Here is a 57671-nt window from a genome sequence, read left to right as displayed (position 1 = left end):
TCACCGTGGCCTACCAGCCCATCGTCGCCGTCGAGAGCGGCGACACGGTCGGCTTCGAGGCGCTGGTGCGCTGGCGCCATCCGACGCTGGGCCTGGTCTCGCCCGACGAGTTCATCGACGTGGCCGAGGAGAGCGGGCTGATCGAGCCGATCGGCGACTGGGTCCTCCAGCAGGCGATCACGGCGGCGACCACGTGGCCCGGCACGCCGTACGTCAGCGTCAACGTCTCGGCCCGCCAGTTCCGGGCCACGTGCTTCGTCGACAAGGTACGCAAGGCGCTGGCCGACGAGGGCCTGCCGCCGGAGCGGCTGATGCTGGAGATCACCGAGCGGCTGCTGCTCCGCGACGACGAGCAGGTGTGGCTCGACCTGACCGGGCTGCGCGAGATGGGCGTGCGCATCGCGATCGACGACTTCGGCACGGGCTTCTCCTCGCTGAGCTACCTCCAGCAGGTGCCGATCGACGTACTGAAGATCGACAAGACCTTCACCGCCACCGTCGCCTCCTCTGCCCGGCAACAGGCCATTGTGGACGGCATCGTGCGGCTCGCCCAGACGCTCAGCCTCGAAGTCGTCGCGGAGGGAATCGAGACCGAGGCCGACCGCGACCTGCTGCGGGTCATCGCCTGCCCGTACGGCCAGGGCTACCTCTATTCCCAGCCGCTCGCGCCCGACGAGGTCGACGGTTGGCTGCGCTTCGAGCGCGACACCGCCAGCGCCGAGATCGCCGCCATCACACCGAGCTAGGGCCTTCGATCCAGACCAAGATCTGGGCTACCGCGATTCCCGTCGTGGTCCGGACCGCCGCTCCCGCTGTCTCGCCCTCCGCGTCCACACGACCCCGCCCCGGCCGTGCCTCCTCGAAATGGCGGCCCGCCCCTCAGCCCGGCTCCGCCGACCCGGTGTCGCCGGTCGTCTCGGCGACGATCCGCTCGGCGATCTCGCGGAGGGTCAGCTCGTGTGTGGCCGCCGCCTCCTGGAGCCAGGTGAAGGCGTCCGGCTCGGCCATCCCGCGCTCCGTGATCAGCTTGGCCTTCGCCCGCTCCACCACGGTATGGGTGAGCAGCCGCTCGGCGAGCGTCGACGCCTCGGCCTCCAGCGCGTTCAGCTCGGTGAAGCGGGAGAGCGCGACGGCGATGGCCGGGCCCAGCTCGTCCTTCTGGAACGGCTTCAGGAGGTAGGCCATCGCACCCGCCTCCCGTGCCCGCTCGACCAGGTCACGCTGGCTGAAGCCGGTCAGGATGATCACGGGGGCGAGGCGGGACCCGGCGACCCGCTCGGCCACGGCGATACCGTCCATGATGGGCATCTTGATGTCGACGATCACCAGATCGGGCCGCAGCTCCTCGGTGAGCTCGATCGCGGTGCGCCCGTCGCCGGCCTGGCCGATGACCTCGTAGCCCTCTTCCAGCAGCATCTCCGCCAGATCCAGCCGGATGATCGCCTCGTCTTCGGCGATGACCACGCGGCGGCGCGGCTCGGCGGCACGCGCGTTGGTGCGGGGTGGCACGGCGTCCAGTGCGGGGTCGAGCCGGCCCCCCTCGTCGTCCCTCATGGCCGTCCTCGCTGTGTCGCGGGCGGCCATGAGGCTCCATCCGCGCTGAGCCTGAGGAGTGGCTCGCTTCGCTCGCTCATGGCTGTCCTCGCTTCGCTGTGGGGCGCGCACGAGGCGCCGAACGCGTCGCGCTCGCTCATGACGCACCTCCCTCCGGCGACCCCGATCCGTCCATCATGGGCGCAAGGCGTTGGCGCAGCCGCGGCAGGGCCTGACGTAGGCCCGCCCGCACGGCAGCGGTGCTCGCGCTCAGCGGGTGCGCGATCTCCACCGCCGAGATCCCTTGTAGTGCCCGGCACCGGGTCTCACTCGCCATGCGAGACCGCACCGACACACTCGGATGACCACAGTGTCCGGCCTGGCCTGCGCGGCCACCATCGCCTGACGAGTCGCCATCACGACAGCGGCCCGGACCAGCACCGCCGCCACCATCTCGATCAGTGTCCGCACCAGCCAGAAGCCCCAAAACCAAGCACGATCGGCCATTCGCGTCAGCGCGGTGCCGCGATTCGGTCGCTGCGATTGCGGGGCTGCGCAATACATACCCGGTATGCAACCATGGCTTCAATCGAAACGGGGCTAGACGTCTATATAGACGTCTATTAAGGAGGTTGCGTTGCAACTCCGAAGAAGATTCCTCGCCACGGCACTCGCCACCGGGCTCGTTCTCGGTGGTGCGCAGGCTGGCTGGGCGGCGCCGCGAGGTGCCGACTCGGCCGGCCTGGCCGCTCGATCGGCCAAGGGCGTCACCGTGACGCTGCTGACCGGCGACCGCATCACGCTCGCGTCGGCTGTGGCCGGCGCCGTCGCGGTCCAGCCCGGCGAAGACCGCGAGGGGGTTCGGTTCGCGGTGCGCCGCGACCGCGACTCGCTCTACGTGATCCCGAGCGACGCCGAGCCGCTCATCCGCTCCGGCAAGCTCGACCGGCGCCTCTTCGACGTGCGCGGGCTGATCCGCGCCGGCTACCACGACGGGGTGCGCGACACGCTGCCGCTGCTGGTGCGATACGGCGCGGCCAACGCCCGCTCCGCCGCCGGCACGCTGTCGGCCGCGGGCGCCGCGGTCACCTGGCCGCTGTCGGTTGTGGACGGTGCCGCGGTGGCCGCCCGCAAGGACAGCGCGCCACGGCTGTGGTCGACGGTGGCGAGAGGCGGCTTCGACAAGATCTGGCTCGACGGCAAGCGTGAGATCTCGCTCGACACGAGCGTGCCGCAGATCGGCGCGCCGGCCGCGTGGGAGGCCGGCTACACGGGCCGGGGCGTGACCGTCGCGGTGCTGGACACCGGCGTCGACACGGCACACCCCGACCTGGCCGGCAAGGTGTCCGAGGCGCGCAACTTCAGCGAGGCGCCAGAAGGCGGTGACACGATCGGCCACGGCACGCACGTCGCCGCCACGATCGCGGGCAGCGGTGCGGCCTCCGGCGGGAAGTACAAGGGCGTCGCGCCGGACGCCGAGCTGATCTCCGGCAAGGTCTGCGAGAGCAACTTCTGCACCGAGTCCGCGCTGCTGGCCGGCATGGAGTGGGCAGCCGAGGAAAAGGGCGCCAAGGTCGTCAACATGAGCATCGGCGGCTTCGACACGCCGGAGATCGACCCGCTGGAAGAGGCGGTCAACACGCTCACCGCCGAGCACGGCACGCTCTTCGTGATCGCGGCCGGCAACAGCGGCTCCTCCGACGGCACGGTCGAGTCGCCGGGCAGCGCGGAGGCGGCCCTCACGGTGGGCGCGGTCGACAAGTCCGGCGAACTGGCCGACTTCTCCAGCCGCGGCCCGCGCCTCGGCGACGAGGGCCTGAAGCCCGACATCACCGCGCCCGGCGTCGACATCGTCGCCGCTCGGGCCGCCGGCACCGCGATGGGCGACCCGGTCGACGAGCACTACACGAGCGCGTCCGGCACCTCGATGGCCACGCCACACGTCGCCGGCGCGGCCGCGCTCGTGGCCCAGCGGCATCCCGACTGGTCGGCTGGCCGTCTCAAGTCGACACTCGTGGCCTCGGCCAGGCCCAACCCGTCGCTCACGGCGTACCAGCAGGGCGCTGGCCGCGTCGACGTGGGCCGCGCCATCACGCAGGCGGTGACCACCGACCCGGTCGGGGTCTCCTATGGACGGCCGTTCTGGCCGCACGATGACGACGAGCCGGTCGACAAGACGATCACCTACCACAACGGCGGCACCGCCGACGTGACGCTCGACCTGGCCGTCTCCGCCCTCGGGCCGGATGGCGAGCCGGCGCCGGCCGGGCTGTTCACGCCGAGCGCGACCTCGCTCACCGTGCCGGCCGGCGGCCAGGCGCAGGTGACCGTCACCGCCGACACGCGCGTCGCGGGGCCCGACGGCCTTTACTCCGGACACCTGGTCGCCACCGGTGGCACCACCGAGGTGCGCACGCCGGTCGGCGTGCACAAGGAGGTGGAGAGCTACAACGTGACGGTGTCCCTGGTCGACGCCAACGGCCAGCCGTCGGTGGACGGTTCAGGACTGCTGCTCGGCCTCGACAAGTTCCGCACGTACGACCTGTACGACCCGGGCGGCACGGCGACCGTCCGCGTGCCGAGGGGGAGCTACAACCTCTCCGCCTACCTCCGCACACCGCGCACCGAGGAGTCCTCGGACGTATCGTTCCAGGTCCGGCCGGTGTTCGAGGTGACGGCGGATGTCGCGGTGACGCTCGACGCCCGTGACGGCGAGCCGGTGTCCACGACGGTGCCGGAGCCCTCGGCCACGCCCGCGCTGATCGACGTCACGTTCTCGCACGAGACGCCGGAGGCCGGCTACGGCGTGGGGGTCATCGCCGACACGTTCGAGGGGCTCACCACCGCGCACATCGGGCCGCCGGCCGGCGAGGCCTTCACCTCGTACGTCGCCAGCCAGTGGGCAAAGGGCAACGGGGAGGGAGACTTCCGCGACTCGCCGTACTTCTACGCCATCGCGGAGGGCTTCAGCGGGCGGCTGCCGACCGGATACACCAAGCACGTGCGCAAGGGCGAGCTGGCGACGGTGCGGCAGGACTTCGGCACGGCGGCGGACGGGCTGTTCGGCGAGCGCCTGCTCTTCCCGGTGCTGGCGCCGAACACGGGCTCGTCGGCCCGGGCCATCCCCACCGAACTTCCCGGCAAGCGTGTGGAGTACCTGTACACCAAGGGCGTGCGCTGGTCGCCGGAGCTGTGGATCAGCAAGCCGAGCGAGGATCCGGAGGGCTTCCCGGAGCCGCAGGAGTACTTCTTCCAGGCGCCGGTGCAGTACCGGCCGGGCAAGCAGTACACCGACACGTGGCACACCGGCCCCTTCGGCCCGGTGCTGCCGCTGCCCGAGTCGGGGGTCAGCCGCACCGGTGACCTGATCATCGTCGACGTGTCGCTTTACGGCGACCGTGCCGGCCACGTCGGCTACTCGTGGACCGACACGTCCCGCACCGCGCTGTACCGCAACGGCGAGCTTGTCGGCGAGACCGACTGCTCGGCGTGCGGCGTCTTCGAGGTGCCGCCCAGGAAGGCCGGCTACCGGCTGGAGGTCGCGGACACGCGGAGCGTCGGGGACCTGACGACCGAGGTGCGCGGCGTGTGGACGTTCCGGTCCGGGCACGTGCCGGGCGAGGACGTCGTGGCCAAGCTGCCGCTGTCGGTGGTGCGCTTCGCGCCACGGCTGGACGCCGACAACGCCGCTCCCGCCGGCCGGCGGTACGAGATACCGGTCACTGTGCAGCGGCAGCCGGGGGCGCCGGACGGCAAGGTCACCTCGCTGACCGTCGACGTGTCGTACGACGACGGGAAGAGCTGGCAACGGGCATCGCTGCGGCGCGGTGGTGACGGCTGGGTCGCCTCGGTACGGCATCCGGGCGCGGCCGGGTTTGTGTCGCTGCGCGCCGCCTCGACCGACTCGGGCGGCAACACGGTGACGCAGACGGTTGTGCGCGCGTACCGCCTGCGATGAGATCCGAGGGGTGGGCCGCCACGGCGGCCCACCCCGCCGGGGCCTCAGTCGTTGACGTGCAAGGCGGCGTTGAGTTCGACGCCGGTGCCCTTGCGCGGGCGGGCCTCCAGCGCGCCGGTGACCGAGTTGCGGAGGAAGAGCAGGCCGGGCTGGCCGGAGAGCGCAACCGCCTTGACGATCTCGCCCGTGTGGAGCGTCACCTTGGAGCCGGCGGTCACGTAGCAGCCGGCCTCCACGACGCAGTCGTCGCCGAGCGAGATGCCGACGCCCGCGTTGGCCCCGATGAGGCAGCGCTCGCCGATGCGGATGCGCTCCTTGCCGCCGCCGGAGAGCGTACCCATGATGGAGGCGCCGCCGCCCACGTCGGAGCCGTCGCCGACGACGACGCCCGCGCTGATCCGGCCCTCCACCATCGAGGCACCGAGCGTGCCGGCGTTGAAGTTGACGAAGCCCTCGTGCATGACGGTCGTGCCGGAGGCCAGGTGGGCGCCGAGGCGCACGCGGTCGGCGTCGGCGATCCGCACGCCGGCGGGCACCACGTAGTCGATCATGCGGGGAAACTTGTCGAGCCCGTAGATGGTCAGGTGGCGGCCGGCGGAGCGCTCGATCAGCCGCAGCTCGTCGACCCAGTCGGGCGGGCAGGGGCCGGCCGAGGTCCACGCCACGTTGGGCAGCACGCCGAAGATGCCGTCCAGGTTGATGTCGTTGGGCCGCACCTGCCGGTGGGAGAGCAGATGGAGCCGGAGGTACGCGTCGGCGGTGTCCTTCGGCGGGTCTTCCAGCGAGCCGATCTCGGTGCGGACCGGCACGGTGCGCAGCAGCGGGAGCGACCGGTCGCCCACGACAGTGACCGGCGTCTCGTCGGCCGGTGCGACGCCCAGACCCAGCTTGTCCGCCGGGTACCAGGCGTCGAGCACCTGGTCATCGGTCGTGACGGTGGCAAGTCCGAGGCCCCAGGCCGGCAAGCTTTGCATGACGAAAAGGTACCGTGCCTGACATGGCGAACCCGCTCACCCCCGACGTCATGGCCGACCCGGTCGCGCTCACCCGCGCGCTGGTCGACATCGAGTCCGTCTCTCTCCAGGAGAAGGAGATCGCCGACTGCGTGGAGGAGGTGTTGCGCGCCGCGCCCCACCTCTCCGTGTGGCGGCACGGCAACACGGTGATGGCCCGCACCGACCTCGGTCGATCGCAGCGGGTCGTGCTCGCCGGGCACCTCGACACCGTGCCGATCAACGACAACTTCCCCGCCACGATCCAGGGCGACCTCATCTACGGCTGCGGCACCTCGGACATGAAGGCGGGCGTGGCGTTCGCGCTGCACCTGGCGGTGAGCGTGCCCGAGCCGCGGTTCGACGTGACGTACTTCTTCTACGAGGCGGAAGAGGTCGACTCCCAGTACAACGGGCTCAACCTGATCGCCGGCGCGCATCCGGAGTGGCTGGCGGCCGACTTCGCGGTGCTGCTCGAGCCGACGTACGGCGTGGTCGAGGCGGGCTGCCAGGGCACGATGCGGGCGGTCGTCCGGGCCACCGGGCGGCGGGCGCACTCGGCGCGCTCGTGGCGGGGCGTCAACGCGATCCACGCGGCCGGCGAGGTGCTGCGGCGGCTTGAGGCGTACGAGCCGCGGACCGTGCCGATCGACGGATGCACATACCGGGAAGGGCTCAACGCCGTACGCATCCGCGGCGGCGTCGCCGGCAACGTGGTGCCCGACCTGTGCGAGGTCGAGGTCAACTACCGCTTCGCGCCGGACCGGAGTGAGGCCGAGGCGCACGCGCACGTGCGGGAGGTCTTCGCCGGCTTCGAGGTGGAGGTGGTCGACTCGTCCAGCGGCGCGCTACCCGGGCTCACCGCGCCCCCCGCGCGGGAGTTTCTGGCGGCCGTCGGCGAGGCGCCGGTGGCGAAGCTCGGCTGGACGGATGTGGCACGCTTCGCCGCACTGGGCATCCCAGCGCTCAACTTCGGCCCCGGCGATCCCAACCTGGCGCACGCGCCCGACGAGCACGTCGAGATCGGTAAGATCCGCGACGGCGCGGCGACGCTGCACCGGTGGCTGAGCTAGGCCCTAGGCGGCGTTGACCGGCGAATCCGTATCGGACGTGGCGGCGGCGCGCTGGTTGGCCGCCGAGCGGCGCTCAGCCACGACATCCTGGATCCGGCGCTGCATCTGCCGGCGCAGCCGGATCAGCTCATTGCGGGTCATCACGGTCGTCCCCTCCCCGTTCCGTGGCTACCCAGTATGTGATAGCTATGACGCCCGCGACGCGGGTTTGGTTGCATCACTTAGTACGAGTCTCGGACCACTACGGTTGATCCCATGAACCACATAAACCGCGGCCGCATTCCCGGCCCGGAGCGTCATCGGGGGGCGGTCACGCTGCGTCGTGAGGCAATTCCACGGAGTACGGCGGATGAGCGGCTTCTGGACTCCCGCCAGCGCGGCGAGTGGAAGACGAAGGACGCGTGGCGGGCGCTGCGGATCCTGTCCGAGTTCGTCGAGGGCTTCGACACGCTCGCCGACCTCCCGCCCGCCGTCAGCGTGTTCGGCTCGGCGCGGAGCAAGCCGGACAGCCCCGAGTGCGAGATGGCCCAGCGGCTGGGCGGGGCGCTGGCCCGCGCCGGATACGCGGTGATCACCGGTGGGGGACCGGGCGTGATGGAGGCGGCCAACCGGGGCGCCAACGAGGCCGGCGGGCTCTCGGTGGGGCTCGGCATCGAGCTTCCGTTCGAGCAGGGCATCAACGAGTGGGTCGACATGGGGATCGACTTCCGTTACTTCTTCGCCCGCAAGACGATGTTCGTGAAGTACGCGCAGGCGTTCGTGGTGCTGCCCGGTGGGTTCGGCACGATGGACGAGCTGTTCGAGGCGCTGACGCTGGTGCAGACCGGCAAGGTGACCCGCTTCCCCGTGGTGCTGATGGGGTCGACGTACTGGGAGGGCCTGCTGGAGTGGCTGCGCGGCACCATGGCGGCGGAGAGCAAGATCGGACCGGCCGACCTCGACCTGATGTGCGTGACCGACGACGTCGACGTGGCCGTGCAGCACATCATCGACGCCGACGCCGCGCTCGCGGCCGAGCAGGAGGCGTTGAAGGAGGCCGCGGCCGCACAGGCCGAGGCGAGCGCGGCGGAGGGCTGACGTGGCGGCGATCTGTGTCTTCTGCGCCTCGTCCCGCAAGCTGGAGAAGCGGTGGCTCGACCTCGCCGACGAGACCGGCCGGGAGATCGCCCGGCGTGACCACACGCTGGTCTCCGGCGGTGGCTGCGTCGGCATGATGGGCTCGGTGGCCGACGGCGCCCGGGCCGGCGGCGCGTACACGCTGGGCGTGATCCCGCAGTCGCTGGTCGACCGCGAGATCGCGGACACCGCGGCGGACGAGTTGGTGGTCACCGACGGCATGCTCAGCCGCAAGGCACTGATGATCGAAAAGTCGGACGCGTTCCTCACCCTTCCGGGCGGACTCGGCACGCTCGACGAGCTTTTCGAGGTGTGGACGACCGCGATGCTCGGGATGCACCGCAAGCCGATCGCGCTGGTCAACTGCGACGGCTTCTACACCGGGCTCGTGGAGTGGCTGCGCGGCTTGGCGCTGACCTCGTTCGCCCGGGTCGACGCACTCGACCTGCTGATCGTCGCGGACACGGTGCCGGCGGCGCTCGACGAGATCGAGGCGCGGCTGGGATAGGCGCCACCTGCTGTGGCGGGTGGGGCGTTGTCGTACCGGCGTGGTTCGATGAGCCTCGTGCAGGCGTACCGGTTGGTCCGCCGGCCGGCCGAGGCCGTGCCGGAGCGGCTCGAAGACCCGTTGCAGGGGCATGTCGTGGGGCACACCGACGGGCCGTTGCTGGTGCTCGGGGGCCCCGGCACGGGCAAGACCGGCACGCTGGTCGAGGCGGTCGCCGCGCGGGTCGACGAGGGCACCGACCCGGAGCGGATCCTGGTGCTGACGTTCGGGCGCCGCTCGGCCACCGCGCTCCGCGAGCGGATCGAGGCGCGGATCGCCGGGCCACGCGCGGGCGAGGCGAGCGGTGACGGGCGGGTCGAGGCACCGGTCGCCGGGGCACGCGCGGGCGGGGCGCGCCGCGACGGTCGGGTCGAGGTGCCGGTCGCCGGGGCGCACGCGGGCGGGGCGCGCCGCGACGGTCGGGTCGTGCACGAGCCGCTGGTGCGCACGTTCCACGCCTACGCGTTCGGCCTGCTCCGCCGGTCCGCCGCCGAGCGCGGCGAGCCCTCGCCCCGGCTGCTCACCGGTCCGGAGCAGGATCTGGTCATCCGCGAGCTGCTCGAAGAGGCCGAGGAGAAGTGGCCGCCCGCGCTGCGGCCGGCGCTGCCCACGCGGGCGTTCGCCCAGCAGTTGCGCGACCTGCTCCAGCGGGCCGCCGAGCGGGGCGTCGGCCCGGCACAGCTCGCCGAGCTGGGCGAGCGGCTGGGCCGCCCCGACTGGCCGGCCGCCGCGCGCTTCCTCCGGGAGTACATCGCGGTGCTCGCCCTCCGCGACGCCACCACGCGAGGCTCGGTCGGCTTCGACCCGGCCGAGCTGATCCGGGCCGCCGCCGGGCTGCTCGCCGACGACCCCGCGCTGCTCGAGGCGGAGCGTCACCGGTTGGCCTACGTCTACGTCGACGAGCTCGCCGACACCGACCCGGCCCAGCTCGACCTGCTCTCGCTGGTGGCCGGTGGGGGCAAGCCGCTGGTGGCGTTCGCCGATCCCGACTCGTCGACGTTCGCCTTCCGGGGCGCCGACCCGACCGGCGTGACCACGTTCACGCACCGGTTCCGCACCGTGTCCGGGGCCGTCGCGCCGACCGTCACGCTGCACAGCAACTACCGCACCGGCGGCGAGCTGCTGGCGGCGACCGGGCGCCTCGCGCGGCGGCTGCGCGGGCCGGCGGGGCATCGGCGGCAGACGCCGGCGGCCACCGACATCACCGCCACCGTCGAGGTCCGGAGCTTCCGGTCGGGCACGAGCGAGTCCGGATACGTGGCACACAGGCTGCGCCAAGCCCACCTGCTCGACGGCGTGCCGTGGTCGCGCATGGCGGTGCTCGTCCGCTCCACGCACCTCCAGCTCGCGCCCCTCCAGCGGGCGCTGCACGCGGCCGGCATCCCGACCGTGACCCAGGCGGAGGATCTGCCGCTGCACCTCCAGCCGGCGGTGGCGCCGTTCCTGCTGCTCCTGCGGTGTGCGCTGGAGCCCGAGCGGCTCGAGGAGGAGGCAGCGGTCGCGCTGCTCCACTCGCCCCTCGGCGGCATCGACCCGCTGGGCGAGCGGCGGCTGCGGCAGGGGCTACGGGCGCTCGCACTGGCCGCCGACGATCCCCGCCCCTCGGGCGAGCTGCTGGTCGACGCGCTGCGCGAGCCCGCCGAGCTGGTCGCGATCGAGCGGCGGTGGGCCGCGCCGGCCAAGAGCATCGCGGGCCTGCTGGCGACCGCGCGGGAGGCGGCCGGCGCACCGGGCGCCACCGTCGAAGACGTGCTGTGGTCGGTGTGGCGGGCGAGTGGCATGGCCGAGCGGTGGTACGGGCTGACCGCCCGCTCCGGCCCGGTCGGCGACCCGGGCGAGGAGCGCGGCCTCCAGTGGCGGGGCGTGGCGGCCGACCGCGACCTCGACGCGATCGTGGCGCTCTTCGACACCGCGGCCCGCTTCGTCGATCGGCTGCCCGGCGCCCGCACCGAGGTCTTCCTCGACCACGTTTTCGGGCAGCAGCTTCCGGCCGACACGATCGCGCCGAGCGCCGACCGGGGGCAGGCGGTGCGGCTGCTCACCGCACACGCGGCCAAGGGCCTGGAGTGGGATGTCGTGGTCGTCGCCGGCGTTCAGGAGGGGATCTGGCCCGACCTGCGCCTGCGCGGCAGCCTGCTCGGCTCCGAGCGGCTGGTCGACGTGCTCGCCGGGCGGGCCGAGGGAGCCGGCGTCGCGGCCTCGCTGGTCGGGCAGACCTCGGCGCTGCTCGACGAGGAGCGGCGGCTCTTCTACGTCGCGGCCACGCGCGCCCGGCGGCGGCTGCTGGTGACCGCGGTGGCGTCGGCGGCGGTCGGCGGCAGCGATCACGAGGAGCAGCCGAGCCGCTTCCTCGCCGAGCTGCTGCCGCCCGCCGAAGAGTCCGATGTGGAGGCCGCCGCCCCGGGGCCGGTCGAGGTGCCGGTCGGGCGGCTGCCCCGGGCGCTCACGCTGCCCGCGCTGGTGGCCGAGCTGCGCACCGCCGTCACCGATCCGGCCGCGCCGGAGCCGCGCAAGCGTGCCGCCGCGGCCCAGCTCGCCCGCCTGGCCCTCGCCGGTGTGCCCGGTGCCCATCCACACGACTGGTGGGGGCTGCGCGAGCTATCCGACGACCGCCCGCTGGTCGACGAGGGCGAGCCGGTGAAGGTCACGCCGTCCACTATGGAGAGTGCGCTGCGGTGCAGCCTGCGGTGGCTGCTGGAGCGGCACGGCGGCGGCGCCCCGCCCAGCCCCGCGCAGGGCGTGGGCAATCTCGTGCACGCGGCGGCCATGCTCGCCGAAGACGCGGCCGTCGACCGTGAGCAGCTGGTGGAGTACATAACGGGCCGGTTCGACGCGATCGAGCTGGCCGCGCAGTGGCTGGCCGGTGCCGAGCGGTCGCGCGCCGAGACGATGGTCGACAAGCTGCTGCGGTGGCTGGCGACCAATCCGCGGCGGCTGCTCGCGATCGAGCAGGAGTTCGCGGTGCGGCTGGCCGACCCGCTCCGCCCGATCGACCTCACCGGGCGGGTCGACCGGCTTGAGGTAGACGGGTCCGGGCGGCTCGTCGTGATCGACCTCAAGACCGGCAAGAGCGCGACGGTCACCGAGGCCGAACTGGCCGAGCATCCGCAGCTCGCGGCTTACCAGGCGGCGGTGGAGGCGGGGGCGTTCGCGGAGCACGGCGACGAGGCCGGCGGCGCCGCGCTCGTGCAGCTTGGCACGAGCACCAAGGAGGCCAAGGAGCAGAGCCAGGCCGCGCTCGGCGAGGGCGAGGAGTCGGGCTGGGCCGGCGCGCTCGTGCGGCGCACCGCCGACACCATGGCCGCCTCGACCTTCCACGCCGTGGCCAACTCGCGGTGCCGCGTGTGCCCCGTCCGCACGAGCTGCCCGATCTCCGGCAAGGGACGGCAGGTGGTGGAGCCGTGATCCCGCTCTCTACCCGTGGTCGTGCTGGGGTCGGCGCCTTTGTCGGCTCTGCTTCCGGCGGTGACGCCTTTGTCGGCTCTGCTTCCGGCGGTGACGCCTTGATCGGCCTGGTTTCGGCGGTGACGCCTTGATCGAGTTGTTTCCGGTTACGCAGCAGGCCGCGGCCGGTCCGCGATACACGCCGCATGAGCTGGCGACGATGCTCCACCTGCACCCGCCGACACCGGAGCAGGCCGCGATCATCTCGGCGCCGGTCGAGCCGCTCCTCGTCGTGGCGGGCGCCGGGTCCGGCAAGACCGAGACGATGGCCGCCCGCGTGCTGTGGCTCGTCGCCAACGGATACGCGAGCCCGGAGCAGGTGCTCGGCCTCACGTTCACCCGCAAGGCGGCCGGCGAGCTGGCCCACCGCGTACGCACGCGGCTCGGCCAGCTCGTGCGCCGCCTCGGCCGCGAGGAGCTGCTGGCCGGCGAGCCGACCGTCGCCACCTACCACTCGTACGCCGCCCGGATCGTGGTCGAACACGGCCTGCGCGCCGGATACGAGCCGTCGGCCCGGTTGCTCACCGAGGCGTCCCGGTGGCAGATCGTCGACCTGCTGGTGCGTAACTACAAGGGCGACATGTCCGACGTGCCGTTCGCACCGTCCACTGTGACCGACGCGGTGCTCCAGCTCGCCGGCGAGCTGGCCGAGCACCTGGTCTCCACCGACGATCTGGCCGCCTGGACCGGGCGCTTCTTCGCCGACGTGCAGTCGCGGCCAGGCAAGGTGGCCGCGGCGGTGCGTGACGCACTCGCCCGCCAGCAGGTGCGACTCAAGCTGCTGCCGCTCGTGCGGGCGTACGAGCAGCGCAAGGAAGCCTTCGAGGCGATGGACTTCGGCGACCAGATGGCGCGCGCGGCAATCGTCGCCCGCGACTACCCCGAGGTCGGCATCATCGAGCGGGAGCGCTACAAGGTGGTGCTGCTCGACGAATACCAGGACACGAGCCACGCCCAGGTGGTGCTGCTGCGTTCACTCTTTGCCGGAGGCGGGCAAGACAAGCTCAGCGGGCAGGGGCATCCGGTGGCCGCGGTCGGCGACCCGTGCCAGTCCATCTACGGCTGGCGCGGGGCGAGCGCGGGCACGCTGGAGCGCTTCGCGACCGAGTTTGGCGGGGCGGAGCGGTCGCTCACCACGAGCTGGCGCAACCGGCCCGAGGTGCTGGGCGTGGCCAACGCGCTCTCCACCCCGCTGCGCGCGGCCGGCGCCAAGGTGGCCGAGCTGACCGCCGCGGCCCGCGTCGACGCCCGGATCGGGGGCGCGGCCGTCCACTGTGCACTGTTGGAGTCGTTTGCCGGCGAGGCGGAGTGGATCGCCGAGAGCATGGTCAAGGCATGGCGGGCCGCCGCCGGCCAGCCCGAGGCGCTGCCCGAGCAGATCCCGGTCGAGCAGCGGCCCACCAGCGCCGTACTCGTGCGGCTGCGCAGCCAGATCCCGGCGATCGAGGCGGCACTGCGGGCGCGCGGCGTGCCGGTCGAGGTGGTGGGCCTCGGCGGGCTGCTCGACACCGCCGAGGTGCGCGACGTGGTGTGCACGCTGCGGGTACTCGCCGACCCCACCGACGGCGCCTCGCTGCTGCGGCTGCTCACCGGCGCGCGCTGGCGGATCGGGCCGCGCGATCTCGTCGCCCTGTATCGCCGCTCGCGCGCCATCGCCGCCGCCCGACGCGGCCTGGCACCGGTGCCCGAGGAGCCGGAGATCGTGCCCGACCGCCTCGACGAGTCGAGCCTGGTCGAGGCGCTCGCCGATCCGGGGCCCGCGCAGGCGTACTCCGCGGAGGGCTACGCGCGGCTCCGTGCGTACGGCCGGGAACTGGCCCTCCTCCGCCACCGCCTCGACCAGCCGCTGCCCGACCTGATCTCCGATGTGGAGCGGACCACCGGGCTCGACGTGGAGGTGTCCGTGCGCGCGGGCGCCGACGCCGGGCTGGCGCGGGGCCACCTCGACGCGCTGGGCGACGTGGCGGCCCGCTTCGTGCGTGACACCGACGGCGGCACGCTCGGCGGCTTCCTGGCGTTTCTGGCGGCGGCCGAAGACGAGGAGCGCGGGCTGTCGCCGGGCGAGGTCGACGTGGTCGAGGGCGCCGTGCAGATCCTCACCGCCCACGCGGCCAAGGGCCTGGAGTGGGACGTGGTGGCGGTCGCCGGCCTGACCAGGGGCGTGTGGCCGGGGCCGGTGCGCGCCTCCGACCACTACCTCAAGGGGCTGGGCGTGCTCCCCTTCCCACTGCGCGGCGACGCCGGTGGGCTGCCCCGGCTCGCCTTGGCGGATGCGGCCGACCAGCGCGAGGTGGCCGCGGCGGTGGAGGCGTTCAACGAGGAGTGGGCGGCGCACGACGAGCGCGAGGAGCGACGCCTGGCCTACGTGGCGGTGACCCGCCCGCGCCGGCTGCTGCTCTGCTCGGGCTACTGGTGGGGCGAGGGCGTGAAGAAGCCGCGCGGGCCGTCGGTGTTTCTCACCGAGATCCGCGACCAGTGCCTGGCGGGCAGCGGCGCGGTGGTGGCCTGGGAGCCTGAGCCGACGCCCGACACCACCAACCCGACCTCCGAGGTGGTGGCGACGGCGGAGTGGCCCGCCGACCCGCTCGGCCCTCGTCGCCCGGAGATGACCAGGGCGGCCGCGCTGGTGCGCCAGATGATGGCCGCGCAGGTGGACGGCGCTCCAGCCGCGCCTTCCGCTCCAGCCGTGCCTTCCGCTCCGGCTGTGCCGGCGGCCTCCGGCTCGCCTGGGGCCGGTGCCGCCACTGACGCGGCTCCTGGCTCCGCGGCTTTCGGCTCGCCCGATGCCGGCGCCGCCGCTCAGGCCGCCGCGTCCGCTCAGGCGGCCGCGTCCGCTCAGTCCGCTGGCTCCGCTCTGCCCGATGCATCCGTCGAGCCCGGCCAAGCGCGCGCGGAGGAAAGCGACGACCTCGACCCGCAGGCGGCCGGCTGGGCATACGAGGTCGACATGCTCCTCGCCGAACGCGACCGGCTGGCCCGCCGCGACGAGCCCACGCAGATCGCCCTCCCCGGCCACCTGTCGGTGTCGCAGCTCGTCACGCTCCGCCGCGACCCGCAGGGGCTGGCCCGGCAGTTGCGCCGCCCGATGCCGTCGCGCCCCGACCCGTACTCCCGCCGGGGCACGGCCTTTCACCTCTGGCTGGAGCAGCGGTTTGGCGCGGGCCGCCTGCTCGACGTCGACGAGCTGCCCGGTGCCGCCGACGAAGACGCGGCGCCGGACGAGGCGCTGGCCGAGTTGCAGGGGCGCTTCCTGACGAGTGAGTGGGCCGACCGCACGCCGGTGGAGGTGGAGGTGCCCTTCGCCACGGTGATCGCCGGCGTTGTCGTACGCGGGCGGATGGACGCGGTCTTCGCCGACCCGGGCGGGCGCTACGACGTGGTCGACTGGAAGACCGGCCGCCAACCGTCCGGTGTGGAGGCCCAGGCGGCGGCGGTGCAGCTGGCCGCGTATCGCCTCGCCTGGGCCGACCTGGCCGGCGTGCCGGTCGAGCACGTGCGGGCCGCCTTCCACTACGTGCGCGAGGGCGTGACCGTGCGTCCCGCCGACCTGCTCGACGCGGCCGGGCTGGCCGCGCTGCTCACCTCGGTGCCGCTGGGAGACGCGCGATGAGGAAGATCGAGGTCGCGGAGCGGCGGGCCCGGCTCGCCCAGCGGCACCACCTGGCGCCCGGCGCGGTCGCCGCAGACCCGACCGAGGCGGCCCGCGGTGTGGTGGCGCTGCACTCGACCGACCCCGCTTCGGTATTCCTCTCCCTGCACGCGCGCACCGCCCCGCGCCTGGCAACGCCCGATAGCCAGGCCGCCGCGCCCCGCCAGGCAACGCCAGGCCGGCAGGAGGCCGCGCCGCGCGCTGACGGTGCCAGTGCCCAAGGCGGAGCGAAGCGGACGCCCGCCGACCCGGCGGCGTCGAGCGTGGCGGAGATCGAGCACGCGCTCTACGAAGAGCGGTCGCTGGTGCGGATGCTCGGCATGCGACGCACGATGTTTGTCGTGCCGGTCGAGCTGGCACCGATCATCCAGGCGTCGACGACCGACGCGATCGCGGTGGTGCAGCGGCGGCGATACACGCAGATCATCACGGATGCCGGGGTCGGTGACGGCCCCTGGCTGAAGGAGGTCGAGGAGGCCACGTTGCGTGCGCTCGTCGCCCGTGGGGAGGCGACCGGCGCGGAGCTCTCGGCCGACGAGCCGCGGCTGCGCACGCAGGTGGTGATGGCGGCGGGCAAACCCTACGAGGGCAAGACCAACATCACGACCTGGGTCCTCTTTCTCCTCGCCGCGGATGGCCGGATCGTGCGCGGTCGCCCGCGCGGCTCCTGGATCAGCAGCCAGTATCGGTGGTCGCCGGTCGAGGCGTGGCTGCCCGGCGGCATGCCGCAGGTGCCGGCCGAGGAGGCGCGCGCCGTGCTGGTGCGGCGGTGGCTCGCCGCCTACGGACCGGGGACGGCCGCCGACATCAAGTGGTGGACCGGCTGGACCGCCGGCCAGGTCAAGCAGGCTCTCGCCGCGATCAAGCCGGTCGAGGTCGACCTGGGCGGCGCCACCGGGCTGGTGCTGCCCGACGACGCCGAGCCCGCGGCCGTGCCCGAGCCGGCTCTGTCGCTGCTCCCCGCGCTCGACCCCACGCCGATGGGGTGGCAGGAGCGCTCCTGGTATCTCGGTGAGCACGGACCCGCCCTCTTCGACCGCTCCGGCAACGTCGGCCCGACCGTGTGGTGGGACGGCCGGATCATCGGGGGCTGGGCGCAGCGGGCGAGCGGCGAGGTCGTCTGCCGGCTGCTCGAAGACGTCGGTCGCGATGTGGCCGTCGCGGTGGAGGCGAGCGCGGGCCGCCTCACCGAGTGGATCGGCAGCGTGCGGGTGACGCCTCGATTTCGCACGCCGCTCGAGCGAGAGCTGGTCGCGTGAAGCCAGCCGGTTCCATTCGTGATCCCCGTTCGTACTCATGTTCTAATTCTAAGACGACCCCCTGACAATTGATCTTGTGGTGAGGGTCGGGCGTCTCGCGCCAAGAGATAGATCTGGGCTACCGCGATGCCCGTCGTGGTCCAGGCCGCCGCTCCCGCGGCCTCGCCCTCCGCGTCCCCACGACCTGGCCCGTAGCCGTCGCGGCGAAACAGGCCCTACCTGGCGGTCTCGATCAGATGGAGGAGCGCCGCGCCGTACGCCTCGGCCGGCTCCAGTGCCGTGAACTCGTGGGTCGCGCCCAGTACCTCGATCGTCGCCCGGTAGCCGGCCCCATCTCGCTCCAGCCGCCGGAACGTACCGCCGAGCAGCTCGCGTAGCTGGTCTTCGCGGGGGAGCCAGATCGCCTCGTCCTTCTCGACGTCGTCGAGCGCCCACTCGGTGGTGCCGTTGAAGCCGATGACCTGGCCCTCGGGCAGTTCGTGCACCTCGATGGTCATGTTGCTGAGCACGAACACGTCGTCGTCCAGGTCGCGGTCCGGGATCGCGAACCGGTCGCCGGCCGCAGGCTTCCAGGTCAGCCCGGCTTCGCGCAGGCGGACCGCGAGATCGAGCGAAATCACCGTTCCATCGTGCCACCGGCGCCGCCGCGGCCCCGTCACAGCCAAGGGCGCCGGACGCGCCCATCGTCGCACCGGAGGGCAGAGCGCCCGCCACGATCGCAAAGACAATTTTGCAAAAAACTCTTTGCGGCCGTACGGTGGGGGCATGGTGGAGCCGTACTACGAGGCGAACGTCCGAAACACCGAGTCGCTGCGCGCGGTGGCGCATCCGATCCGGTCGCGGATCCTCGGCATCCTGCGTTACGAGGGGCCGGCCACCGCCTCGGAGCTGGGGCGGCGGCTCGACGAGTCGAGCGGATCGACCAGCTACCACCTGCGCCAGCTCGCCCGCTTCGGCTTTGTGGAGGAGGATCCCGAGCAGCCCAACCGGCGAGACAAGCGGTGGCGGGCCACGCACATGATCACGGCGTGGCACCGGGCCGAGCGGTCGCACGACCCGGAGTGGCGGCAGGTCAGCGACGCGCTGGAGCGGCGCCAGATGCTGCGGGCGATCGAGCACTTCCAGCGGTGGTCCGAGCGTGAGGATCGCTACGACCCGCAGTGGGCCTCCACCGGTGGCCTCTTCGACAACCTGCTGCGCCTCACCCCGTCGCAGCTCGCCAAGCTCGACCGCGACCTCATGGCGGTCGTCGACCGCTACCGCACCGATCCGCCTCCCGCCGAGCCGGGCGAGCCGGTTCGCCACGTGACGATCTACCAGCAGCTGCTGCCGTTCGAGGAGGTCCCGTTGTGATCACGGCCGCCCAGGCGCGGCGCCGCTTCCTGCTGCTCACCGGGCTGCGGTGGTCCGCCACCGGGCTGGTCATCCCGGTGCAGGTGCTCCTCTACGCCGTCCGCGGGCTCGACCTCCCCACCATCGGCCTGCTCATGGCGCTCTACTCCGGCATCGTCGTCGTGCTGGAGCTGCCCACCGGCGGCCTCGCCGACCAGCTCGGGCGGCGGTTCACGATGTTGATCGCGTTGGTGTTCCTCGTCGCTACCCCGTTGATCGCCGCGTTCGCCCAGGTCTGGTGGCACTTCGCGGTGGCCGCGGTCACGTCCGGCGTGGGGCGCGCGCTCGGCTCCGGTCCGGTCGAAGCCTGGTACGTCGACACTGTCCGCGCCGCCGACCCCACCGCCTCACTGCGCACCGGCATCTCGTGGGGCTGGGCGGTGGAGTGCGTGGGGCTCGGTGGCGCGGCGATCGTGGGCGGGGCGCTGCCGCAGTTCTTCCGTGGTCTGCCCGACGACGGCCTGATCACGCCGATCTCCGTACCCGCGCTGGCCGCCGCCGGCGTCGCGACCGTGAGTCTGGTCGCCCACGCCGTCCTGATGAAAGAGACCCGCCGGCCCGCCGCGGTCGGCGTCCGCGCCGCCGTCCGGTCCGTCCCCAGCCAGATCACCCAAGGGGTACGACTAGCGGCGCGTGACCCGGTCATCCGCCTGCTCGTCGCCCGCACCGCCGCCTTCGGGCTGGCCATCAACACGCTGGAGACGCTGGCCCCGCTCCAGTTCGCCGAGCTGCTGGGCGGTGCCGAGCGTGGCGCGGCGGCATACGGGCTGCTGGCTGCCGGCGCCTTCCTCGGCACCGCGGCGGGAGCGGTCTCGGCGCCGGCACTGTGCCGCATCCGCCCGTCGGCCCCGCTCTCGGTGGCGGCCGTCGGCACCGCACTGTCTACTGTGGCGCTGGCGGTGCTGGCGCTGACCGCGGCCGGGATCGGTGGCTTCGCGCTGGCCGCGGTGGCCTACCTGGGCGCGTACGTCCTGTCTGGACCCTCCGGCCCCCTCGCCGACGAGGCGCTGCACGAGCGGGTCAGCGAGCGGGAGCGGGCCACGATCTTCTCGGTCGCCTCGCTGGCGCTCCAGTTGGGCGGCTTCGTCGGCGCGCTCGCCATCTCGCGGCTGGCCGCCTCGGCCGGATACGAGTACGGCTGGCTCGCCGCCGCGCTGGCACTCGCCGGTGCCGTCATCGTCACTGTGCGTGCCGGGCGCGCCTCCCGGGCCGTCGCGTCCACTCGGGAAACAGTGAGCACGCTCCGTTAAACCGGGAGTTCACCTTTTTGCGTCCGATGGGCGACTGTATCGAGACGCCACTTGCCCGATCCTGTTCTATAAGGGATTGGGGGAGAGGGTGATCATGACCGAAGCGGGCGCGGGGGCGCTGCGCGAGTTTCTCGTCGTGCTGGCGCTCGCCCTGGTCGGCCTGTTACTCGCCGTGTTGGCGGCGTTCGCTCCGTGGTATGCGTCGCCCGCCGACGCCGGGGGCGGCGCGGTGGTCGAGATGCACTCTCCGCAGCGGCCCGCTCCGGGCAGCCGAGGAGTGGCGGTCGACGCGGGCTGAGCCCACGGCGCGCGATGGGGCCGTGGTGGTGTTCACTGGAAGGCATGCCTGCCAACACTGACCCGCGGCCGTGGGGCGCGGGCACGGTGACCAGGATGGGGACGCCGGTGCTACCGCCACCGACCGCCCCGCCACCGCTGGCGCCCCCGCCCGACCCGGGGCGGGAGCGGCGCCGGCTGCTGTGGTTCGCCGGTGCGGCCGGCGGCATGCTGGTGATCGGCTTGGCCGTGGTGCTCGCATTCACACTGTCGGGCGGCGCCGACCCGTTCGGCGACAAGCCGGCCGGCCCCTCCGATGTGCGCCCGCCGTTGGCCCGCGCCTGCCCCGCGCCGACCGGGCTCACCGAGCCGCAGCCGGTCGACCCCGGCCCGCCGCCGAGCGGGCCGCGCACTGTCGACGCGGAGGCCGGCATCTCGTACGCGGCGTACGGCGCGCCCTGGGAGCCGTGGCGCACCGTGTGGAGCGCCGGCACGCTCGAAGTGCCGTACAAGACCGGGCAGCACTTCGTCACCGAGCTCTACTCCGGCGGCTCCTACCACGCCTCGATCCTCTCCGCCGCCGTGCCGGCCGCCGACAACGACGCCATGGTGATCAACCTTGAGTGCGTGGGCCGCCAGGTCGCCGCCGATGCGCGCGCTGAGTACTATCCGCAGCCCACGACCATGGACCTGCACCGCGATGAGCGCACGACGCTCGGCGGGCGCCCGGCCTGGGTCACCGTCTTCCGCCTGCACTTCAGCCGCCCCGGCCTCCAGGCCAAAGACGAGCTGGCCGGCATCGCGGTGATCGACGTGGGCAAGCCGACCGCCGCCGTGCTGTACGTGTCGATCCCCGGGACCCACCGCCAGTACGACCACGTGGTCGACGACGTCCTCAAGTCGGTGCGCACCACCTGACCGGCGCCGGTCGGGGCTTCTACGACACCACGCGCACCGGGTCGCCGACCGCGATCTCGCCGAGCGTCCGCGGGACCAGCTGGATGCCGAACCAGGCCCAGCCGTCCCACCGCCGGTGCCGCGCGAGCGTGCGGATCGGCTCCTTGCCGCCCTCGCGGCTCTCCGGGTCGATCGTGGTCATCACGCACCGGCCGCATGGCCCGGCGACCCGGAAGTCGACCGCCCCGATGCGCAGCCCTTTCCAACCGTCCTCCGCGAACGCGGGCGCGCCGTCCAGCACCACATTGGCCCGGAAGCGGCCCACGTCCAGCGGCTCGGGCGGCTCCTCACCACGTTCGACCGCGCTCTGCCCGATCCAGTCGTCGAGGCGGCGCAGCGAGCCGAGCGAGACGAGGTGGACCGGGGCGGTGTCGCCGAGCTGGTAGACGTCGCCGGGCTGCCCGCCGACATCCGGTGGCACGGCGCGTGCGGTCGGGTCGGCCAGCCACACGAGGCGCAGCGGGCGGCCGAGCGTCGTGGTCAGCCACTCGTCCGCCGCCGCGCCGCCGGCCGCCGCAAGATCAAGGTTCAAGAACTTCACGGGTACGGTGTGCGCCGGCTCGGGCGGCGGCACCGCGAGATCGGGCGCGCCGGGCGCGGTGAGCAGGAGGCCGCCCTCGGGCGTGGCCGAGGCGGTGACGGTAAAGAGGGCGCGGCAGTGCCGGGCGGTGACCGGCTCGCCGTCCGGTGCGACCACGGCCCACCGGCGGTCGCCGGCCAGTCCCCATGGCTCGACCCGAGCCCGGTCGACCGTCCGGCCGCGTGTGGACTTCACCGGATAGAGGCTTATCGCGACAACGCGCACCGCCCAACAGTCTCACGCTGCGAGGCTTCACAACCGCCCCGGCCGGTGACGCGCTAGTGTCGCCGTGTGGCGCGCAGACCCAAAATCCCAGCGACGAAGTACCCGGTGGAGCGGCACACGCTCGACAACGGCCTGAGGGTGGTGCTGGCGCCCGATCGCAGCGCACCGGTGATCGGTGTCGCGGTGGTGTACGACGTGGGCATCCGCTCCGAGCCCGAGGGGCGCACCGGCTTTGCCCACCTCTTCGAGCACCTCATGTTCCAGGGCTCGAAAAACCTGGAGAAGCTGGCGCACTTCAGGCACGTCCAGGGCTCGGGGGGCACGTTCAACGGCTCGACCCACCTGGACTACACCGACTACTACGAGACCCTCCCGGCCAACGCGCTGGAGCGGGCGCTCTTCCTCGAAGCCGACCGCATGCGCGGACCGCGGCTGACCGAGGAAAACCTCCGCAACCAGGTCGACGTGGTCAAGGAGGAGATCCGGGTCAACGTGCTCAACCGGCCGTACGGTGGCTTTCCCTGGCTGAAGCTCCCGCCGGTCATGTTCGACACGTTCCCCAACGCGCACGACGGCTACGGCTCCTTCGACGACCTGGAGAGCGCCACGGTCGCCGACGCCGCCGAGTTCTTCAAGCGCTACTACGCCAGCGGCAACGCGGTCCTCACGGTCGCCGGTGACCTTGACGTCGCCGAGACGCTGGCGATGATCGAGCGGCACTTCGGCGACGTGCCGGCCCGCCCCGCGCCGGAGCGGCCGAGCTTCGCCGAGCCCGATCTGGCCGCCGAGCGGCGCGAGGCGTACACCGACCCGCTCGCCCCGCTCCCCGCCGTGGCGAGCGCCTGGCGCGTGCCCGACCCGATCGACGACTACACCGCCTATCTGCCGTACGTGGTGCTGGCCGAGGTGCTCACCGACGGCGAGGCGTCCCGCCTGGTCCAGCGGCTGGTGCTGCGCGACCGCACGGTCACGACGGTCGGCGGCTACCTGGGCTTCATGGGCGAGCCGTGGGAGGTGCGTGACCCCACCGCGCTGCTGCTACAGGCACATCTGCCGCCGGGCGGTGACGTCGACAAGGTGCTGCGTACGGTCGACGAGGAGCTGGATCGGCTGGCCACCGAAGGGCTGGCCGAGGGCGAGCTGGCCCGCACGCAGGCGCGGATGGGCACGCACCTGCTGCGCGACACCGACGCGGCGCTCGGCCGGGCGCTGCGCATGGCCGTACTCGAGCAGCAGCGGGGCACGCCCGAGCTGCTCAACGACCTGCCGCGCCTGGTCGGCGAGGTCACCGAGGAGCAGATCCGGCAGGCCGCGGCGGCGCTGGTGCCCCAGCGCCGGGCCACGGTCGAGGTCGTCGCGGGAGGTAACCAGTGAAGGCGCTGCCCGACCTCGGACCCACGCGGAAGCTGAAGCTGCCCAAGGAGTCGGAGCGCACGCTGCACAACGGGCTCACCGTGATCGCGATCCGCCGGCCGGCGGTGCCGCTGGTGGAGGTGCGGCTGCGCGTGCCGTTCGCCCGCGCCCACCTGGCCCGGGTGGCGCTGCTTTCCCAGACGCTCTTCTCCGGCACCGCCGACATGTCCACCGTGGAGATCGCGGCCGAGTTGCAGAAGGTCGGCGGCGGGCTGAGCGCGGGCGTCGACCCGGACCGGCTGATGGTCTCTGGCAACGGCCTGGTCACCGGCCTCGAGCGGATCCTGGAGCTGCTCGGCGAGGTGCTGAGCGGCGCGGCCTACCCCGGCGACGAGGTCGCCACCGAGCGGGAGCGGCTGGCCGACCGGATCCAGGTCGCCCAGAGCCAGCCCTCGCACCTCGCCCGGGTCGCGCTGATCAAGCGGATGTACGGCAAGCATCCGTACGCGGTGCAGACGCCCGAGGTGGGGCAGGTGCGCGCGGTCCGGCCGGCCCAGCTGCGGGCGCTGCACGGCGAGCGGCTGCACCCCGCCGGCGCCACGCTCGTGCTGGTCGGCGACATCACGCCGGAGCGGGCACTCGACACGGCCGAGCGGGTCCTCGGCACCTGGAACGGTGGGGGCAAGCACGTCGAGCTGCCGCCCACGCCGCCGCTGGAGCCGGGTCCGCTGACGCTGGTCGACCGGCCCGGGTCGGTGCAGTCCTCGCTGCGCGTGGCGCTGCCGGCCGTCGACCGTACGCACCCCGACCACGCCGCGCTCCAGCTCGCCAACCTGCTCTTCGGCGGCTACTTCTCGTCTCGGTGGGTGGAAAACATCCGCGAGGACAAGGGGTACACATACGGGCCGCACTCGGTGATCGAGCACAACGAGGCGGGCTCCTGCTTCGTGGCCGCGGCCGAGGTGGCGACCGAGGTGACCGGGCCGGCGCTGCTGGAGACCTACTACGAGCTGGGGCGCCTCGCCTCCGTCCCACCGAAGGCGGAGGAGCTGGAGCAGGCCCGCCAGTACGCGCTCGGCACGCTCCAGCTCGGCATGTCCACACAGGCTGGGCTGGCGACGCTGGCCAGCACGTACGCGGGCTCCGGGCTGCGCCTCAACCACCTGCCGGAGTACGCCGCGAAGCTGGCCGGCGCGACGCTCGACGATGTCGCGGCGGCCGGTGCCACCTACCTGGCGCCCGCGCGGGCGGCCACGGTGGTGCTCGGTGACGCCGAGCGGATCGAGGCGCCGCTGCGCGCGCTGACGGCGGTAGAGCGAGCGTGAGCCTGCCGCCGCTGGCACGCTCCACTCTGGACCGCGCGGCCCATCGCCGGCGCGACGCCGAGTGGCTGGCGGCGGCGTGGGCACGCGCTCGCGTACTCGTGGTCGACACGGTCACCGGCGGCCGGGCGCTCCTCGACGACAAGGGCGCGTTGGTGCTGCTGGACGCGAAGGAGGCGCCGGAGGTCGACGCCGAGCAGCGGATGTTCCTCGGGGTCGAGCCGGATGGCACGCCGGTGTTCGCGATCGACGCGCCGCTGCCCGAGCAGCCCGGCGCCCGCGCGGTCAGCCTGCGCGACGTGGGGCACCTGCTGGGCGATCGGGACGCCGGCCTGTTCACCGCGGCCGCGGCGCTGGCGCAATGGCACGCCGGTCACCCGTACTCCTCGACGACGGGCCTGCCCACGACGGCGCACGAGGGCGGTTGGACGCGGGTCGACGAGGGCGGCACGCAGGTGTGGCCGCGCACCGATCCGGCCATGATCGTGCTGGTGCACGACGGCGTCCCCGGCCCGGAGGGCCGGTGCCTGCTCGGCAACAACGCGGCCTGGGGGCCCGGCCGTCATCTGCGGCGCTTCTCCTGCCTGGCCGGATACGTCGAGCCCGGCGAGTCGGCCGAGGCCGCGGTGATCCGGGAGGTCGTCGAGGAGGTCGGCGTCGAGGTCCGCACGATCCAGTACCAGGGCAGCCAGGCGTGGCCGTTTCCCGGCTCGCTGATGCTGGGCTTCACCGCGCTCGCCGACCCGAGCCAGCCGGTGACCGTGGATCCGACCGAGATCGCCCACGCCCGCTGGTTTACCCGTGTGGAGATCGCCGCGGTGCTCGCCGGGGAGGTGCTCGACGCCGGCGACGGGGCGCGGGTCGGTCTGCCTCCGGCCTCGTCGATCGCGCACTACCTGATCGATGGCTGGTTGACCGATGGCGCGCCCGGCGAGGCGGGCTCAGGCTCGCTCTGACGGGAGAGCCGCGGACCGGCTGGGCGTCACCAAGCCATCTCGGTCCGCGACCACCGTTGCCGCGACGATCACGGACCGAGACCGAGGCCGTCGGGGCCGGCAGAGGCAAGGCTAGCGGCGGGGGAGCCGGGCCGGTCACGACGGTCGTCCTGGCTTGGTGCCACATAAATATCCATGCGTGGAAGTTCCACACCATGTTCGCGGAATTCCCGCGATCCGGCAAGAGACTCTTAGTTCAAATCGAACTCGCCAGCCTTGGCACTGGCGACGAATTCGATCCACTGATCGCGCGCGAAGATCAGCATGGGTCCTTCGCGATCTTTGCTATCTCGCATGACGATCGCCGTTCCCATCTCACCGATCTCCACGCAGTTCGTGTTCTGGCTGCGCGAGCTTGTCCGCCAGGTGATACGCGGGCCTTCACTCATGACGCACTCCTATCGGTCGGGCGGCGGGTTCGTCCGCTGCGGGGGGCGCTGTGGTGTGCGGCGCCGGCGTTGCGCCGGGGGCGTGAGAGGTGCGGGCGGCGGATCCACGTCGTCGCCAGAGGGCGGGCCGAGAGCCGCGGCGGCCTCGGCGATCCACATGAGGGTCTCGTCCGGCGGGCGCGCGGCCTGCCGGAGCCATTCGAAGACCCGCCCGTACCGGGCGAGCATGTCGTCTCCGGTCAGCATGAGATCGGCCGCGAGGGCCTCGACCGCGACGGCGTCCGGGTCGTTGGGATCGGCGAACCGGTAGATGGAGAAGGCGGTCTCCGGCACGTACCAGTCGGCGACCTTGGCCGCTGGCGGCAGCAACCAGAGCGTCACGTTGGGCCGCTCGGCCAGGCGGGCCAGGTGCCGTAGCTGGCCCGCCAGCACCGGAGCGGGTCCGCCCCGGGGGCCGAGCGCGGCCTCTTCGAGCACCGCCTCGTACCGAGGAGGCTCGATCTCCCGAGTGAGTGTCGACTGGCGGGCGACCCGTGCGGCGATCTCGGTCTCCGGGTCTTCCGCGTCTTCCGCCGCGATCACCTGCCGCGAGGAGAGCAGGCGCACGCGCGTGTACTCGGGCGTCTGGAGCAGGCCGGGCACGATCACCGGCCCGTACTCGAAGATCTCCGCGCAGCCCGCCTCCAGCTCGGCGTAGCTGCGCTGCCGCTGAGTCATCACCGGGTACGAGCGCAGCCAACCTCTGGTGTTGCCCGCGTCGCGGGTGATGCCGATCAGTTCCTCGCGCGTGGCACCGGTGACCTCGTACAGGTCGAGGAGGTCGAGCACGTCGCTGAGGTCCGGGCGGCTGCGGCCGTTTTCCAGCCGGGAGAGCTTGGAGGCCGAGGCCCAGCCGACCCGCGCGATGACCTGATCCCCGGTAAGCCCGGCGGACTCGCGTAGACGGCGTAGCTCGGTCCCCAGCCGCCGACGTCGCACCATCGGACTCGGCGCAGGAGGCACCCCAACCCTCCCTCGGTCATTCGGGACGACACAGTATGAACTGATTGTGACCCGATCATGTTCTCGACCGTGGGCGTGTTCCGCAAAAGGTTTGGTTAGCCGGAGATTGCGGCGAGGCGGGCTTTCACTTCGATGATCGAAGGATTCGTGAGCGCCGATCCATCCGGAAAGCGTACGGTCGGAACCGTCTGGTTGCCGCCGTTTACGCTCATCACGTACTCCGCGGCGTCCGGATCCCGCTCGATATCGACGATCTCATAACCGATGCTTTCCCGATCGAGCTGGGACTTGAGCCGGTGGCAGTAGCCGCACCAGCTCGTCGAGTACATCGTGAGCATTTGTCGGTCCTTCCGTACGGGGGCTTCACGCGCGGCGGCGTGGAGGGGGCGTCGGCGCGGTGGGGGCGCACCGGGGGCACGCCGTGTGGCGCTCCACACCGCCCAACGTCGGTGGTGGGTGCCATGATTCCTAGCCGTGGGGGGAAACACGACAGCGGAGCGGGTGCTGTCCGGGCTCGACCCGGAGCAGTGCGCCGCCGTGACCGCCCCGGCCGGTCCCGTCTGCATCCTCGCCGGCGCGGGCACGGGCAAGACGCGGGCGATCACCCATCGGATCGCCTACCGCACGATCACCGGCGAGATCACCGGCCGGCACGTGCTGGCGGTGACGTTCACCGCGCGGGCGGCGGCGGAGATGCGCGCCCGGCTCGCGGTGCTCGGCGCGGCCGGGGTGCAGGCGCGCACGTTCCACTCGGCGGCGCTGCGCCTGGTCCGCTACTTCGCTCCCCGCCTGCTCGACGGGCGGGCGATGCCGGAGCTGCTGGAGAGCAAGGCGCGGCTGGTCACGCTCGCGGCCTCGCGGGTGGGCGTGCGGGTCGACCGCACCGGTGCCCGCGACCTCGCCAGCGAGATCGAGTGGGCCAAGTCGTCGCTGGTGGAGCCGTCCGAGTACCCCGTGGCCGCGGCCAAGGCGACCCGCGAGCCGCCGCACGAGCCGAGCAAGGTGGCCGAGGTCTTCGCCGCGTACGAGCAGGTCAAGCGCGCCAACGGCGTGATCGACTTCGAAGACCTGCTGCGCGCGGCGGTGTGGGGGATCGAGGAGCATCCCGACGTCGCCGAGCAGGTGCGGGCGCAGTACCGGCACTTCGTCGTCGACGAGTACCAGGACGTCAACCCGCTCCAGCAGCGGCTGCTCGACGCCTGGCTGGGCGGGCGCGACGACCTGACCGTGGTCGGCGACGCCAGCCAGACCATCTACTCGTTCACCGGCGCCACCTCCGGCTATCTGATCGACTTTCCCCGCCTGCGGCGCGACGCGGTCGTGGTGCGGCTGGTCCGCGACTACCGCTCGACCCCGCAGGTGGTCGGCCTCGCCAACGCGGTGATCCGCCAGGCGCGCGGTGCCGAGGCGCGGCTGCGGCTGGAGCTCGTGGGCCAGCGGCCGCCCGGGCCCGAGCCCGACCTGCGGATCTTCTCGGACGAGCCGGCCGAGGCCGCCGGAGTCGCCGCCCGCTGCCGCCAGCTGATCGCCTCTGGCACGCCGGCCCGGGAGATCGCGGTGCTCTTCCGCACCAACGCCCAGTCCGAGGCGTACGAGGAGGCGTTGGCCGTGGCCGAGGTGCCGTACGTGGTGCAGGGCGCCGAGCGGTTCTTCGAGCGGGCCGAGGTGCGGCAGGCGGTGCTCGCGCTGCGGGCCGCGACCCGTTCGACGCCGGCGGGCGCGCCGCTCGTACCAGCGGTGGTCGAGGCGCTCGCGGCGACCGGCTGGCAGCCCGACCAACCTCCGCCCGGCGGCGCCACGCGCGAGCGGTGGGAGGCGCTCGCCGCGCTGGTCACGGTCGCCGAGGAGTACGCGGGCACGCCGGCCGTCCTGCCGCTGGGCGACGCGGCCACCGTGGAGCGGCCGCCCTCGCTCGCCGACTTCGTGGAGGAGTTGCAGCGGCGGGCGGCCCAGCAGCACGCGCCGACCGTCGACGGTGTGACGCTCGCCTCACTCCACTCCGCCAAAGGGCTGGAGTGGGACGCGGTCTTCGTGGTGGGGCTCTCCGACGGCACGCTCCCGACCACGTACGCGAAGACGCCCGAGGCGCTGGAGGAGGAGCGGCGGCTGCTCTACGTCGGGGTGACCCGGGCGCGGCAGTGGCTCTGGCTCTCGTACGCCCAGTCCCGTTCGCCCGGCGGTAGGCCGCGGCGGCCATGCCGGTTCCTGCCTCAGTTCGAGCGGGGCGGGGGCGGTGAGCGGGCCGGCGCCTCGGCACTCAGCCGGCGTCCCGAGCGCCGCCGCGCGCAGGTCGTCTCGTGTCGTGTGTGCGGCGCGACGCTGCTCGCGGGCGCCGACCGCAAGCTGGGCCGCTGCCCGACCTGTCCGTCCACTCTGGATGAGGATCTCTACGCCCGGCTGTGCGCGTGGCGGGTCAGGGTCGCCGGCGCGCAGCACGTACCGGCGTACGTGGTCTTCACCGACGCCACGCTCGTCGCGCTCGCCGAGCGGCAGCCGACCGGGCCCGAGGATCTCGTTGCCATCGCCGGCATCGGGCCGCGAAAGCTCAGCCTCTATGGGGACGCCGTGCTCGCCCTGGTAGGGGGCGCGAGCGTCGATGATCTTGTTCCGGAGGAGCCTCCGGAAAAAAGTTCCGCGAAGTAGCCGTAAAACCGTTTGCGGTCGCCCCGGGGCAGGCATAGCCTCATGGCACACCTCACGCGCGTGGCATCCGTGCTGCTCGCTGAGGGCGGTGAAGAGCACCGAGACCAGATCTGACGACGAGAGAGACAGGAGGTGGCCCCGGTGGAGGTTTACACGATCGAGCGACCGTCGGCGCTGCCGGCTGTCTGCGCTCCGGTGTCGGCCGCCGCCCGGGCCTTTGGGCTCGGCGCCGCCGACTTCCCGCAGTTGACGCAGGTGCACCAGGTCCAGGCCGATCTGGTCCAGGCCGATCTGGTCCGGACCGAAGCGTGGATCGACGGCGGCTACGGGATCAGTGGGCTCACGGTTAAGGGCGTTTCGGCCATGAAGCGGCAGGACGTCCGCGGAGTTCCACCTCGAGGAAGGCCGGTCTGACAAACAGACCTCCGGCTCACCTCGAGGCCGCGGAACCCGTAACCGGGATCCGCGGCCTCAGTCATTTTCGCCACAAGCACAGGCGCTGTTCGCCACAAGCAGAGAAAGCAACGAGCGAGAGAGAGGTGACCGGGTGATGAGTCTGGCGTTGGCCCCGGTCGACGAGCGAGTCGACATCGAGGCAAACCTGCCTTGCCGGAAGTTCGACCCCGACCTGTGGTTCGCGGACTCGCCGGCCGAGCTGGAACTGGCCAAGTCGCTGTGCGGGGACTGCCCGCTCCGCGTCGAGTGCCTGGCCGGCGCGGTCGAGCGGGCCGAGCCCTGGGGTGTGTGGGGCGGCGAGATCTTCGAGCGTGGCGCGGTGGTCCCGCGTAAGCGGCCGCGTGGTCGTCCGCGCAAGGAGGATGTCGCCCGCGACGCCGCACTGCGGGTCGAGGTGGAGGCGCGGATGGCGGCCAACGGGCTCGCCGAGTCGCGCAACGCGGTCCGGTTGGCGGCCTGACATGAACCCGATCAGCGCACACGTACCTTCCCGAGATGGAGCAACCGTCATGCATCAGCTACTTCACGAAGCGTTGTCGAGAGCCCGAATGCGCCGGCCTCAGGCCGGCACCACCACGAGCTCTGAGGCAACCCGTTCCGCCCGGTCCATCGCGATGCAGGCCCGCCGTCAGGCGGCCCGTGAGATGGGCGTCCTCTAGACCGCTACCAAGGCCGCATAGGGGCCCGGCTCAGCCGGGTCCCTATGCGGCGTTTCCGTCCCCACTGGACGGCGGCTGCCGCCTCTTCGCCGGCTTGGTGGCGGCGCGGCGGCTTCCCTTGCGGGGCAAGGCTTTGGGCGGCTCCGGCGGCGCGAAGCCGGGGAGCCAGCGCTCCACGATGGACCGGTACGGCGCACGGGCCTCGAGCTGGCACAGCACGCCGATCGAGCCGAGCGTCACCCGGTGGATCAGCAGGTACGCGGGCGGCAGGTTGAGGTGCCGGCTGAGCTGGTAGGCCGGGCTCTTCGGGCTGCCCAGCCGCGTGGCCTCGGCGCGCAGCCAGGCCCGCGTGAACTTGAACTCGTCCGCGGCCAGCGGCGCGAGCATCGGCAGCAGGAAGTCGAGCACCGCGCGGGCGTCGATCTCGTCGTCGGGCTTGACGAAGCCCTCGTCGCGGAGGCCGGCCAGCACCGCGTCGGCGTCGTCGGCCAGCGCGAGCCGGACCAGGCGGCCGATCGGCTCGGGGTGACCCTCGGGCAGGCGGGCGACCGCGCCGAAGTCGATCACGCCGAGGCGGCCGTCGGGGAGGATCCGGAAGTTGCCCGGGTGCGGGTCGGCGTGGAGGAGCCCGGCCCGCTCGGGCGCGGAGAAGTGGAGCGTGGCCATGAGCAGGCCGGCCGCGTCGCGTTCCTCCTGCGTGCCGTCGCTGATGATCTTCGACAGCGGAGTGCCCTCGATCCACTCGGTGACCAGCACGCGGGGCGCGGCGGCCACGACCTGGGGCACGAGGATCTGCTCGTCGCCGGCGTACGCCGCGGCGAACGCCCGCTGTGCCTCCGCCTCCAGCTCGTAGTCGAGCTCTTCGGTGACCCGGGCGCGCAGCTCGGCGAGGAGCGGCTTGACGTCGATGCCCGGCTGGATGATCCGGAACATGCCGGCCAGCCGGGAGAGCTGCTTGAGGTCGGAGATCAGGGCCTCGCCGGCGCCGGGGTACTGCACCTTGACGGCGACCGGCACCTCGCCGTCCTTCCACACCGCGCGGTGCACCTGGCCGATGCTCGCCGCCGCGGCCGGCGTGTCCTCGAACTCCGTGAACAGGTCTCGCCAGCCCGCGCCGAGCTGGTCGGCCAGCACCTTGTGCACGCTCGCCGCGGGCAGCGGGGGAGCGGCCTCCTGGAGCTTGGTGAGCGCCTGACGGTACGGGCCGGCGAGGTCGGCGGGCAGGGCGGCCTCGAAGACCGACAGCGCCTGCCCGAGCTTCATCGCGCCGCCCTTGAGCTGCCCTAACACGCTGAAGAGCTGCTCTGCGGTGCGCTGCTGGATCTCCGGCGAGATCACCTCGGTGGCCAGCCCGGTGACCCGCTTGCCAAGCCCGAGGACGGTGCGGCCGGCGAAGCCGAGCGGCAGTGCGGCGAGCCTGGCGGTGCGGGTGACGGTCCGGCGCGGGATATCGGTCACCGGATCATTGTGACCGACGCAAAGACGAAGTGACGGATGTGAATGCTCGCTGGCGGGCGCGGCGAGCGCAGCCGCACGAGGGATGCGGCGGCCACGTACGGCGACGCAACCGGCCGGGCGCGGTGATCTCGATCGCGGCGCCGAGCGTGTCGGGGGTCTCGCCATCGAGGTACAGCAGGGCCTCGCTGGCCGCGTACGCCGTCGCGGCGAGCAGTGTGGGCGTGCTGCACGGCTCCGGCCGCGCCTCCCCGGCGAGCTGGGCGGCGAGGGCGGGCCAGGCCGGGTCGCGATCCCTGCGGTGCAGCTCCAGGCAGTTGAGGCAGGGGGCACCGCCAGGGCGGACGAGCGGCCCGACGACGGCCACACCGTCGCGTACCCCCACCGCGAGGTGCGCCAGGCGCCGCTGGGCGTAGCTGGCCGCCAGGAGGGCCGCTGGGCGGTCGGTGCCGGCCTGGACCACCAGCGACGCCCGGCCACGCTGGATCGGGCGGGTCTCGGTGCCCGGGGCGGCGCGGCTGATCGCGTCGGCGACGGCGGCGGTGCGCTCGCGGCGTACGTCGGCCGGCACCAGGGGGCCTCCTACGGCGTCCAGCGGCTCGACCAGGCCCGTTAGCTCGGGCTGTACGTGTCCGACCCCGGACTGGGCCAGTGCGACCGCCAACGGGGCAGCCAGGCGGCTGCGCCCGGTCACCACGACGCGGGCGGCGGCCCGGCGGCGCAGGATCTGGGCGGGGGTACCCGGGCGGTCGGCGCCGCGGAGCGCGAGCGCGGCCGCCTCGGCGGTCAGCCGGCGGCGTACCGGCTCGGGCAGGCCAGCCGGCAGCAGGCTGTGCCCGCCGACCACCAGCCCGGCGGTACGCAGCGTGTCGATCAGCAGCCGGGCATCCTCCCGGCTGACCCCGATCCGGGCAGCCTGCTCGAGGACGGCCCGCTCCGAGCGCGTGCCGTCGAGGAGGTCGAGGAGGCGGGCGGCACTGGGGTTGGTGACCTCCAGCAGCACCGCGCGGGCGGGGTCGAGGCCGAGCTGGAGCGTGTGGCGACCACGCCAGAGGCGGGGCAGTCCGGGCAGAAGCGTGGGGCGCGGGAGGGGCGTCATGGCATGACAGCGTGTCACCGTATCCTCGCGGCCCGTCGCTCGTTGTCCACAGGCTCAAATCGCCATGCCCTGGGTTATCCACAGGCGCGAGCGAGTTATCCACAGTTTCTGGCCGGCTACCGTCAGCCCGCCGATCTGACTTTTCGTGTTGGTCCCACGACACGGTGACATCGCCGCGGGTCGCTGTATGCGGAGAGGGGCGGCCACCTGGCCGCCCCTCTCCGCAGTGTTGTGTTTTCTGGTGGTTACTTGGCCTTGCCCAGGATCCGGTTGACCGTCGTGCCACAGACGGGGCATTTGCCCTTCGCCATGTTCATGCCGGTCTTGGACACCTCGACGGTGCCCTCGAAGTCCCGCTTCTCCTTGCACTTGACGCAGTAGCCGTTGTACGTCTGTGTCGTAGTGGCCACAGTGCCCCTCCTCGTACTCATCTGCCGGTTTTGAGCTTCCGGCACGTCCCCCCAAGCCGGCGCTCGAAGACGTCGGCCCTGGACCCGACTCCACGGCCACCTTCGTAGCCGCTGGTCCCGCCGGACCCTACCCATCTCTGGGCGTTTCCATGTCAACGACGCGTCGACATTGTGAGGAAGCCGACGACGTGAGTGTGCATGCCGGAATCTACCGGATAAGTCAGTTTCGCCGGGACACGCCGGAGGAACCGGTGCAGAGTGACCTGCTCTTCACCCGCCCGAAGATCACCTACGGTAGTGAGCTTGTGTGTCAGGCGACCCCTGGCAAAGAAATTTTCCGGACAAATGAGTCGTACAGGGAATCTTTCCGGCGCCTACCTCATGGTTGGCCCTTGCGGCAACCTGGCTGGTACGGATTAGCGTGCCATCGTGAACGTTCCGCGGGGCTGCGCGGTCGGCTAATGGCTGGGGCGCGCAAGCCGGTCGTCGAAGTACGGCGCAGCCAGCGCCGGCGTCGCACGGTGTCCGCGTACCGAGACGGTGAGCGCGTGGTCGTGCTCATCCCCGACCAGTTCTCTCGCGCCGAGGAGACCGAGTGGGTCGACAAGATGCTCGCCCGCCTGGCCGCCCGCGAGGAGCGGGTCAGCCGCTCCGACGAGGAGCTGCTGACCAGGGCACAGCGGCTGATCGGTCGCTACCTGAGCGAGCACACGCGGATCGCCGTGCCGGCGAGCGTGCGCTGGGTGACCAACCAAAACGGCCGGTGGGGCTCCTGCACTCCGGCCGACCGCACGATCCGCATCTCGCACCGCATCCAGGAGATGCCCGAGTGGGTGATCGACTACGTGCTGCTGCACGAGCTGGCCCACCTGGTCGTACCCAGCCACAACGCCCGGTTCTGGGAGCTTGTGGGGCGCTATCCGAAGGCCGAGCGGGCCCGGGGCTACCTGGAGGGCATCGCGGCCGCCACCGGGGTCGTCCTGGCCGAGTGAGCTTCGTGCTAGCGCGTCCCACACGAGGTGGGCGGCCCAGCGACTAGCCTCGGCACAATGACGTACGGGTTCGAGACGCTCGCCATCCACGCCGGTCAAGAGCCGGAGGGGCGGACGGGCGCGGTGATACCGCCCATCTTCCAGACCAGCACCTACGCGCAGGACGCGGTCGGGTCACCCCGCCAGGGGTACGAGTACGCCCGCTCGGGCAACCCGACCCGCGACGCGCTCCAGGAGTGCCTGGCGGCGCTTGAGGGCGGGCGGCGGGGCCTGGCGTTCGCCTCGGGGCTGGCGGCGGAGGACACACTGCTGCGCACGGTGTGCCGCCCCGGCGACCACGTGGTCATCCCCGACGACGCGTACGGCGGCACGTACCGGCTGGTCGCCAAGGTGGCCGAGCGCTGGGGGCTGAGTTGGACGGCGGCCCGGATCTCCGACGTCGACGCCGTACGGGCCGCGATCACCGACCACACCAAGGTCATCTGGGTCGAGACGCCCACGAACCCGCTGCTCAACATCGCCGACATCGCCGCCCTCGCCGGGCTGGCCCGCGAGCACGGCGCCCGGCTGGTGGTCGACAACACGTTCGCCTCGCCGTACCTCCAGCAGCCGATCGGGCTCGGTGCCGACGTGGTGGTGCACTCGACCACCAAGTACGTCGGCGGGCACTCCGACGTGGTCGGGGGCGCGCTGGTCGTGGTCGACCCGGGGCTCGGCGACGAGCTGGCGTACCACCAGAACGCGATGGGCGCGATCAACGGCCCCTTCGACGCCTGGCTGACCCTGCGCGGGGTCCGCACGCTGGGCGTACGCATGGACCGGCACTGCGACAACGCCGAGCGGATCGCCGCGTACCTGAGCAGTCACCCCAAGGTCGGCCGGGTCTACTACCCGGGCCTGCCCGAGCACCCCGGCCACGAGACGGCGGCGAAGCAGATGCGGCGGTTCGGCGGGATGGTGTCGTTCACCGCGGCCGGCGGCGAGGAGCACGCGGTCGAGATCTGCAACCGGGCACGCCTCTTCGTGCTCGCGGAGTCACTCGGCGGAGTCGAGTCGCTGATCGAGCACCCCGGCCGGATGACACACGCGAGCGCTGCCGGCTCGCCGCTTGAAGTACCCGCGGATCTCGTGCGACTGTCTGTCGGCATCGAGACGGCCGACGATCTGCTCGCGGATCTGGAACGGGCACTCGGCTAGGGTTCCGCTTTTCTGCGCACCCAGGGGAGGGGCTGTGCAACAGACGTGGGTCGGTGCGACGGCGAAGCAGATCGCGCGTGCCGTACGCCGCGGAGACACCTCGGCGACGCAGGTCGTGGCCGACCACCTCGATCACCTCTCGGCCGCCGACTCGGCGCTGACCGCGTTCCGCGTGGTCCGCGGCGGCGAGGCGATCGTCGAGGCGGAGAAGGTCGACGAGCTTGACGACCTGGCCGGCCTGCCGCTGGCTGGCGTGCCGGTGGCGGTCAAGGAGAACACCGCGGTCGCCGGCCTGCCCACCTGGAACGGCTCGGCCGCCGCCCGCGGGCCGGTCGCCGAGGATGACCACGAGGTGGTGCGGCGGCTGCGCGGTGCCGGCGCGGTCGTGATCGGCGTGACCCGCATGCCCGAACTGGGGCTGTGGGCGATGACCGACGACGAGTCGGGCACCACGCGCAACCCGTGGCGCACCGACCGTACCCCCGGTGGCTCCTCAGGTGGCGCGGCGGCCGCGGTCGCCGCGGGCCTCGTGCCTTTCGCGCACGCCAACGACGGCCTCGGCTCGATACGCATCCCGGCGGCCTGCTGCGGCCTGGTCGGGATCAAGCCGGGGCGCGGCGTGGTGCCCTCCGGCATCGGTGCCGACGACTGGTACGGCATGGCCGAGCACGGCATCCTCGCCACCACCGTCGCCGACGCGGCGGTGGGGCTGGCGGTGCTCGCCGGCCGCCGGCCGGAGAAGCTTGTCGAGCCGCGGCGCCTCAAGGTCGCCGTCTCGCTGCGGTCGCCGGTGCTCGGGGTACGCCTCGACAAGCCCAACCGGGAGGCGGTGGCGGTCGCCTCGCGGCTGCTGGTCGCGGCGGGGCACAACGCGGTGGCCGCCGAGCCGGTCTACCCGCCCGCGCTCGGGATGCGCGGCCTCGCCACCTGGTTCGCCGCCGCGTGCCGGGACGCCGAGGTCGCCGGCCTCGAACGCGCCTCGCTCCAGCCCCGCTCCCGCCGGCACATCACGCTCGGCGCCTGGGCACTGCGTCGGGGGTACGTCCGGGAGGCCGACCGCGAGACCTGGCGCGAGCGGTCGATCGACTTCTTCACCGACCACGGCGTCGACCTGATGCTCACGCCCGCGCTGGCGGGCCCGCCGCCGCGCGCCGAGGGCTGGTCGCGCCGCTCGTGGCGGGCCAACATCACGACCAGCATCCGGTACGCGCCGTACGCCGCGCCGTGGAACGTCGCCGGGCTCCCCGCCCTGGTCGTGCCGGTGGGGCTGCGTCCCGACGGGCTGCCGCTGACGGTGCAACTGGTCGGGCCGCCCGGTTCGGAGCTGTTGCTGCTGGCCGTGGCGGGGCAGTTCGAGATCGGGGCGCCGTGGCAGCGGCACGCCCCCACCTGGCCCCGCGTGGGGCAGCCGACCGGTGGTGCGACGATCGAGTAATGACCGAGCGCAGCGAGGAATCATCAGGCACGGCGTGTTTGAAGCCTCATGGCCGCCCGCAGCGAAGCGAGGACGGGTCATGAGTGAGCTCCTGACGCTCGAGGACGTCCGGGCGGCGCGTGAACTGCTCGGTGGCGTCGTGCGGGTCACGCCGCTGGAGCCGTCCCGCCCGCTCAGCGCGGCGCTTGACGGTCCGGTGTGGCTCAAGTGCGAAAACCTCCAGCGGGCGGGCTCGTACAAGGTCCGCGGCGCGTACGTGCGGATCGCCCGCCTCTCGCCCGAGGAGCGGGCGCGTGGCGTGGTCGCGGCCAGCGCCGGCAACCACGCCCAGGGAGTGGCGCTCGCCGCCGGGCTGCTCGGCGCCACGTCGACCGTCTTCATGCCGATGAACGCGCCCATCCCGAAGGTCTCGGCCACCAAGGGGTACGGGGCGCGCATCGAGTTCGCCGGCGGCACAGTGGACGAAGCGCTGGACGCGGCGCGCGAGTTCGCCGAGCGGACCGGGGCGGTGCTGATCCACCCCTTCGACCACGCGGACGTGATCGCGGGGCAGGGCACGGTGGCGCTGGAGATCCTGGAACAGTGCCCCGACGTGGCCACCATCGTGACCGGGCTGGGCGGCGGCGGGCTGCTCTCCGGCATCGCGGTGGCCGCCAAGGCGCTCAAGCCCGACATCCGGATCGTGGGCGTGCAGGCGGCGGGCGCCGCCGCGTACCCGCCCTCGCTGGAGGCGGGCGCCCCGGTGCGGCTGCCGCAGCTCTCCACGATCGCCGACGGCATCGCGGTGGGCTGCCCGGGCGACATCACGTTCGAGCACGTCAGCAAGCTTGTCGACGACGTGGTGACGGTGACCGAGGAAGACATCTCGCGGGCGCTGCTGATGCTGCTGGAGCGCGGCAAGCAGGTGGTCGAGCCGGCCGGCGCGGTGGGCGTGGCGGCGCTGATGTCGGGCGCGATCAAGGCGGAGCCGCCGGCCGTGGCGGTGCTCTCCGGCGGCAACATCGACCCGCTGCTGCTCCTGCGGCTGATCGAGCACGGGCTCGCGGCGGCGGGTCGCTACCTTCGCTTCACCGTGCGCTGCGGCGACCAGCCCGGCGAGCTGGCCGCGCTGCTGGCGCAGATCGCCGAGCAGCGGGCCAACGTCGTGGATGTGCTGCACACGCGCCACAACCCGCGGCTGCGGCTCGGTGAAGTGGAGATCGCGCTGTCCGTGGAGACCCGCGGCCCGGAGCACTCCGACAAGCTGATCGGCGCGCTGCGGGCCAGGGGCTACACGGTGCGCTTTCCGGTCGCCTAGCGCCTGTTCACAAGGGCCAGCCTGGGCCCGCCGCAGGCCGGCCCAGGCCCTTATGGAGCGGCCCTAAGCGCCGTAGGGCTCGAACCTGACCACGGTGACCTTGATGTCCGCGCCGCTGGGCGCGGTGTAGGTGACCGTCTGCCCGGCGCCGGCGCCCAGGATCGCCTGGCCGAGCGCGGACTCGGGACTGTAGACGGTCAGGTCGGTGGTCGCGGAGATCTCACGCGAACCGAGCAGGAACGTCTCGGTGTCGTCGGTGTCGTCGTCAAAGTGGATCGTGACAACGGTGCCGGGGGCCACCTTGTCGGCCTTTGGCGCCTCGCCCACCTGTGCGGTGCGCAGCAGCTCCTGGAGCTGGCGGATGCGCATCTCGGCTTTACCCTGCTCCTCACGGGCGGCGTGATAGCCCCCGTTTTCTCGCAGGTCGCCCTCTTCTCGCCGAGCATTGATCTCGGCAGCCATCGCCGGACGGGCCGCGATCAGCTCGTTGAGCTCGGCCTGCAGGCGGTCGTACGCGTCCTGAGACAGCCAGGTGGCAGGCGCCTCGCGGTCGGTGCTGGACACAGACGATCTCCTCCGTAGGGCTAATGGGCGAACAAGGTAGAACTACTAACTTACCAGCGCGCGACACCTTGAGAATTAGCCAAGTTTTTTTGTCGGCTTCGAACCGCGCCCTGTTGCCGCGTTCTGTTGTCGCGCCCCGTTATATCGTTACGCGGCTCGGCAGCGGACCAGTTCCCCATTTATCGGGCGAGCGGTGGTCACCAGCCGATATGTCATCACCGGATGCGATTCGCCGGGCGGGGCATCGACGTGTACCTCCGCCTTGCCCACCTCCGCTCCGTCACGCGAGCGGGCCCTGATCACGCAGATCGCCTCGCCGCCCTCCGGCACGGTCACCCGGAACTCGACCACCACCTGCGTGTCGGTGATGTCGGTATAACTCAGGACCTGCCCGTCGTATGCCGGGTCGCCGTACTGCCGGTAGAGACGCACGGAGAGCGCGGCGCCGGCGGCCACGACCACCGCGAGCAGCAGCGCGACCAGCCACGGGCGGCGGCGTCGCTGCTCCCGCCGGCGGCCGTACCGCCCGGGCGGGAACACGGGCCTGCCCGCGTCTGTTGTGGCGTGCGTCTCGGTCACCGTGTGCGGTCTCCTGCGGTTGTTGTCGGAGGTATCGGCCAGAATGGCTGAGTCCGTGTCAATGACCATCTTCGCAGCCGGCACTCCACAGGGTTCCGGCAGGTCCCGGGGGAGTTCCAGTGGCAGAGCAGCTTCGCCTGATGGCGGTGCACGCCCATCCTGACGACGAGTCCAGCAAGGGCGCCGCCACGATGGCGAAGTACGCGTCCGAGGGCGTGCAGGTGCTGGTCGCGACGTGCACCGGTGGCGAGCGCGGCAGTGTGCTCAACCCGAAGATGGACCGTCCCGACGTGTGGGAAAACATCGCGGAGATCCGCCGCGCCGAGATGGCGGCGGCCCGCGCGATCCTCGGCGTCGACCAGGCGTGGCTCGGCTTCGTCGACTCCGGCCTGCCCGAGGGCGACCCGCTGCCGCCGCTGCCCGACGGATGCTTCGCCCTCCAGGACCCGCAGGCCGCGGCCGGGCCGCTGGTGCAGCTCATGCGCGAGTTCCGCCCGCACGTCGTGCTGACGTACGACGAGGAGGGCGGCTACCCGCACCCCGACCACATCATGTGCCACCGGATCAGCGTGGTGGCGTTCGAGGCGGCCGGCGACCCGGAGCAGTTTCCGGAGCTGGGCGAGCCGTGGCAGCCGCAGAAGCTCTACTACCACCACTCGTTCACCCGGGCGAAGTTCCAGGCGCTGCACGAGGGCATGGTGGCCGCCGGCCTCGACTCGCCGTACAAGGAGATGCTCGACCACTGGATCGACGACGGCACCGACAAGGGACACCGGGTCACCACGCGGGTCGAGTGCGCCGAGTTCTTCCCGGTCCGCGACGACGCGCTGCGGGCGCACGCCACGCAGGTCGACCCCGACGGGTCGTGGTTTCGCGCGCCGATCGAGGTCCAGCAGCGGATCTGGCCGACCGAAGACTACGAGCTGGTCAAGTCGCACGTGGAGACCCCGAAGCCGGAGACGGATCTCTTCGCCGGGGTCCGCGTGGCGGCCTGATCAGGCGGGCGTACGGTGGAGTGATGCTGACGGCTGCTCAGGTGCTCGCGCAGAACAACTTCGGCGACACCCGCTCCGGCGGCCTGGCCGGGCCGATGGGGCTGTTTATCATCGTGCTCCTGGCGATCGCGACGGTGCTCCTGATTCGCAACATGAACCGGCGGCTGCGCCGCCTCCCCGGGCGGTTTCCGGGTCAGGCGCCGGAGGGTCCATCGGCCGAGCCAGCCGAGACTGTCCAAGATCCGACAGATCGCGCGGACCGCGCCTGATCGTGTTATAGGGGGCGTAGAGCGCTCCCTCGAGCCGGATCGGCCGTCGTCATCGGCGTGCGTTGGCAGTTGATGGCGAAACCGACCCGGCGCCCCCTGTTGCCGCAAACCGGTTTGGCTTAGCCTCGCCGGGGGGCCATTGTCCCCGGGCTGCGGGCTGAAGGGGGCGCCGATGCACATTCGCCACGGTTTCCCCCCTTTGGGGTGCAATCGGGCAGATTTGTCGCCGTCGGGCAGGGGTTACCCGTGACAGCCCAGCGTGCGACCGCTGCCGCGCCGCGCCGGATCCGGGCGCTCCACATCGTCGTCCTCGCCATCGCGCTGCCGGCGGCCATCGCCGGCCTGCTGATCCCGGTCGATGTGCCGAGCGCCGGCGACCTGTCGCCACTCGCCCGCGCCGGCATCGCCGCGGGGGTCATGGCGCTCTGCCAGCTCGCCCGGCTTCGCTTCCGGGTCGGGGCCGGTGCGGTGAGCGTCACATGGGGCGAAGCCGCCTTCATCGTCGGGCTCTACCTGGCGCCCGCCGAGTGGCTGCCCGCCGCCACGTTCGCCGGCGCACTCGTCGCGTGGATCCTGCTCACGTTCTTCACCGACCGGCGCTCGCCGCTGGAGATCCTCCATGTGGCCGGCTCGCTCACCGTCGCCGTGGCGGTCGGCGCGGTCGCCACGCGGGCGGTCGCCGACCCGTTCGACGCGCGGCTCACGCCGGCCCTCGCGGGGGCACTGGCGCTCGGCTCGTTGGCCTACCTCCTGGTCACCGGATGGCTCGCGGCGCTGACGCTGTCGGTGCGGCACGCCCGGCCGGCAGGTGGGCTGTTCCTGCGCGCGCTGCGCGCGAAGCTGTTGATGTTCGTCGGCAACATACTTGTCGGCCTCCTGGTGGTCAGCATGATCGAGCGTGACCTGCGCTGGCTCCTGCTGCTGCCGCCGGCGCTGTGGTTGCTCCAGCAGACCTACGGTCACCGCCTCCGGGCCGACGAGGAGCGCCGGCTGTGGTCGGCGTTCGCCCACGCCACTCGCGAGCTGAGCCAGCTCGACGAGCGCATCGTCGCCACCGCGGGCGTCAGCGGCGCGCTGTCGATCTTCGGTGCCGAGGCGGTCGAAATCGATGTCGTGCGCCCCGACGGCAAGCGCCGCCGCTACACCGGCGACGCCTCGGGGACGGTCAGCGAGGCCGACGTGTCCGAGCCGCTGCCGGAGACGCTCGGCGACGATCCGGGCCTGGTGCCCCTGCGGGTCGCCGGCAGCCCGGTGGGCCTCCTGCGGGTGCGGTTCCCTCGCGCGCTGGAGCCGGGCGAGCGGGAGCGGATGGCGCTCTCCGCCTATGCCGACGCGCTCGCCACCGCGCTGCACGACGCCACCACGCACCAGGCGCTCAAGGCGCTGACCGACCGCTCCGCGTACGAGGCGGTGCACGATCCGCTGACCCAGCTTCCCAATCGCGCCGCGTTCCTGCTCAAGGGGGACGCGGCGCTGCGGCGTGTCGTGCGCGAGGTGCCGGTGGCGCTGCTGCTGCTCGACGTCGACCGGTTCAAGGAGGTCAACGACACGCTCGGCCACGCCGCCGGCGACGAGCTGCTCCAGGCGATCGCGGCCCGGCTTACCGCGCTGACCGAGCCCGGTGAGCTGCTGGCCCGCTTCGACGGCGACGAGTTCGCGCTGCTGGTGACCGACCTCGAGACGCCCGACGGCGACCGCTCGTCGCCGATGCCGCAGGCACTGCGCCGGGCCCGCGCGCTGGTCGAGCACCTGGCCACGCCGACCGAGGTGGCCGGCGTGGTGATGTCGGTCGAGGCATCGGTGGGCGTGGTCGTGGCGCCGGCCGGCTCCGCTGACGTGGCCGAGCTGGTCCGGCGTGCGGAAAACGCGATGTACCAGGCAAAGGAGGGCGGCGGCAGCGTCGCCTGGTACGACAGCGCCAAGGACGAGGCGAGCACCGACCGGCTGGCCCTGCTCGCGGAGCTGCGCGAGGCGCTGGCCGTCGACGACCAGCTCGTGCTCGCCCTCCAGCCCGCGGTCGACCTCGACACCGGCGCGCCGACCGGCGTCGAGGCGCTGATCCGCTGGCGCCACCCCCGGCGCGGTTCGCTCAGCCCGGTCGACTTCGTGCGCTCGGTCGAGGGCAGCGACCTGCTCGCCCCCTTCACCAGGTACGTCGTAGACAAGGCGCTCACCGTCGCCGCCGAGTGGTCCCGCGAGGGCCTCGACGTGCCGATCTCGGTCAATCTTTCGCCCCGTAGTTTGCTTGATCCCCACCTGCCGGCCGACATCGCCGAGCTGCTCCGCCGCCACCGCGTCCCGCCTCGCCGGCTGGTCCTCGAGATCACCGAGACGGTCGTGCTCAGCGAGCTGGAGGTCATCGACGAGGTGCTCAGCGCCCTCCGCGACCTGGGCGTCCAGCTGTCGGTCGACGACTTCGGCACGGGCTACTCGTCGTTCACGTTCCTGACCCGCATCCCGGTCCACGAAGTCAAGATCGACCGTTCCTTCGTCCGTACGATGGCCGACGCCCCGATCTCCGCCGCGATCGTCAACGCCACCGTCGACCTGGGCCACCGCCTGGGCCTGCGCGTGGTGGCCGAGGGCGTCGAGACCGCCGACCAGCGCGCCGCACTGGCCGCTCTGGGGTGCAGCGCCGCGCAGGGCTACCACTTCTTCAAGCCCATGCCGGCCGACAAGATCGTGGCGGTGCTGCGTTCACTGCTCGACTCCGCGCAGGCGCAGGTCTTCCCCCTCCGCGCCGACGGCGCATCCTGACCCGCGGCGGCCCGCGCTCGCCGCTGCGATCAGTCGTCACGGACCACACCGCGCGCCGGTGTCCACTTTGTGCTCACCGCGTCGCGGACGGGAAGGGACCGCGACCACGACGGCCTGGACATGACGTGTCGCCGGCCGAGCGGGGTCGTGTGGACGCGGAGGGCGAGGCTGCGGGAGCAGCGGGCCGGGACCGCGACGCAGATCGCGGTAGCCCGGATCTGTCTTCTGAAACAGGTCCGCTACGGCTGGAGCGGCGTGGGCTCCGGCTCCAGGTCGGGAGCGAGCCGGCGGCGTGGTGAGTGCCTCGGGAGGAGCGCGGCGAGCCGGGGGCGTGCGCCGGTCGCCAGCAGGGCGGCGACCCGGCGGGCGGCGAAGCTGCCACCGCCCAGGAGCAGGGCGGGGATCCAGGGGACCACCGCCACCAGCGAGATCGCGCCCAGCGCTGCCGTCCAGGGGACGCCCAGCGAGGCCAGGCCCACGGCGAGCGCGGCGTTGTGCGGGTCGGCGCCGCCGATGCGGGGGACGATGCTGGCGAGCTGGCTGGCGGCGAAGATCGTGATGAGGCCGACCAGACCCACGCCGCTGCCCACACCGACGACCGCGCCGAGGATCAGGCCGGCCACGCCCACCTGGTACGCGACCGAGATGGCCAGCCCCATGCCCAGCACACCTGGTCCGGGCAGCGGGCGGCGGGCGAGCAGGTCGGGGCGGCGGCGGTGTGCGACCAGGGCGGCGACCACCGCCACGGTCGCCACGGCCGCGAAGGCGGCGAGCATCTGCCAGGGGAGGGTGACGCCGGCGAGTACCACGGTCAGGGCGATGCCCGCCACGCCGATCACGCGGTCCATCGCGACCTCGGCGACCGCCACCGTGCGCCCCAGGCCGACCTGGTGGAGGCGGTGTACGCGCCACAGGTCGGCGCCGGCGTGCACGGGCGAGACGAGGCCGATCAGCTCGCTCTCGGCGTACGCGCGGATGTGCCACCAGCGGCTGCGCCCGCTCATCGACAGCGCGTGCCACCGCAGCGGGCAGAGCAGGTACTTGCCGATCGTCCACGGCAGCAGGCCGAGCAGCACCGGCAGCGGCGAGGCCCGCGGCACGCTCGCGAGGCTCCACACCGACACCACAGCGCTCGCGGCCAGGACGGCGAAGCCGAGCCAGGCATTGGTGACGACGGGGCGGACCCGCGTCCAGAGCGTACGCATGGCCACAGGCTGACAGCAGACGGTTATGCCCAGTTGTCGGCTAATCAACCAATCAACGACTCGAACACGGCACAACCGACCAGCCTCGCCGGTCCGGCGAGGACACCGCGACGCGTGAGAGGGTGGAGGGGTGAATCGGCTCGGTAGCGCCACCTCGCCGTACCTGCTCCAGCACGCCGACAACCCGGTCGACTGGTGGCCGTGGAGCGAGGAGGCGTTCGCGGAGGCGCGGCGCCGGGATGTGCCGGTGCTGATCTCGGTGGGCTACGCGGCGTGCCATTGGTGCCACGTGATGGCGCACGAGTCGTTCGAAGACGAGGGCGTCGGCCGTCTCATGAACGACAGCTTCGTCTGCGTCAAGGTCGACCGCGAGGAGCGGCCCGACGTCGACGCCGTCTACATGACCGCCACGCAGGCGATGACCGGGCAGGGCGGCTGGCCGATGACGGTGTTCGCCACGCCCGACGGGCAGCCGTTCTTCTGCGGCACGTACTTCCCGCGCCCCAACTTCGTCCGCCTGCTGGAGAGCGTCACCACCGCGTGGCGCGAGCAGCGCGAGGCGGTGCTCCGCCAGGGCGCCGCGGTGGTCGAGGCGATCGGTGGGGCACAGGTCGTGGGCGGTCCCACCACGCCCCTCACCGCCGGAGTCCTCGACACCGCCGCGCTCCAGCTCGTCCGGGAGCAGGACACGGTGCACGGGGGATTCGGCGGCGCGCCCAAGTTTCCGCCGCACATGAACCTGCTCTTCCTGCTCCGCCACCACCAGCGCACCGGCTCGGCGGCGAGCCTGGAGATCGTCCAGCACACGGTGGAGGCGATGGCCCGGGGCGGCATCTACGACCAGTTGGCGGGCGGCTTCGCGCGCTACTCGGTCGACGCCACCTGGACCGTGCCGCACTTCGAGAAGATGCTCTACGACAACGCGCTGCTGCTGCGGGTCTACGCCCACCTGTGGCGGCTGACCGGCGACGCGCTGGCCGGTCGGGTCGCGGCCGAGACGGCGGCGTTCCTGCTCGACGGGCTGGGCACGCCGGAGGGCGGGCTGGCCTCGGCGCTCGACGCCGACACCGAGGGCGTGGAGGGCGCCACGTACGCGTGGACGCCGGCCCAGTTGCGCGAGGCGCTGGGCGACGACGACGGCGCCTGGGCGGCAGACCTCTTCGCGGTGACCGCGGAAGGCACGTTCGAGCACGGCACGAGCGTGCTGCGGCTGGCCCGCGACATCGACGGCGCCGCCCCGGAGGTGGCCGAGCGCTGGACCCGGAGCCGCGCCCGGCTCCGGGAGGTGCGCGACCAGCGGCCGCAGCCGGCCCGCGACGACAAGGTGGTCGCCGCGTGGAACGGGCTGGCGCTCACCGCCCTCGCCGAGCACGCCATGATCGGCGACGACGGGGTGACGGCACAGGCCGCCCGGCGGATCGGCGAGGTGCTGGCCGAGCGGCACATCGTCGACGGGCGGCTGCGGCGGGTCTCCCGCGCCGGCGTGGTGGGCGAGCCGGCGGGCGTGCTCGAAGACTACGGCGCGGTGGCCGAGGGCTTCTGTGCGCTGCACCAGCTGACCGGCGAGGGGCGATGGCTGGCGCTGGCCGGCGAGCTGCTCGACGCCGCCCTGGCCCACTTCGCCGCGCCCAACGGCGGCTTCTACGACACCGCCGACGACGCCGAGCGCCTGGTCACGCGCCCGGCCGACCCCACCGACAACGCCACGCCCTCGGGCCTGTCGGCGGTGGTGGCGGCGCTGACGGCGTACACGGCGCTGAGCGGGGAGACGCGCTACCGCGAGGCTGCCGAGGCCGCCCTGGCGACCGTCGCGCCGATCGTCGACAAGCATCCGCGCTTCACCGGATACGCGGCGGCGACCGGCGAGGCGCTGCTCTCCGGGCCGTACGAGATCGCGATCGTCGCCGAGGAAGGTGCCGCCGACGAGCTGTCGCAGGCCGCGCGTACGCACGCCCCGCCCGGTGCGGTGATCGTCGCCGGCACGCCGGACCAGCCGGGCGTACCGCTGCTGGCCGGCCGGCCGATGCTCGGTGGCCAGCCCACGGCGTACGTCTGCCGCGGCTTCGTCTGCGACCGTCCGGTCACCGACGCCGGTGAACTCGTGGCCCAGCTCCGCGGCATACGGGGTAAATCGTCCTAAAATCGGCTAATGGCCGGAATCGCTGCCTCCTTCGGCGCGCCCGAAAACGTCCTGACCGCCCTCTCGACCGCGCTCGCCCGCCGCGGCGCCGAACCGGCCACCTGGCGAGCCGGCGCGATCCGCCTGCTGGTGCGGGCGAGCATGCCGGCCGTACACGAGCACGGCGGGGTCGCCCTCGCCGTCGACGGGATCGCCGAGACCAGCGCGCTCGCGGCGGGGTACGCGGCGCGCGGCGCGGCGGGTCTGGTGGCCGGTCCCGAGCCGTACGCGCTGATCCTCGCCGACCCGGCCCGCGGCGCACTCGTACTCGCTCGCAACGGCGACGGCCCGCCGCTCTACTACGCCGAGACGGCGGGCGGCATCCTCGCCGCCTCGGAGCCGGGCGCGTTGCTCGCCGCCGGCGTGCCCGCCGAGCCGGACGAGGGCGTGGTGGGGCGCTTCATCGCCACCGGCGCGTGCGACGACACGGCCGCCACGTTCTACGCCGGCATCCGCCGCGTCCTGCCTGGCGAGGTCGTGGAGGTCGCCGGCGGTGCCCGTACCCGCAAGAACGTGGCCGCGCGCGACGGTGCCGGACGCTTCGCGCGCTCGCTGCTGGACGCGGCGATCGGGCGCGGGCGGATCGGCGTGCGCTTCGGGCACGGGCTGGCCGGCGCGGCCACCGTGGGCGCCGCGCTGACCGGTGCGGAGGGGCGCCGCGCGCTGACCGTTTACTCGGCCACCTTCCCCGGAGTGAGCACCTTGGCGGCCGACTTAGCGGCGGCGGTGCTGGGGTCGGTCACCTCGACCGGAGCGCGGCACCGCGCGCAGCCGCACTTCGCCGACGAGTTCGACATCGACGGCCTCCTCGCCGACCTCGGCGAGCCGGTGCCCGACCTGGACAGCTACCTGACCTGGGCGACCGCGCGGGCCACGGCGGGCGAGGTGGACACGCTGATCGACACCTCCGGCGGCGGCGCCCACCTGGCCCGGGTCGCGGACCGGCTGGAGAGCCGGTACGGCGTGACCGTCCGCTTCCCGCTCCGCGCGCTTCCCTCGACCGGGCCGGTGTTGCGGGCCGAGCTGGCCGCGATCGTGGAGGGCACGCTGCCGTCGCCGGCCGCCAAGTTCGCCATCGCGCACGCCGCGCACAGCCTGCTCCCGCCGATGCGCGATGTGCTGGTGCGGATGCGGGCCGACCTCGCCGCCGCGCTCCTCGACCCGCGGCTGCCCGGCGCGCGGCGGCCGTCGTGGGAGGCGCTCACCGCCCTCTTCGGCGGCGGGCAGGTGGACACCGGGGCCACCTTCCGTCGGTACATTGTGGAGCGTTGGCTGCAAACCCTTGCCCCGCCGAGTCGCACGCGTCGTCCGCATCGGACCTTCAGGGCCGAGGCGACGGCGGCGAGTGCACAGTGGACACGCGTGCCGGTGTCCACAGAGGTCTTCGCTGCCGGCGACAAGCTGCCGGAGAAGGTCGCCTGGTATGTCGGCGAGTGCCTGGCCGGGCTGGGGCGCAAGGCGTATCGGCGGGGTCGCTGGCACGTGCTCCTCGCCGCGCTGCCGGTCGCGGTCGTGCAGGGGCGCACGCGGGCGGTGTGGGAGATCGAGCCCGGCGCCGTCGCGCGGGCGCTGCACCGGTGGGCCCGCCCGACCGCGGGCCTCCACGACCCGTGGACGGCCCAAGTGGCGGTCGAGCGGGTCGGCACGCTGCGGGCCGCGGTCGGTCCGGCCGCCATCCACGGGGTACGGGGACCGCGGCCGGGCGGGGTCTGCGTCGTGCTCCCGCCGGAGGAGCCCGCGCGCGTCGCCGCGGAGGTGCTGGCCGCCCTGCGCACGGCGCTGCCGGAGGAGGCGTACGCGACGCTGGGCGGCTGCGCGATCGTGGGCGCGGGCGGGGTGGTGGGCGTGGCGGGGGAGCTGGACGCCGCCCTCGCCGCCGAGCTGTGCGCGGACGACCCGCTCGCCACCGACCCGATCGTGGTGGTGCTCAGCGGCTCCCCAGCCCGGCGGGGAGAGCGTCGAACCAGTCCAGCACGGCCCTCTCGTACGCCAGGCCGAAGGTGAGCGTGGCCACCGCGTGCGGGTCGGCGTCGGGCGGCAGCTCGGCCCGCTCCCGCTCGTAGTCGGCCAGCCGCTCGGCGTGCGCCGCCCGGTGCGCCTCCAGGTAGGCGGCGAGCCGCTCAGGCGGCAGGTGGCGGCCGAACATGACGGTGAGCAGCAGCGGGAAGCGGATGGTCTCCGGGCCGGGCTCCTTGTCGACCCACTTGGCGAAGGCCTCCCGCCCGGCGTCGGTGATCTCGTACGGCTTGCGGTCACGCCGCCCCCGTGCACCGGCGCGCAGCAGCCCCGCCTCGGCCATCGTGCTCAGCTCCCGGTACACCTGACTCTGCGTGAGGGACCAGAAGTCACCGATCCGCTCCTGCGCGGCGGCGACCAGGTCCCAGCCGGTCATCGGCCCTTCGTGCAGGAAGCCCAGCAGGGACGCGGCGGTGGCGTTCAGCGGTCGCATGACGCGCGATTGTGTCAGGTCGGGCGGTGTGGCCCTTCGGCCGGCACGCGCGCCCCTCACCTGAGTGGGGGCGGAAAGTGCAGCTAGGCTTGCGCGCGAGATGGATACCCGAACCGGTCTGCCCGTTGTCGGCATGGTGGGCGGTGGGCAGCTGGCCCGGATGACCCATCAGGCCGCGATCGCCCTCGGCCAGTCGCTGCGCGTGCTCGCCGCCTCGCCCGAGGATGGTGCCGCGCTGGTCGCCGCCGACGTGCAGTACGGCGATCACACCGACCTGGCGGCGCTCCGCACGTTCGCCAAGGGGTGCGACGTCGTCACCTTCGACCACGAGCACGTGCCCACCGAGGCGGTGCGCGAGCTGGCCGCGTCGGGCGTGGCGGTGCATCCTGGGGCGGACGCGCTCGTCTACGCCCAGGACAAGCGCGCCATGCGCGAGCGGCTCGCCGCCCTCGGCGCACCGGTGCCGCGCTGGCGCCCGATCGGGTCGGCCGATGAGGTGCGGGCGTTCGGTGCCGAGGTCGGCTGGCCGGTGGTGGGCAAGGCGGTCCGCGGCGGCTACGACGGGCGGGGCGTGTGGATGCTCGGCCCGGACGACCCGCTGCCGCCCGGCGTGGAGCTGATCGCCGAGGAGCGCGTGCCACTGCGGCGGGAGCTGGCCGTGCAGGTGGCCCGCTCGCCGTTTGGGCAGGTCGCGGCCTATCCGGTGGTCGAGACCGTGCAGCAGGGCGGCATCTGCGTGGAGGTGCTCGCGCCCGCGCCCGACCTGCCGGAGGCGCTCGCGGTGGCGGCTCAGCAGCTCGCGATCGACATCGCCACGGCGCTCGACGTCGTGGGCATGCTCGCCGTCGAACTGTTCGAGGTCGACGGCGGCCTGGTCGTCAACGAGCTCGCCATGCGCCCGCACAACTCGGGACACTGGACGATCGAGGGCGCGCGCACGTCACAGTTCGAGCAGCACCTGCGGGCCGTACTCGACTACCCGATGGGCGAGACCGCGCTGACCGCGCCCGCGGTGGTGATGGCCAACGTGCTGGGCGGCCCGCCCGGTGGCCTCGGCATCGACGAGCGCCTGCACCACCTCTTCGCGACCGACCCGGGCGCCAAGGTCCACCTGTACGGCAAGCAGGTCCGCCCCGGCCGCAAGATCGGGCACGTCACGGTGCTCGGCGACGACATGGACGACGTACGGGCCCGCGCCGCACGCGCCGCCCGCTGGCTCCAGGAGGGCGCATGAGTACGGGTCCGACCGCCGCCGCCGGCTTCGCGGGCGGTGCTGTCTCCGCTGGCGGGGACGGGGGCGGCGCCGCGACGGTGGGCGTCATCATGGGCAGCGACTCCGACTGGCCGACGATGAAGGCCGCGGCCGACGCCCTCGCCGAGTTCGCGGTCCCCTACGAGGTGCGGGTCGTCAGCGCCCACCGCACGCCGGTCGGCATGGTCGAGTACGCCCAGAGCGCCGCCACGCGCGGCCTGCGTGTCATCATCGCGGGCGCCGGCGGCGCCGCCCACCTGCCCGGCATGGTCGCCTCGGTCACGCCACTGCCGGTCATCGGCGTGCCCGTCCCGCTCAAGCACCTCGATGGCATGGACTCGCTGCTGTCGATCGTCCAGATGCCCGCCGGCATCCCGGTGGCGACCGTGTCGATCGCCGGCGCGCGCAACGCCGGCCTGCTGGCCGTGCGCATCCTCGCCGCCTCCGACGAGGCCCTGCGCGCGCGTGTGGTGGCCTTCCAGGAGGAGTTGGTCGATGTGGTGGCGCGGAAGGACGCCAACCTCCGCGCCTCGCTCTAAGGGCTGATTTGGGCTACCGCGATGCCCGTCGCGGTCCAGACCGCTGCTCCCGCGGCCTCGCCCTCCGCGGTCTGTCAGCTCCGGCCGCGCGACGCGCCGTCAGCGCATGCGAGTGACGGCGCGCCAGCGCTCCTGGGTGCGGCGGCGGCTCTCGTTGGTGGCGCCGAAGAAGATGAGCAGCGCGCCGATCGGGATCAGGATCAGCCACGAGAGGCCGACCAGCGTCAGGGCGTGCAGTGCCGAGATGACCGTGACCACCGTGCCGATGACCAGCGGCGCCTGCTGGCGCGTGCGGGCCCCGAAAATGACCGTCGCGACGGCGCCCAGCAGCAGGAGTACCTCGCGCGTGGGGCTGGCGTCAGTGCGGATGGCGATCACCAGGGTCGGCACGAAGGCGGCGATCAGTGCGGGGCCGTACGCGGTCCAACTGCTCAGGTCGGGGCGCTGACGTAGCTCGATCAGGCCGACCAGCAGGGCGAGGGCGGCGAACGGCAGCGTGTACGCCTCGGGCACCGACACGTCGGTCAGCGCCATGAACAGCCACCAGGCCACGATCTCGCACAGGATGCTGGCCCAGAAGAGCGTGCGCCGCTCCAGCGGGCGGCGGCCCGGGCGGGCGGCGGCGATGCCGAGTACGGCGCCCCACGCGGCGAGCAGGCCGGCCACGTGGCCCAGCGAGTCGAAGGCGAGGGCCAGGGCGACCAGCGCGGCGCCGTATCCGCTCCACTCGACCGTCGCCGCCTCGCGGAACGCCTCGGGGCGGCGCAGCCGCGGCATCAGGGCGGCGACCACGAGGAGGGCGGCCCCGACGGCGAGTACGCCGTACGCGGACCAGGCGGCGGGCAGCCCGGCGATCAGCGCGGCGGTCAGCACGAAGCTCATGGCCGACGCGGCGGCGATGAGCCAGCCGAGGATGCGGGCCCGCTGGCTCTGCCCGAAGATCGCCGCGATGGCACCGACCACGGCCGAACCGCCCAGCGTGACGAGCGTCAGCGACTCGCTGGCGAGGCTGCCGGCCAGGCCGGCGCCGCCCGCTGCCAGGCCGAGCGCGAAGACCACGACGCGGGTGACCCGCAGCGCGCGGGCGCGCTCGGCCGGAGGCGGAGGCGGGGTGAGCGCGAGGCCGAGCATCGCGAGCGTGTAGACGGCGAGCGCGGCCATCGTCGACGCCGGCCACTCGGCGCCGAACGCGATCGGCGTGATCAGCAGCGTGACCGCCGCGCCCGGCAGGATCACCGGGATGGCCTGGGCGAAGCGCCGCCCGCCGAAGCCGATCGCCGCCAGCGCGGCCGCGATGGTGAGCAGCAGCGTGCCGAGCACGTCGCTGGGATCGACCGAGCGGTCCGGCGCGGTGAGCGCGGCGGGCGGGCCGTCCCAGATGTGGTTGAGCGTCTGGTGTGGATCGACCAGCGCGGCCACCAGCGCGGGCGCGATGGCGGCGAACGCGAGCAGCGTCGGGAGCGCGGCGGCGAGCACGGCGCCCATCTCCGGGCTGACCGACCACTGGCCGCGCGGCGCCAGCCCGGAGGGCATCCGGCGCCACACGCCCCCGAGCATCACCGACCAGCGCTGCGTGGGCTGCCCGACGTACCGCGGTGGTGGCGTGGCGCTGCGCAGGAGCTCGGCGACCACGCCGAGCAGGACGGCGGCCGCGGCGTACACGCCGATCGGCAGGCCGGTGGGGAGCGCAGCGAACGCGGTGATGGTGGCGCCGCCGGCGACGCCCACGGTGGCGTACGGCAGGTAGCGGGCGATCCGCCGGCGGGCGACCGCGATCACCGCGAGCCCGGCGAAGGAGCCGACCAGCGCCCACGCGAGCACCGCCGAGGCGCCGTAGCCGAGGGCGGCGACCGTCGAGGCGAGCGCGCCGGGGAGGGCGAGCAGGGCGCCGCCCGCCGCCGCGCCGCCGATCTGGCCGAGGTGGAGCGGCATCTCGGCCTCGGGCGGTGGCGCGCTGCCCGGGATCTGCTCGAGGTCGGCGTCGTCGAGCGCGGGCAGCATCCGCGCGAGCGTGGCCACGAGCGCGCCGACGAGTACGACCATGGCGAGCGCCACGGCGGTGGTCCACGGGCGTACGAGGCTGGCGCCGACCGCGTGCAGCGCGACGCCGGCGGCGACGGTGGCGCGGGCGAGCCCGGCGCGGGGGTCGTCGGCCATGGTCGCGGCGATCCCGTAGATGGTGGCGACCGCGCCGCCGACCAGCATCGGCGACCACCAGGGCAGGCCGAGTGCGACCGGGGCGCCGATGGTGGCGAGGCCCACGCAGACGGCGGCGACGTCGTAGGCCCACGGGCGGGGCAGCACGATCGCGGCGGCGCCGGCCAGCAGCACGAGCGCGACCGGGGCCTGCCAGCCCACGCCGCCCGGGCCGGAGGGCCAGGCGCCCAGGTCGGCCTCCCAGAGCGCGCCCGGCGTGGCGAGTACACGCAGGCCGCCGCTGAGCGCGGTGTAGCCGGCGATCACCGCGATCACCGCACCGCTGGCCGCGACGCCGAGGACCGGCCCGCGGCGCCACTCGGCGGGCATCGCGCGTACGCCGACGGCGACGAAGAGCACGAGCAGCGCGGCGACCGCGAGCACCGCACCGGGGAAGAGGATGCCGGAGATGCGGGCGAACGTGCCGACGATGCCCGCGATCGCCGCCGCGGCCGCGAAGTCGGTGCCGTCGAGCAGGCGGTCGGGGCGCCGCCCGGCGTCGATCGACGGGGCGAGGAAGAGCAGTACCGCGCCGACCAGCAGCAGCGCGCCGACCCAGGCGTCGGCCACCTCCGCCCCCGGAGCGCCGAACGCCGCCGCCGTCACCGCCAGCGCGCCGAGCCCGGTGCCGACCGTGAGCGGGAGCGCGATGCGCCGCCACGCGACCTGCGCGAGCGCCGCGTATCCGAGCGTCGCGCACACCGCCACGAACGCGGCCGCGAGGATCGGTACGGCGGCCTCCTCGCGGACTGGCGCGGTGGCGGCGACCGCGGCCGCGGCGGCCCCCGGCATCGCGAACGCGGCCCCGCCGGACGCCCACTCGCCCACCATCTCGGCGGCGGGACCGGCGCGCAGGAACTGGGCCGGCGCCGGCTCGTCGCGCAGCGCGTCGGCCTGCTCGGGCAGCCACGAGCCGGCGATCGCGATCAGCACGCCGGCGAGCGTCAGGACGGCGAGTACGGCCGCGGTGGAGGACGGCCGGGCGAGGGATGCGCCCGCGCCCACCAGCCCGACCACCGCCGCGGCGGCGACGTGTGCGCGCGCGGCGCGCTCGGTGCTGGCGTACAGCCCGGTGGCGCCGATGCCGATCGCGGCGAGCACCGGCAGCCACGGCGCGGCGCTCCACGGCAGCGCGAAGGAGGCCGGCGCCGCCAGCGCGGTGAGCGCCACGCCGGCGACCGCGGACTCACGCCGTGCCTGCGGTGGGAGCGAGAGCGCGGCGGCGACCGTGAGCAGCAGGGCGGTCGCGGCAAGCTGCCAGCCCGCGGGCCCTGCGGCCTCCGCGAGGCGGTCGTGGTAGGCGGAGAGGTCGGCCTCCCACACAGGGAACGCCGCGCGCACGGGCGCCACGGCGGCGCGGATGGCGGTGCCGGCGACCACCACGCCCATGACGATGAGTGCCACGGCCGAGGCGAGCTGGGGCCCCCGCCGGATCGACTCGGGCACGGCGCGCACGCCGAGACCGGTCAGCGCGATCACGGCGGCGATCAGCAGGAGTGCCCGCCCCGGCATGGCGACCGCCACGAGCTGCGAGGCCGCCCCGATCACGGCGAGCGTGAGCACCGCGGCGGCCGCGTCGACGACCCGCTGCCCCAGCGGGGTCGCGCCGGCCACGCCGACCGCGGCCGCGAGCACGAGCGTGAGCCCGGCGGCGAGCGCGCCGGGCGGCGTGTCTGCGCGGAGTGTGGCGACCGCGGCGAAGAGGACCGCGGCGGCGACGGCCAGCGCGCTCAGCCCCCAGGTGAGCTGGCGCAGCCACGCGGCGGCCGGCGCGGGCGGGAGGTTGCGGGCAGCGTCAGCGTCGGTGACGACCGCGTCGGACTCCTCCGGCGCGCTCTCCGGGCGCTCGGCCGACGGAGGCGTCTTCCGCGACTCGCCGTCGCCGGGCTCGGCTGGCTCGGGCCGGTCGGTCGCCGGCTCGGGCGGCGCGGTGACGGGCGAGCCCAGCCAGGGCGGCGTGGCGAGCCGCCCCCGCTGGTCGAACTGCCGTGCGAGCAGCAGATCCTGCGCGGCCACCACGGTCAGTACGAGAGCCCAGCCGGCCGGCCCACTGATCCACTCGTACGCGAGCAGAGGCAGGACCGGCTGGAGCGCGAGCACGGTCGCGTATCGCGGGACGCTCAGCCCGGTCAGCGCCGCGTACCAGCCGGCGATCAACGCGGTCAGCGCGAAGACGATGCCCGCCACGACCGCGCCCGGCACGTTGTCGGAGCGGATCTGGTCGACCGTCCACAGTGCGTACCCATCCAAGGGCACGAGTCCGAGCCCGACGGCGGCGATCGTCTCGGCGGTGGAGATCAGACCTTTGCGGGCCACCACGGGGGAGGCGACCAGCATGAGCACGGTCGCTCCAATGAGGATCGCCGCGCGGCTGATGTCGTCGAACGAGGTGAACGCCACAGCGGCGAACACGACCGCGGCGATGCCCAGCAGCAGGCCGCCCAGGCCGAGGTAGATGTTTTGCACCTCGCGGGTGGACGCCTCCGGCCGGTGCTCGGGCTGGACGTCTTCCGGCGGGAGAGGCGGCGGTGGCGCGGTGGCGGTGGGCCGGGCGCCGTCCTGCCGGGGCACGCGCCGGGGCGGCGGAGGCGGCGGGCCACCGGCCCCGGGCGCGGCGTTGGGCGGGCGGCGGACGAAGGTGCGGCGACGCGTCCGAGTGGACTGCCGCACCTTGTCCTGCGACTTCGCGTTGGCGTGCGCCAGGATGTCGCGCTGGAACTGGGCCGCCTGGAGCTTTTGCGCGTTGAGCTTGGCCTCTTTGGCGATGCGGATGTCGTCGGCCTTGATCTCCGCTATCGAACGCTCGATCTTGGCCAGCTCGTCAGCCCACTGGCCCTGAAGGGCACCGCAGTGCGGGCATTGTGGTGCCGGCTGGATCTGCCGGCCACACGACGAGCACTTGTACGTCGCCATGGCACCCTCTCTGCCGCGGAGCCCCACACAGTGGACTCCCCGAAAGCATGCCTAAGAACGGCGTCCCAAGTCTACGGGCGACCCATGCCCCTGTACTCCCATCCAGCGTGGGTCCACAGTGCCGAGTCGAGGCAGTTTCGCCCGTCGATCACGCGCCGGCCGGCGGCCAGCTCGCCGAGCGCGACCGGGTCGGCGTTACGGAAGTCGGCCCACTCGGTCAGCACGCACACCAGGTCGGCGCCGCGGACGGCGTCGTTCATCGACGGCTCGTACGCCAGGTCGGGCTGTGCCACCTTGGCGTTCTCCATGCCCTCCGGGTCGTAAACGCGGACGTCGGCGCCGGCCTTGGCGAGCAGCGCGGCGACCGCGAGCGACGGCGCGTCGCGCACGTCGTCGGAGTTGGGCTTGAAGGTGGCACCGAGCACGGCGACGCGCGTGCCGGAGAGGTCGGGACCGGCCGGGCCGGAGCGGCGGCCGAGCAGCTCGGCGGCGAGCTGGAGCACGCGGGTGCGGCGGCGGAGGTTGATCAGGTCGACCTCGTGCAGGAAGCGCAGCGCCTCGCCGGCGCCCAGCTCCTGGGCCCGCGCCTGGAACGCGCGGATGTCCTTGGGCAGGCAGCCGCCGCCGAAGCCGACGCCGGCCTGGAGGAAGCGGTTGCCGATGCGGGGGTCGTAGCCGATCGAGCGGGCCAGCTGGGTCACGTCACCGCCGGCGACCTCGCACACCTCGGCCATCGCGTTGATGAACGAGATCTTGGTGGCCAGGAAGGCGTTGGCGGCGACCTTGACCAGCTCCGCGGTGGCGAAGTCGGTCACGACC

Annotated in this window: 45 protein-coding genes and 1 pseudogene (2 of these 46 cut by a window edge); 29 read left to right on the top strand and 17 right to left on the bottom strand. The window is 73.2% G+C overall.

The genetic code is table 11. The features are described from left to right. On the top strand, positions 1 to 746 hold the final stretch of the coding sequence (locus ACFFIA_RS10135; protein WP_377249039.1) for a putative bifunctional diguanylate cyclase/phosphodiesterase. It extends 2356 nt beyond the left edge of the window; 746 of the gene's 3102 nt are visible here — the last part of the coding sequence; its start codon lies off the left edge, out of view; its stop codon occupies positions 744 to 746. A gap of 133 nt (positions 747 to 879) precedes the next feature. On the opposite strand, the gene ACFFIA_RS10130 is transcribed toward ACFFIA_RS10135, so the two are convergent. Further along, a complete protein-coding gene (locus ACFFIA_RS10130) occupies positions 880 to 1554 on the bottom strand; it encodes an ANTAR domain-containing response regulator (RefSeq protein ID WP_377249036.1) in 675 nt (224 codons plus the stop codon). Between the two features lie 616 nt (positions 1555 to 2170). Here ACFFIA_RS10130 and ACFFIA_RS10125 point away from each other — a divergent pair. Next, complete coding sequence (locus tag ACFFIA_RS10125; protein WP_377249033.1) at positions 2171 to 5491, top strand: S8 family serine peptidase; 3321 nt, start codon at positions 2171 to 2173, stop codon at positions 5489 to 5491. Positions 5492 to 5535: 44 nt separating this feature from the next. On the opposite strand, the gene dapD is transcribed toward ACFFIA_RS10125, so the two are convergent. Further along, complete coding sequence (gene dapD / locus ACFFIA_RS10120) at positions 5536 to 6465, bottom strand: 2,3,4,5-tetrahydropyridine-2,6-dicarboxylate N-succinyltransferase (RefSeq protein ID WP_377249030.1); 930 nt, start codon at positions 6463 to 6465, stop codon at positions 5536 to 5538. 23 nt (positions 6466 to 6488) lie between these two features. On the opposite strand from dapD, the gene dapE reads away from it, so the two are divergent. After that, a complete protein-coding gene (gene dapE / locus ACFFIA_RS10115) occupies positions 6489 to 7556 on the top strand; it encodes a succinyl-diaminopimelate desuccinylase (protein WP_377249027.1) in 1068 nt (355 codons plus the stop codon). Between the two features lie 3 nt (positions 7557 to 7559). On the opposite strand, the gene ACFFIA_RS10110 is transcribed toward dapE, so the two are convergent. Continuing rightward, positions 7560 to 7697, bottom strand: coding sequence for a hypothetical protein (locus ACFFIA_RS10110; protein ID WP_377249024.1), 138 nt, complete (start codon positions 7695 to 7697; stop codon positions 7560 to 7562). Positions 7698 to 7811: 114 nt separating this feature from the next. Between ACFFIA_RS10110 and ACFFIA_RS10105 the strand changes: the two genes are divergently transcribed. The 5 genes from ACFFIA_RS10105 to ACFFIA_RS10085 all read left to right on the top strand — a co-directional run bounded on the left by ACFFIA_RS10105 (position 7812) and on the right by ACFFIA_RS10085 (position 17571). Then, positions 7812 to 8633: an LOG family protein gene (locus ACFFIA_RS10105; RefSeq protein ID WP_377249021.1), complete on the top strand. Its 822-nt coding sequence runs from the start codon at positions 7812 to 7814 to the stop codon at positions 8631 to 8633. A 1-nt stretch (position 8634) separates the two neighbouring features. Continuing rightward, positions 8635 to 9180 carry an LOG family protein gene (locus ACFFIA_RS10100; RefSeq protein ID WP_377249018.1) on the top strand — a complete coding sequence of 182 codons (546 nt, stop codon included), beginning with the start codon at positions 8635 to 8637 and terminating at the stop codon, positions 9178 to 9180. Between the two features lie 48 nt (positions 9181 to 9228). Next, the gene (locus tag ACFFIA_RS10095) at positions 9229 to 12624 is read left to right on the top strand and encodes an ATP-dependent helicase (RefSeq protein ID WP_377249015.1); all 3396 of its coding nucleotides are present in this window, start codon (positions 9229 to 9231) and stop codon (positions 12622 to 12624) included. A gap of 127 nt (positions 12625 to 12751) precedes the next feature. Next, positions 12752 to 16273 carry an ATP-dependent helicase gene (locus tag ACFFIA_RS10090; protein WP_446686962.1) on the top strand — a complete coding sequence of 1174 codons (3522 nt, stop codon included), beginning with the start codon at positions 12752 to 12754 and terminating at the stop codon, positions 16271 to 16273. Further along, positions 16270 to 17571, top strand: a complete 1302-nt coding sequence (locus ACFFIA_RS10085) for a winged helix DNA-binding domain-containing protein (RefSeq protein WP_377249012.1) — start codon at positions 16270 to 16272, stop codon at positions 17569 to 17571. The genes ACFFIA_RS10090 and ACFFIA_RS10085 overlap by 4 nt, the downstream gene beginning before the upstream one ends. Positions 17572 to 17786: 215 nt before the next feature. Here ACFFIA_RS10085 and ACFFIA_RS10080 read toward each other — a convergent pair whose 3' ends face one another. Continuing rightward, entirely contained in the window at positions 17787 to 18191 is a 405-nt protein-coding gene (locus ACFFIA_RS10080; RefSeq protein ID WP_377249009.1) for a pilus assembly protein CpaE, read from the bottom strand. A 145-nt stretch (positions 18192 to 18336) separates the two neighbouring features. On the opposite strand from ACFFIA_RS10080, the gene ACFFIA_RS10075 reads away from it, so the two are divergent. The 4 genes from ACFFIA_RS10075 (at position 18337) to ACFFIA_RS10060 (ending at position 21407) form a co-directional block, all read left to right on the top strand. Beyond that, complete coding sequence (locus ACFFIA_RS10075) at positions 18337 to 18924, top strand: helix-turn-helix domain-containing protein (protein ID WP_377249006.1); 588 nt, start codon at positions 18337 to 18339, stop codon at positions 18922 to 18924. Beyond that, positions 18921 to 20213 carry an MFS transporter gene (locus ACFFIA_RS10070; RefSeq protein WP_377249003.1) on the top strand — a complete coding sequence of 431 codons (1293 nt, stop codon included), beginning with the start codon at positions 18921 to 18923 and terminating at the stop codon, positions 20211 to 20213. Before ACFFIA_RS10075 ends, ACFFIA_RS10070 begins: the two co-directional genes overlap by 4 nt. 94 nt (positions 20214 to 20307) lie before the next feature. Continuing rightward, on the top strand, positions 20308 to 20511 hold the full coding sequence (locus ACFFIA_RS10065; protein WP_377249000.1) for a hypothetical protein: 204 nt from the start codon (positions 20308 to 20310) through the stop codon (positions 20509 to 20511). A 44-nt stretch (positions 20512 to 20555) separates the two neighbouring features. Continuing rightward, a complete protein-coding gene (locus ACFFIA_RS10060) occupies positions 20556 to 21407 on the top strand; it encodes a hypothetical protein (protein WP_377248997.1) in 852 nt (283 codons plus the stop codon). A gap of 19 nt (positions 21408 to 21426) precedes the next feature. On the opposite strand, the gene ACFFIA_RS10055 is transcribed toward ACFFIA_RS10060, so the two are convergent. Further along, a complete protein-coding gene (locus ACFFIA_RS10055) occupies positions 21427 to 22251 on the bottom strand; it encodes an MOSC domain-containing protein (protein ID WP_377248994.1) in 825 nt (274 codons plus the stop codon). A 66-nt stretch (positions 22252 to 22317) separates the two neighbouring features. Here ACFFIA_RS10055 and ACFFIA_RS10050 point away from each other — a divergent pair, with 66 nt between their 5' ends. From ACFFIA_RS10050 to nudC, 3 genes are read left to right on the top strand one after another with little or no spacing between them, the layout of a single operon-like run. After that, a complete protein-coding gene (locus ACFFIA_RS10050) occupies positions 22318 to 23625 on the top strand; it encodes a M16 family metallopeptidase (protein WP_377248991.1) in 1308 nt (435 codons plus the stop codon). Then, positions 23622 to 24929: a M16 family metallopeptidase gene (locus tag ACFFIA_RS10045; RefSeq protein ID WP_377248988.1), complete on the top strand. Its 1308-nt coding sequence runs from the start codon at positions 23622 to 23624 to the stop codon at positions 24927 to 24929. Before ACFFIA_RS10050 ends, ACFFIA_RS10045 begins: the two co-directional genes overlap by 4 nt. Beyond that, positions 24926 to 25882, top strand: coding sequence for an NAD(+) diphosphatase (nudC, locus tag ACFFIA_RS10040; RefSeq protein WP_377248985.1), 957 nt, complete (start codon positions 24926 to 24928; stop codon positions 25880 to 25882). The genes ACFFIA_RS10045 and nudC overlap by 4 nt, the downstream gene beginning before the upstream one ends. 230 nt (positions 25883 to 26112) lie before the next feature. On the opposite strand, the gene ACFFIA_RS10035 is transcribed toward nudC, so the two are convergent. The 3 genes from ACFFIA_RS10035 to ACFFIA_RS10025 form a co-directional block, all read right to left on the bottom strand. After that, positions 26113 to 26310, bottom strand: coding sequence for a DUF397 domain-containing protein (locus tag ACFFIA_RS10035; RefSeq protein WP_377248982.1), 198 nt, complete (start codon positions 26308 to 26310; stop codon positions 26113 to 26115). A 9-nt stretch (positions 26311 to 26319) separates the two neighbouring features. Continuing rightward, a complete protein-coding gene (locus ACFFIA_RS10030; RefSeq protein ID WP_377248979.1) occupies positions 26320 to 27312 on the bottom strand; it encodes a helix-turn-helix domain-containing protein in 993 nt (330 codons plus the stop codon). A gap of 95 nt (positions 27313 to 27407) precedes the next feature. Continuing rightward, the gene (locus ACFFIA_RS10025; protein WP_377248977.1) at positions 27408 to 27650 is read right to left on the bottom strand and encodes a mycoredoxin; all 243 of its coding nucleotides are present in this window, start codon (positions 27648 to 27650) and stop codon (positions 27408 to 27410) included. A gap of 136 nt (positions 27651 to 27786) precedes the next feature. Between ACFFIA_RS10025 and ACFFIA_RS10020 the strand changes: the two genes are divergently transcribed. The 3 genes from ACFFIA_RS10020 to ACFFIA_RS10010 all read left to right on the top strand — a co-directional run bounded on the left by ACFFIA_RS10020 (position 27787) and on the right by ACFFIA_RS10010 (position 30871). Beyond that, entirely contained in the window at positions 27787 to 29955 is a 2169-nt protein-coding gene (locus tag ACFFIA_RS10020) for an ATP-dependent DNA helicase UvrD2 (protein WP_377248974.1), read from the top strand. A 141-nt stretch (positions 29956 to 30096) separates the two neighbouring features. Beyond that, complete coding sequence (locus tag ACFFIA_RS10015) at positions 30097 to 30369, top strand: hypothetical protein (RefSeq protein ID WP_377249715.1); 273 nt, start codon at positions 30097 to 30099, stop codon at positions 30367 to 30369. Between the two features lie 136 nt (positions 30370 to 30505). After that, complete coding sequence (locus tag ACFFIA_RS10010) at positions 30506 to 30871, top strand: WhiB family transcriptional regulator (protein ID WP_377248972.1); 366 nt, start codon at positions 30506 to 30508, stop codon at positions 30869 to 30871. 346 nt (positions 30872 to 31217) lie between these two features. Here the strand turns inward: ACFFIA_RS10010 and ACFFIA_RS10005 are convergent. The 3 genes and pseudogenes from ACFFIA_RS10005 to ACFFIA_RS09995 form a co-directional block, all read right to left on the bottom strand. Continuing rightward, positions 31218 to 32528 (bottom strand): annotated as a pseudogene (locus ACFFIA_RS10005) (ABC1 kinase family protein); the annotation flags it as partial. A gap of 4 nt (positions 32529 to 32532) precedes the next feature. Continuing rightward, positions 32533 to 33624 carry a TOMM precursor leader peptide-binding protein gene (locus ACFFIA_RS10000; RefSeq protein ID WP_377248969.1) on the bottom strand — a complete coding sequence of 364 codons (1092 nt, stop codon included), beginning with the start codon at positions 33622 to 33624 and terminating at the stop codon, positions 32533 to 32535. Positions 33625 to 33869: 245 nt separating this feature from the next. After that, positions 33870 to 34034 (bottom strand): DUF5679 domain-containing protein, encoded by a 165-nt coding sequence (locus ACFFIA_RS09995; protein ID WP_377248966.1) that lies wholly within the window; start codon positions 34032 to 34034, stop codon positions 33870 to 33872. A gap of 461 nt (positions 34035 to 34495) precedes the next feature. Here ACFFIA_RS09995 and ACFFIA_RS09990 point away from each other — a divergent pair, with 461 nt between their 5' ends. The 4 genes from ACFFIA_RS09990 (at position 34496) to ilvA (ending at position 38955) form a co-directional block, all read left to right on the top strand. Next, positions 34496 to 35026, top strand: coding sequence for a M48 metallopeptidase family protein (locus tag ACFFIA_RS09990; protein WP_377248963.1), 531 nt, complete (start codon positions 34496 to 34498; stop codon positions 35024 to 35026). A 57-nt stretch (positions 35027 to 35083) separates the two neighbouring features. After that, a complete protein-coding gene (locus tag ACFFIA_RS09985; protein WP_377248960.1) occupies positions 35084 to 36223 on the top strand; it encodes a cystathionine gamma-synthase in 1140 nt (379 codons plus the stop codon). 34 nt (positions 36224 to 36257) lie between these two features. Next, on the top strand, positions 36258 to 37658 hold the full coding sequence (locus ACFFIA_RS09980) for an amidase (RefSeq protein WP_377248957.1): 1401 nt from the start codon (positions 36258 to 36260) through the stop codon (positions 37656 to 37658). A 79-nt stretch (positions 37659 to 37737) separates the two neighbouring features. After that, positions 37738 to 38955, top strand: a complete 1218-nt coding sequence (gene ilvA, locus ACFFIA_RS09975) for a threonine ammonia-lyase (protein ID WP_377248954.1) — start codon at positions 37738 to 37740, stop codon at positions 38953 to 38955. A gap of 63 nt (positions 38956 to 39018) precedes the next feature. Here the strand turns inward: ilvA and greA are convergent, their stop codons facing one another. Continuing rightward, positions 39019 to 39519, bottom strand: coding sequence for a transcription elongation factor GreA (gene greA, locus ACFFIA_RS09970; RefSeq protein ID WP_377248951.1), 501 nt, complete (start codon positions 39517 to 39519; stop codon positions 39019 to 39021). A gap of 147 nt (positions 39520 to 39666) precedes the next feature. Next, entirely contained in the window at positions 39667 to 40098 is a 432-nt protein-coding gene (locus ACFFIA_RS09965; protein ID WP_377248948.1) for a DUF4307 domain-containing protein, read from the bottom strand. Positions 40099 to 40238: 140 nt separating this feature from the next. On the opposite strand from ACFFIA_RS09965, the gene mca reads away from it, so the two are divergent. From mca to ACFFIA_RS09950, 3 genes are all read left to right on the top strand, one after another. Next, positions 40239 to 41093: a mycothiol conjugate amidase Mca gene (mca, locus tag ACFFIA_RS09960; RefSeq protein WP_377249712.1), complete on the top strand. Its 855-nt coding sequence runs from the start codon at positions 40239 to 40241 to the stop codon at positions 41091 to 41093. A gap of 23 nt (positions 41094 to 41116) precedes the next feature. Further along, complete coding sequence (locus tag ACFFIA_RS09955; RefSeq protein WP_377248945.1) at positions 41117 to 41362, top strand: hypothetical protein; 246 nt, start codon at positions 41117 to 41119, stop codon at positions 41360 to 41362. A 246-nt stretch (positions 41363 to 41608) separates the two neighbouring features. Continuing rightward, positions 41609 to 44119: a putative bifunctional diguanylate cyclase/phosphodiesterase gene (locus ACFFIA_RS09950; protein ID WP_377248942.1), complete on the top strand. Its 2511-nt coding sequence runs from the start codon at positions 41609 to 41611 to the stop codon at positions 44117 to 44119. Positions 44120 to 44358: 239 nt separating this feature from the next. On the opposite strand, the gene ACFFIA_RS09945 is transcribed toward ACFFIA_RS09950, so the two are convergent. Then, a complete protein-coding gene (locus tag ACFFIA_RS09945; RefSeq protein ID WP_377248939.1) occupies positions 44359 to 45324 on the bottom strand; it encodes a hypothetical protein in 966 nt (321 codons plus the stop codon). Positions 45325 to 45454: 130 nt separating this feature from the next. On the opposite strand from ACFFIA_RS09945, the gene ACFFIA_RS09940 reads away from it, so the two are divergent. Next, entirely contained in the window at positions 45455 to 47464 is a 2010-nt protein-coding gene (locus ACFFIA_RS09940; RefSeq protein WP_377248936.1) for a thioredoxin domain-containing protein, read from the top strand. A gap of 9 nt (positions 47465 to 47473) precedes the next feature. Beyond that, on the top strand, positions 47474 to 49507 hold the full coding sequence (locus ACFFIA_RS09935) for a hypothetical protein (RefSeq protein ID WP_377248933.1): 2034 nt from the start codon (positions 47474 to 47476) through the stop codon (positions 49505 to 49507). On the opposite strand, the gene ACFFIA_RS09930 is transcribed toward ACFFIA_RS09935, so the two are convergent. Further along, entirely contained in the window at positions 49431 to 49952 is a 522-nt protein-coding gene (locus tag ACFFIA_RS09930) for a PadR family transcriptional regulator (RefSeq protein ID WP_377248930.1), read from the bottom strand. The genes ACFFIA_RS09935 and ACFFIA_RS09930 overlap by 77 nt on opposite strands. 100 nt (positions 49953 to 50052) lie before the next feature. On the opposite strand from ACFFIA_RS09930, the gene ACFFIA_RS09925 reads away from it, so the two are divergent. Beyond that, complete coding sequence (locus tag ACFFIA_RS09925; protein ID WP_377248927.1) at positions 50053 to 51186, top strand: 5-(carboxyamino)imidazole ribonucleotide synthase; 1134 nt, start codon at positions 50053 to 50055, stop codon at positions 51184 to 51186. Between the two features lie 89 nt (positions 51187 to 51275). Continuing rightward, positions 51276 to 51743 carry a 5-(carboxyamino)imidazole ribonucleotide mutase gene (purE, locus tag ACFFIA_RS09920; RefSeq protein ID WP_377249709.1) on the top strand — a complete coding sequence of 156 codons (468 nt, stop codon included), beginning with the start codon at positions 51276 to 51278 and terminating at the stop codon, positions 51741 to 51743. Between the two features lie 99 nt (positions 51744 to 51842). Here the strand turns inward: purE and ACFFIA_RS09915 are convergent, their stop codons facing one another. Both ACFFIA_RS09915 and ACFFIA_RS09910 read right to left on the bottom strand, forming a co-directional pair. After that, positions 51843 to 56852, bottom strand: a complete 5010-nt coding sequence (locus tag ACFFIA_RS09915; protein ID WP_377248924.1) for an SCO7613 C-terminal domain-containing membrane protein — start codon at positions 56850 to 56852, stop codon at positions 51843 to 51845. A gap of 71 nt (positions 56853 to 56923) precedes the next feature. Then, on the bottom strand, positions 56924 to 57671 hold the 3' portion of the coding sequence (locus ACFFIA_RS09910; RefSeq protein WP_377248921.1) for a UDP-glucose dehydrogenase family protein. Its footprint extends 680 nt past the window's final position; the window shows 748 of its 1428 coding nt (coding positions 681–1428); the start codon falls outside the window, past its right edge — the gene reads right to left on this strand; its stop codon occupies positions 56924 to 56926.

It is taken from the genome of Phytohabitans kaempferiae (assembly GCF_042433955.1).
GTDB classification, from domain to species: domain Bacteria; phylum Actinomycetota; class Actinomycetes; order Mycobacteriales; family Micromonosporaceae; genus Phytohabitans; species Phytohabitans kaempferiae.
The sequence above is the reverse complement of the archived record's forward strand: the minus strand, read 5'-3'. Positions and strand labels throughout refer to the sequence as shown.

Coding starts and splice junctions, on each gene's coding strand:
- ACFFIA_RS10130 (WP_377249036.1), bottom strand. CDS start 1,554: ATGAGGGACGACGAGGGGGGCCGGCTCGACCCCGCACTGGACGCCGTG.
- dapD (WP_377249030.1), bottom strand. CDS start 6,465: ATGCAAAGCTTGCCGGCCTGGGGCCTCGGACTTGCCACCGTCACGACC.
- dapE (WP_377249027.1), top strand. CDS start 6,489: ATGGCGAACCCGCTCACCCCCGACGTCATGGCCGACCCGGTCGCGCTC.
- ACFFIA_RS10110 (WP_377249024.1), bottom strand. CDS start 7,697: ATGACCCGCAATGAGCTGATCCGGCTGCGCCGGCAGATGCAGCGCCGG.
- ACFFIA_RS10105 (WP_377249021.1), top strand. CDS start 7,812: ATGAACCACATAAACCGCGGCCGCATTCCCGGCCCGGAGCGTCATCGG.
- ACFFIA_RS10095 (WP_377249015.1), top strand. CDS start 9,229: ATGAGCCTCGTGCAGGCGTACCGGTTGGTCCGCCGGCCGGCCGAGGCC.
- ACFFIA_RS10085 (WP_377249012.1), top strand. CDS start 16,270: ATGAGGAAGATCGAGGTCGCGGAGCGGCGGGCCCGGCTCGCCCAGCGG.
- ACFFIA_RS10075 (WP_377249006.1), top strand. CDS start 18,337: ATGGTGGAGCCGTACTACGAGGCGAACGTCCGAAACACCGAGTCGCTG.
- ACFFIA_RS10065 (WP_377249000.1), top strand. CDS start 20,308: ATGACCGAAGCGGGCGCGGGGGCGCTGCGCGAGTTTCTCGTCGTGCTG.
- ACFFIA_RS10060 (WP_377248997.1), top strand. CDS start 20,556: ATGCCTGCCAACACTGACCCGCGGCCGTGGGGCGCGGGCACGGTGACC.
- ACFFIA_RS10035 (WP_377248982.1), bottom strand. CDS start 26,310: ATGAGTGAAGGCCCGCGTATCACCTGGCGGACAAGCTCGCGCAGCCAG.
- ACFFIA_RS10025 (WP_377248977.1), bottom strand. CDS start 27,650: ATGCTCACGATGTACTCGACGAGCTGGTGCGGCTACTGCCACCGGCTC.
- ACFFIA_RS10010 (WP_377248972.1), top strand. CDS start 30,506: ATGAGTCTGGCGTTGGCCCCGGTCGACGAGCGAGTCGACATCGAGGCA.
- ACFFIA_RS10000 (WP_377248969.1), bottom strand. CDS start 33,624: ATGACGCCCCTCCCGCGCCCCACGCTTCTGCCCGGACTGCCCCGCCTC.
- ACFFIA_RS09990 (WP_377248963.1), top strand. CDS start 34,496: ATGGCTGGGGCGCGCAAGCCGGTCGTCGAAGTACGGCGCAGCCAGCGC.
- ACFFIA_RS09985 (WP_377248960.1), top strand. CDS start 35,084: ATGACGTACGGGTTCGAGACGCTCGCCATCCACGCCGGTCAAGAGCCG.
- ilvA (WP_377248954.1), top strand. CDS start 37,738: ATGAGTGAGCTCCTGACGCTCGAGGACGTCCGGGCGGCGCGTGAACTG.
- mca (WP_377249712.1), top strand. CDS start 40,239: ATGGCGGTGCACGCCCATCCTGACGACGAGTCCAGCAAGGGCGCCGCC.
- ACFFIA_RS09955 (WP_377248945.1), top strand. CDS start 41,117: ATGCTGACGGCTGCTCAGGTGCTCGCGCAGAACAACTTCGGCGACACC.
- ACFFIA_RS09945 (WP_377248939.1), bottom strand. CDS start 45,324: ATGCGTACGCTCTGGACGCGGGTCCGCCCCGTCGTCACCAATGCCTGG.
- ACFFIA_RS09935 (WP_377248933.1), top strand. CDS start 47,474: ATGGCCGGAATCGCTGCCTCCTTCGGCGCGCCCGAAAACGTCCTGACC.
- ACFFIA_RS09930 (WP_377248930.1), bottom strand. CDS start 49,952: ATGCGACCGCTGAACGCCACCGCCGCGTCCCTGCTGGGCTTCCTGCAC.
- ACFFIA_RS09925 (WP_377248927.1), top strand. CDS start 50,053: ATGGATACCCGAACCGGTCTGCCCGTTGTCGGCATGGTGGGCGGTGGG.
- purE (WP_377249709.1), top strand. CDS start 51,276: ATGGGCAGCGACTCCGACTGGCCGACGATGAAGGCCGCGGCCGACGCC.
- ACFFIA_RS09915 (WP_377248924.1), bottom strand. CDS start 56,852: ATGGCGACGTACAAGTGCTCGTCGTGTGGCCGGCAGATCCAGCCGGCA.